This window comes from Polymorphum gilvum SL003B-26A1 (assembly GCF_000192745.1).
Classification (GTDB): Bacteria; Pseudomonadota; Alphaproteobacteria; order Rhizobiales; family Stappiaceae; genus Polymorphum; species Polymorphum gilvum.
Genome location: NC_015259.1, coordinates 4,081,417 through 4,137,643, shown reverse-complemented (window position 1 = coordinate 4,137,643; position 56,227 = coordinate 4,081,417). Strand labels below are relative to the sequence as shown.

54 protein-coding genes (1 of these 54 cut by a window edge) are annotated in these 56,227 nt (G+C 67.5%); 11 read left to right on the top strand and 43 right to left on the bottom strand.

The features are described from left to right. The 18 genes from SL003B_RS19275 to SL003B_RS19190 all read right to left on the bottom strand — a co-directional run. On the bottom strand, nt 1–555 hold the beginning of the coding sequence (locus SL003B_RS19275; protein WP_013654550.1) for an acyclic terpene utilization AtuA family protein. Its footprint begins 825 nt before the window's first position; only the first 555 of its 1,380 coding nucleotides appear in the window; the start codon lies at nt 553–555; its stop codon lies beyond the left edge, outside the window. Nucleotides 556–736: 181 nt separating this feature from the next. Next, nucleotides 737–1,747, bottom strand: coding sequence for a sigma-54 interaction domain-containing protein (locus tag SL003B_RS19270; RefSeq protein ID WP_013654549.1), 1,011 nt, complete (start codon nt 1,745–1,747; stop codon nt 737–739). Nucleotides 1,748–1,783: 36 nt separating this feature from the next. Continuing rightward, nucleotides 1,784–2,878, bottom strand: coding sequence for a C45 family autoproteolytic acyltransferase/hydrolase (locus SL003B_RS19265; RefSeq protein WP_013654548.1), 1,095 nt, complete (start codon nt 2,876–2,878; stop codon nt 1,784–1,786). Then, the gene (locus SL003B_RS19260; RefSeq protein ID WP_013654547.1) at nt 2,859–3,878 is read right to left on the bottom strand and encodes an ABC transporter ATP-binding protein; all 1,020 of its coding nucleotides are present in this window, start codon (nt 3,876–3,878) and stop codon (nt 2,859–2,861) included. Before SL003B_RS19260 ends, SL003B_RS19265 begins: the two co-directional genes overlap by 20 nt. Further along, nucleotides 3,875–4,882 (bottom strand): ABC transporter ATP-binding protein, encoded by a 1,008-nt coding sequence (locus SL003B_RS19255; protein ID WP_013654546.1) that lies wholly within the window; start codon nt 4,880–4,882, stop codon nt 3,875–3,877. The genes SL003B_RS19260 and SL003B_RS19255 overlap by 4 nt, the downstream gene beginning before the upstream one ends. Next, the gene (locus SL003B_RS19250) at nt 4,879–5,787 is read right to left on the bottom strand and encodes an ABC transporter permease (protein WP_013654545.1); all 909 of its coding nucleotides are present in this window, start codon (nt 5,785–5,787) and stop codon (nt 4,879–4,881) included. The genes SL003B_RS19255 and SL003B_RS19250 overlap by 4 nt, the downstream gene beginning before the upstream one ends. Continuing rightward, nucleotides 5,784–6,791 (bottom strand): ABC transporter permease, encoded by a 1,008-nt coding sequence (locus SL003B_RS19245; RefSeq protein WP_013654544.1) that lies wholly within the window; start codon nt 6,789–6,791, stop codon nt 5,784–5,786. The genes SL003B_RS19250 and SL003B_RS19245 overlap by 4 nt, the downstream gene beginning before the upstream one ends. Nucleotides 6,792–6,817: 26 nt before the next feature. Next, nucleotides 6,818–8,353, bottom strand: coding sequence for an ABC transporter substrate-binding protein (locus tag SL003B_RS19240; protein WP_013654543.1), 1,536 nt, complete (start codon nt 8,351–8,353; stop codon nt 6,818–6,820). Nucleotides 8,354–8,599: 246 nt separating this feature from the next. Then, complete coding sequence (locus SL003B_RS19235) at nt 8,600–9,361, bottom strand: SDR family NAD(P)-dependent oxidoreductase (protein WP_013654542.1); 762 nt, start codon at nt 9,359–9,361, stop codon at nt 8,600–8,602. After that, a complete protein-coding gene (gene aliA, locus SL003B_RS19230) occupies nt 9,358–11,001 on the bottom strand; it encodes a cyclohexanecarboxylate-CoA ligase (RefSeq protein WP_013654541.1) in 1,644 nt (547 codons plus the stop codon). Before aliA ends, SL003B_RS19235 begins: the two co-directional genes overlap by 4 nt. A 32-nt stretch (nt 11,002–11,033) precedes the next feature. Beyond that, nucleotides 11,034–12,194, bottom strand: coding sequence for an acyl-CoA dehydrogenase family protein (locus tag SL003B_RS19225; protein ID WP_013654540.1), 1,161 nt, complete (start codon nt 12,192–12,194; stop codon nt 11,034–11,036). Nucleotides 12,195–12,212: 18 nt separating this feature from the next. After that, nucleotides 12,213–12,914 (bottom strand): ABC transporter ATP-binding protein, encoded by a 702-nt coding sequence (locus tag SL003B_RS19220; protein ID WP_013654539.1) that lies wholly within the window; start codon nt 12,912–12,914, stop codon nt 12,213–12,215. Then, nucleotides 12,914–13,669 (bottom strand): ABC transporter ATP-binding protein, encoded by a 756-nt coding sequence (locus SL003B_RS19215; RefSeq protein ID WP_013654538.1) that lies wholly within the window; start codon nt 13,667–13,669, stop codon nt 12,914–12,916. Before SL003B_RS19215 ends, SL003B_RS19220 begins: the two co-directional genes overlap by 1 nt. Further along, nucleotides 13,666–14,619, bottom strand: coding sequence for a branched-chain amino acid ABC transporter permease (locus SL003B_RS22905; protein WP_013654537.1), 954 nt, complete (start codon nt 14,617–14,619; stop codon nt 13,666–13,668). Before SL003B_RS22905 ends, SL003B_RS19215 begins: the two co-directional genes overlap by 4 nt. Continuing rightward, entirely contained in the window at nt 14,616–15,488 is an 873-nt protein-coding gene (locus SL003B_RS22900; RefSeq protein ID WP_013654536.1) for a branched-chain amino acid ABC transporter permease, read from the bottom strand. Before SL003B_RS22900 ends, SL003B_RS22905 begins: the two co-directional genes overlap by 4 nt. Nucleotides 15,489–15,554: 66 nt before the next feature. Next, on the bottom strand, nt 15,555–16,781 hold the full coding sequence (locus tag SL003B_RS19200; RefSeq protein ID WP_013654535.1) for an ABC transporter substrate-binding protein: 1,227 nt from the start codon (nt 16,779–16,781) through the stop codon (nt 15,555–15,557). 40 nt (nt 16,782–16,821) lie between these two features. Beyond that, a complete protein-coding gene (gene badI, locus SL003B_RS19195; protein WP_013654534.1) occupies nt 16,822–17,604 on the bottom strand; it encodes a 2-ketocyclohexanecarboxyl-CoA hydrolase in 783 nt (260 codons plus the stop codon). 4 nt (nt 17,605–17,608) lie between these two features. Next, nucleotides 17,609–18,376, bottom strand: a complete 768-nt coding sequence (locus SL003B_RS19190) for an SDR family NAD(P)-dependent oxidoreductase (RefSeq protein ID WP_013654533.1) — start codon at nt 18,374–18,376, stop codon at nt 17,609–17,611. A 213-nt stretch (nt 18,377–18,589) separates the two neighbouring features. Here SL003B_RS19190 and SL003B_RS19185 point away from each other — a divergent pair, with 213 nt between their 5' ends. Next, nucleotides 18,590–19,084, top strand: a complete 495-nt coding sequence (locus tag SL003B_RS19185; protein ID WP_013654532.1) for a MarR family winged helix-turn-helix transcriptional regulator — start codon at nt 18,590–18,592, stop codon at nt 19,082–19,084. Nucleotides 19,085–19,110: 26 nt separating this feature from the next. Here the strand turns inward: SL003B_RS19185 and SL003B_RS19180 are convergent, their stop codons facing one another. Beyond that, the gene (locus tag SL003B_RS19180) at nt 19,111–20,289 is read right to left on the bottom strand and encodes an acyl-CoA dehydrogenase family protein (RefSeq protein WP_013654531.1); all 1,179 of its coding nucleotides are present in this window, start codon (nt 20,287–20,289) and stop codon (nt 19,111–19,113) included. Between the two features lie 228 nt (nt 20,290–20,517). Between SL003B_RS19180 and SL003B_RS19175 the strand changes: the two genes are divergently transcribed. Next, nucleotides 20,518–21,294, top strand: a complete 777-nt coding sequence (locus tag SL003B_RS19175; protein ID WP_013654530.1) for an enoyl-CoA hydratase-related protein — start codon at nt 20,518–20,520, stop codon at nt 21,292–21,294. 845 nt (nt 21,295–22,139) lie between these two features. After that, nucleotides 22,140–23,207: an integrase core domain-containing protein gene (locus SL003B_RS19170; protein ID WP_013654529.1), complete on the top strand. Its 1,068-nt coding sequence runs from the start codon at nt 22,140–22,142 to the stop codon at nt 23,205–23,207. A 132-nt stretch (nt 23,208–23,339) separates the two neighbouring features. Here SL003B_RS19170 and SL003B_RS19165 read toward each other — a convergent pair whose 3' ends face one another. Beyond that, a complete protein-coding gene (locus tag SL003B_RS19165; protein WP_141658980.1) occupies nt 23,340–23,762 on the bottom strand; it encodes a c-type cytochrome in 423 nt (140 codons plus the stop codon). A gap of 153 nt (nt 23,763–23,915) precedes the next feature. Between SL003B_RS19165 and SL003B_RS19160 the strand changes: the two genes are divergently transcribed. The 6 genes from SL003B_RS19160 (at nt 23,916) to copM (ending at nt 31,276) form a co-directional block, all read left to right on the top strand. Continuing rightward, nucleotides 23,916–24,275: a hypothetical protein gene (locus SL003B_RS19160; protein WP_041375645.1), complete on the top strand. Its 360-nt coding sequence runs from the start codon at nt 23,916–23,918 to the stop codon at nt 24,273–24,275. Between the two features lie 73 nt (nt 24,276–24,348). After that, nucleotides 24,349–25,824 (top strand): multicopper oxidase family protein, encoded by a 1,476-nt coding sequence (locus tag SL003B_RS19155; protein WP_013654526.1) that lies wholly within the window; start codon nt 24,349–24,351, stop codon nt 25,822–25,824. Nucleotides 25,825–25,984: 160 nt separating this feature from the next. After that, nucleotides 25,985–28,390 (top strand): heavy metal translocating P-type ATPase, encoded by a 2,406-nt coding sequence (locus SL003B_RS19150; RefSeq protein WP_021099112.1) that lies wholly within the window; start codon nt 25,985–25,987, stop codon nt 28,388–28,390. A 115-nt stretch (nt 28,391–28,505) separates the two neighbouring features. Next, on the top strand, nt 28,506–29,018 hold the full coding sequence (locus tag SL003B_RS19145; RefSeq protein WP_242390280.1) for a DUF411 domain-containing protein: 513 nt from the start codon (nt 28,506–28,508) through the stop codon (nt 29,016–29,018). A 165-nt stretch (nt 29,019–29,183) separates the two neighbouring features. After that, nucleotides 29,184–29,594 carry a hypothetical protein gene (locus SL003B_RS23435; protein WP_141658977.1) on the top strand — a complete coding sequence of 137 codons (411 nt, stop codon included), beginning with the start codon at nt 29,184–29,186 and terminating at the stop codon, nt 29,592–29,594. A gap of 131 nt (nt 29,595–29,725) precedes the next feature. Further along, nucleotides 29,726–31,276 (top strand): CopM family metallochaperone, encoded by a 1,551-nt coding sequence (copM, locus tag SL003B_RS19140; RefSeq protein WP_148259347.1) that lies wholly within the window; start codon nt 29,726–29,728, stop codon nt 31,274–31,276. 517 nt (nt 31,277–31,793) lie between these two features. Here the strand turns inward: copM and SL003B_RS19135 are convergent. The 15 genes from SL003B_RS19135 to SL003B_RS19070 form a co-directional block, all read right to left on the bottom strand. Next, a complete protein-coding gene (locus SL003B_RS19135) occupies nt 31,794–33,716 on the bottom strand; it encodes a DUF2793 domain-containing protein (RefSeq protein WP_013654522.1) in 1,923 nt (640 codons plus the stop codon). Nucleotides 33,717–33,727: 11 nt separating this feature from the next. After that, nucleotides 33,728–37,771 carry a baseplate multidomain protein megatron gene (locus SL003B_RS19130; RefSeq protein ID WP_013654521.1) on the bottom strand — a complete coding sequence of 1,348 codons (4,044 nt, stop codon included), beginning with the start codon at nt 37,769–37,771 and terminating at the stop codon, nt 33,728–33,730. A gap of 9 nt (nt 37,772–37,780) precedes the next feature. Continuing rightward, nucleotides 37,781–38,215, bottom strand: a complete 435-nt coding sequence (locus SL003B_RS19125) for an NlpC/P60 family protein (RefSeq protein WP_013654520.1) — start codon at nt 38,213–38,215, stop codon at nt 37,781–37,783. Continuing rightward, the gene (locus SL003B_RS19120) at nt 38,212–39,096 is read right to left on the bottom strand and encodes a DUF2163 domain-containing protein (protein WP_013654519.1); all 885 of its coding nucleotides are present in this window, start codon (nt 39,094–39,096) and stop codon (nt 38,212–38,214) included. The genes SL003B_RS19125 and SL003B_RS19120 overlap by 4 nt, the downstream gene beginning before the upstream one ends. Then, nucleotides 39,093–39,302 (bottom strand): hypothetical protein, encoded by a 210-nt coding sequence (locus SL003B_RS19115; RefSeq protein ID WP_041375644.1) that lies wholly within the window; start codon nt 39,300–39,302, stop codon nt 39,093–39,095. Before SL003B_RS19115 ends, SL003B_RS19120 begins: the two co-directional genes overlap by 4 nt. Further along, nucleotides 39,299–39,943, bottom strand: a complete 645-nt coding sequence (locus tag SL003B_RS19110) for a lysozyme (RefSeq protein ID WP_013654518.1) — start codon at nt 39,941–39,943, stop codon at nt 39,299–39,301. The genes SL003B_RS19115 and SL003B_RS19110 overlap by 4 nt, the downstream gene beginning before the upstream one ends. 5 nt (nt 39,944–39,948) lie before the next feature. After that, the gene (locus tag SL003B_RS24030; protein WP_263740042.1) at nt 39,949–40,080 is read right to left on the bottom strand and encodes a hypothetical protein; all 132 of its coding nucleotides are present in this window, start codon (nt 40,078–40,080) and stop codon (nt 39,949–39,951) included. Then, the gene (locus SL003B_RS19105) at nt 40,073–40,423 is read right to left on the bottom strand and encodes a hypothetical protein (protein WP_013654517.1); all 351 of its coding nucleotides are present in this window, start codon (nt 40,421–40,423) and stop codon (nt 40,073–40,075) included. The genes SL003B_RS24030 and SL003B_RS19105 overlap by 8 nt, the downstream gene beginning before the upstream one ends. Then, nucleotides 40,420–41,046: a DUF2460 domain-containing protein gene (locus SL003B_RS19100; protein WP_013654516.1), complete on the bottom strand. Its 627-nt coding sequence runs from the start codon at nt 41,044–41,046 to the stop codon at nt 40,420–40,422. The genes SL003B_RS19105 and SL003B_RS19100 overlap by 4 nt, the downstream gene beginning before the upstream one ends. Before the next feature lie 3 nt (nt 41,047–41,049). Then, complete coding sequence (locus tag SL003B_RS19095) at nt 41,050–43,485, bottom strand: phage tail tape measure C-terminal domain-containing protein (protein WP_013654515.1); 2,436 nt, start codon at nt 43,483–43,485, stop codon at nt 41,050–41,052. Next, nucleotides 43,478–43,696, bottom strand: a complete 219-nt coding sequence (locus tag SL003B_RS19090) for a DUF7697 family protein (protein ID WP_013654514.1) — start codon at nt 43,694–43,696, stop codon at nt 43,478–43,480. The genes SL003B_RS19095 and SL003B_RS19090 overlap by 8 nt, the downstream gene beginning before the upstream one ends. A gap of 8 nt (nt 43,697–43,704) precedes the next feature. After that, nucleotides 43,705–44,142, bottom strand: a complete 438-nt coding sequence (locus SL003B_RS19085; protein WP_013654513.1) for a hypothetical protein — start codon at nt 44,140–44,142, stop codon at nt 43,705–43,707. 2 nt (nt 44,143–44,144) lie between these two features. Beyond that, nucleotides 44,145–45,083: a phage tail tube protein gene (locus SL003B_RS19080; protein ID WP_013654512.1), complete on the bottom strand. Its 939-nt coding sequence runs from the start codon at nt 45,081–45,083 to the stop codon at nt 44,145–44,147. 139 nt (nt 45,084–45,222) lie between these two features. After that, nucleotides 45,223–45,642, bottom strand: a complete 420-nt coding sequence (locus SL003B_RS19075) for a hypothetical protein (protein WP_013654511.1) — start codon at nt 45,640–45,642, stop codon at nt 45,223–45,225. A gap of 91 nt (nt 45,643–45,733) precedes the next feature. Further along, nucleotides 45,734–46,096: an ArsR/SmtB family transcription factor gene (locus SL003B_RS19070; protein ID WP_013654510.1), complete on the bottom strand. Its 363-nt coding sequence runs from the start codon at nt 46,094–46,096 to the stop codon at nt 45,734–45,736. A 47-nt stretch (nt 46,097–46,143) separates the two neighbouring features. On the opposite strand from SL003B_RS19070, the gene SL003B_RS19065 reads away from it, so the two are divergent. After that, a complete protein-coding gene (locus SL003B_RS19065) occupies nt 46,144–47,013 on the top strand; it encodes a cation efflux transmembrane domain-containing protein (RefSeq protein WP_013654509.1) in 870 nt (289 codons plus the stop codon). A 128-nt stretch (nt 47,014–47,141) separates the two neighbouring features. On the opposite strand, the gene SL003B_RS19060 is transcribed toward SL003B_RS19065, so the two are convergent. The 8 genes from SL003B_RS19060 to SL003B_RS19025 all read right to left on the bottom strand — a co-directional run bounded on the left by SL003B_RS19060 (nt 47,142) and on the right by SL003B_RS19025 (nt 54,846). Next, nucleotides 47,142–47,771 carry a DUF6441 family protein gene (locus SL003B_RS19060; protein WP_041375643.1) on the bottom strand — a complete coding sequence of 210 codons (630 nt, stop codon included), beginning with the start codon at nt 47,769–47,771 and terminating at the stop codon, nt 47,142–47,144. 5 nt (nt 47,772–47,776) lie between these two features. Continuing rightward, nucleotides 47,777–48,088 carry a head-tail joining protein gene (locus SL003B_RS19055; protein ID WP_013654507.1) on the bottom strand — a complete coding sequence of 104 codons (312 nt, stop codon included), beginning with the start codon at nt 48,086–48,088 and terminating at the stop codon, nt 47,777–47,779. Then, on the bottom strand, nt 48,088–48,423 hold the full coding sequence (locus SL003B_RS19050; protein ID WP_013654506.1) for a DUF2190 family protein: 336 nt from the start codon (nt 48,421–48,423) through the stop codon (nt 48,088–48,090). The genes SL003B_RS19055 and SL003B_RS19050 overlap by 1 nt, the downstream gene beginning before the upstream one ends. Nucleotides 48,424–48,497: 74 nt before the next feature. Beyond that, complete coding sequence (locus SL003B_RS19045; protein WP_013654505.1) at nt 48,498–50,552, bottom strand: prohead protease/major capsid protein fusion protein; 2,055 nt, start codon at nt 50,550–50,552, stop codon at nt 48,498–48,500. A 5-nt stretch (nt 50,553–50,557) separates the two neighbouring features. Beyond that, nucleotides 50,558–52,090 carry a phage portal protein gene (locus tag SL003B_RS19040; RefSeq protein ID WP_013654504.1) on the bottom strand — a complete coding sequence of 511 codons (1,533 nt, stop codon included), beginning with the start codon at nt 52,088–52,090 and terminating at the stop codon, nt 50,558–50,560. Then, nucleotides 52,090–52,299: a phage head-tail joining protein gene (locus SL003B_RS19035; protein ID WP_028030714.1), complete on the bottom strand. Its 210-nt coding sequence runs from the start codon at nt 52,297–52,299 to the stop codon at nt 52,090–52,092. The genes SL003B_RS19040 and SL003B_RS19035 overlap by 1 nt, the downstream gene beginning before the upstream one ends. A 2-nt stretch (nt 52,300–52,301) precedes the next feature. Beyond that, complete coding sequence (locus SL003B_RS19030; protein WP_049792617.1) at nt 52,302–54,302, bottom strand: phage terminase large subunit family protein; 2,001 nt, start codon at nt 54,300–54,302, stop codon at nt 52,302–52,304. Continuing rightward, nucleotides 54,250–54,846, bottom strand: coding sequence for a hypothetical protein (locus SL003B_RS19025; protein ID WP_013654501.1), 597 nt, complete (start codon nt 54,844–54,846; stop codon nt 54,250–54,252). The genes SL003B_RS19030 and SL003B_RS19025 overlap by 53 nt, the downstream gene beginning before the upstream one ends. 189 nt (nt 54,847–55,035) lie before the next feature. Here SL003B_RS19025 and SL003B_RS19020 point away from each other — a divergent pair, with 189 nt between their 5' ends. Continuing rightward, on the top strand, nt 55,036–56,073 hold the full coding sequence (locus SL003B_RS19020; protein WP_013654500.1) for an IS110 family RNA-guided transposase: 1,038 nt from the start codon (nt 55,036–55,038) through the stop codon (nt 56,071–56,073). Nucleotides 56,074–56,227: the final 154 nt, after the last annotated feature.

Here is a 56,227-nt window from a genome sequence, read left to right as displayed (position 1 = left end):
GATGGCGCTGTCGGAGGAACGGCCGCCGATGATCACGTCACAGCCGTCCTCGAGCAGCTTCATGAAGGGGTGTACCCCGGCCATGGCGACGATGCGGCTTGTCGCGTCGAGTTCGGCCTCGTCCAGGTCGGGGCGGGCATCGAGACCGCGGATCGGCGAGCCCGAGCGCATCTTGGCGCGCACCTTTTCCTTGTCGACCTCGGAGTAGAACCAGCCAAGCTTGAACGGCGCCAGGTCGTGCTTCTTGGCCAGCTCGCGGATGATTTCGACATACATGTCGACACGGCTGTTGGTACCGGTGTCGCCGGCAGAGCCAATGATCATCGGCTTGCCGGTCTCCCGCGCTGCGAGCAGCATCACTTCGAGGTCGTGCTCTTGCCAGGCGCGCGGGCTGGCGCAGGTGTCGTTGCCGAGCGGCACCGGACCGATGTCGTCGCTACCCGAGTCTGCCGCGATGAAGTCTGGGTTTGCGGCGACGCCGAGGCGGAAGCTGTCCACCTTCAACGGCGCGAAGCCGAGATGGCCGTTCGGACAGATGATCTTGAGCGAGTCCATGAATTCCTCTCCTGGAACCGGGCGCGACCCTTGAAAGGCCGGTTGTCCGGCTTCAATGCATTCGCCATGCCAGAACGGAGAGGCGTGCCGAGTGATTGAGAATGAAAGGAAAAATGGCGCATGACTACGCTCTTCCGAAGCTCTGCGTGAATTGCGCGCGACCTTGCGCGCATCCCGCGCGTCAGCTTCCCTGGAGGCCGAGCTTCATCATCTGGTGGCGCAGCGCATGGCGGCTGAGCCCGAGTGCGGTCGCCGCCTGGGCGACGTTGCCGTCGGCCCTGGCCAGCGCCCGGACGACCAGGCGGCGCTGGAACGCGACTGTCGCCTGATGGAAGTCGCCACACTCGGCCTCCTCGGCACTGGGAAGCACCGGCTGGGCCGTGCCGGGCGGCGGCGCCACCCTCGCCGTGCCCGCGCGCACCGTGCGCAGGATGCGATCCGGGATGTGGCGCGCCACGATCCGGTTCTCGTCCTCGAGTATGAAGATGCGCTCAAGCAGATTTTCCAGCTCGCGCACATTGCCGGGCCAGGGGTAGCGACGGAAGATGTTCTCCACCTCCTCGCTGAGGCCGGTGATCGAGCGGTCGTAGCGGGCATTCAGCTTGCGCATGAAATGCTCGGTGAGGATCAGCACGTCCTCGCCGCGTTCGCGCAGGGGCGGAATGTTGATCGAGATAACCTGAAGCCGGTAGTAGAGGTCCTCGCGGAACCGGCCGGCGGAGACCTCGGACAGCAGGATCTTGTTGGTGGCGGCGATGAAGCGCACGTCGACCTCGATCGGATGCACTGCGCCGACCCGGCGGAAGCGCTGGGTGTCGAGCAGGCTCAAGAGCTTGGCCTGCAGCATCAGATCCATCTCGCGGATCTCGTCGAGGAAGATGGTGCCGCGGTTGGCTGCCTCGACCAGGCCGGCCTTCTTGGTCGTCGCCCCGGTGAAGGCGCCGCGTTCGTGGCCGAACAGTTCCGATTCCAGCAGGCTGGAGGGGATGGCGGCGCAGTTGACGTCGACGAATTCGTTGCGGGCGCGCGTCGACTGCTCGTGCAGCATGCGCGCCACCAGCCCCTTACCTGTGCCGGTCTCGCCGTAGATCAGCACGGTGCGCGTCGGACTGGCGGCGACGCGCCCGATCAGCCGCCGCACGTCCTGGATGCTCGGATGGTCGCCGATCAGTTCGCCCTGATAATAGGCCATGCGCTCCCTCGCCACAGTCCCGGCCGGCGCTTGGGATCAGGGCACGAGATCGTACCGCCTCCAGACGCCCCCGCAGGGATTTCCTTCGGCAAAATAGAGGCTTCGGGCCGCGCAGGCAAAGACCGAGGAGGAGATGGTCGAGGCGTCGCCCACGCCCGGGTGCTGGCATAGCGAACCATCCCCGCCGTCCGGGGCATGACTGGCCATCAGGCGGGCCGCTTCCGCCGCGGACCAGACACGGCCGGGCAGGCGGACGGACAGCACGGCGAAGCGTGCGAGCGAATTGCCCGAGATGCGGTCGCCGTCATCCTTCAGCGTCGCGCCGGCAAGCGCGTCGGAAACGAAATGGTTGGTCCGGAAGCGTGTCCCGCCGGTGTCGACGACGACCCGGCTATGGCCGAGTTCCACCGCGGCGGTCGCGCCCGAGGCGTCCGCAAGCACGAGGGTGCCGCCGCCGGCATGGCGGCTGCCGCGGATCAGGGCGATCGCCTCGTCGACGCTGCGGCAGTCGGCCAGGATCCGGGTCATCAGGAAGTAGCGCAGCCAGCCCGGGCCGTGGTCGCCGGTGCCGACCTGGGTGTCGACGAGGGCAAGCCCCTGCGCGTTCATGCCACTGGAATAGGCGCCCGGGCTGCCGAGGCTGCCGACGCACAGCACCGGGCCGGCGCGCCAGGCCGGGTCGTCGTGACGGAACACCCGCTGCACGCCGAGATGGGTGCCGAGGAAGTCGCGGTTCTTGACCACCAGCGGCCCGTCCGGTCCGTCGCCGACCGCCCAGGCGCTGCAGCCATCGCCGGCTGCCTCGCGGCAGGACTTCAGGTCGCGCAGGATGCCGAGGTGGAGATGGGTAAACAGGATCTCCTCGGCGATGCCGAAACCCTCGGCGATGCCGGCGACCTCGGCAAGCGCATCGGGATCCACTTCTGCCGTGCAGGCGCGCTGGCGCTCGACGAACGCCAAGCCGTCGGCGTCGATCAGGCCGTCGCGCCGGGCCGCCTCGACGCGGGCTTCGGTCGCCCTGCGCACGGCTTCGGCGGGCGCCCCGCCGAGGAGGGCCTGACCGAGGCCGCGCTGTCGGGCATCGCCCGACAGGCGGATAGGCGCGGCGGGCTCAGGACGCCAGACGGACATCGTCGGTCACCAGATGGCAGGAGACGGTGTGGCCGTCGCCGACGGTGCGCGTCTCGGGTGCGGCGGTGCGGCAGACGTCGGTCGCCAGCGGGCAGCGGGTGTGGAACTTGCAGCCCGGCGGCGGGTTCAGCGGCGACGGCAGGTCGCCCTTGAGCCGGACGTGTGTACGCGGTCCCGGCTTGTCGACCTGCGGCACCGCCGACAGGAGGCTCTGGGTGTAAGGGTGGCGCGGGCGTTCGAGTACCGCCTCGACCGGCCCCATCTCTACGATCTCGCCGAGATACATCACCGCGACGCGGTCGCTGACGTAGCCGATCACCGAGATGTCGTGCGAGATGAACAGGTAGGTCAAGCCCATTTCCCGCTTGAGGTCGGCAAGCAACTGGATGATCTGGGCCTGGATCGACACGTCCAGCGCCGAAACCGGCTCGTCGCAGACGATGAAGTCCGGGTTGAGAATCAGCGCCCTGGCGATGCCGATGCGCTGGCGCTGGCCGCCGGAGAACTGATGCGGATAGCGGTCGAGATGGGTGGTCTTGAGGCCGACGTTCTCGATGATCGCCGCGACCCGGTCTCGCAGTTCGCGCCGGTCGCGCGTGAGGCCGTGCAGCTTGAGCGACAGGCCGACGATCTCCGCCACCGTGCGGCGCGGGTTGAGCGAGGCATAGGGGTCCTGGAACACGATCTGCATGCGCTGACGCATGGCCTTGAGATCGGCGTGGCCGAGGCCGGTGACGTCGGTGCCGTCGAATGTCACGCGCCCGGCAGTCGGCTCGTGCAGGCGCAGCACGGCGCGGCCGAGCGTCGACTTGCCGCAGCCGCTCTCGCCGATCAGGCCGAGCGTTTCGCCGCGTCGCACGGTGAAGCTGACGTCGTTGAGCGCCTGGACCAGAACGCCGGGGCGCCCGGTCAGCCGGCCGACGAGGCCGCGGCGGGTGTCGTAGTGCTTGACGAGGCTGTCAACCCGAACCAGCGGATCGGCGGGGCTCTGGCGGCTCATTGCATCTCCTCCCCGACGCGGATGCAGCGCGCCTGCCGGGCCGGGCCGGCGGCTCGCATGGCGACGACCTGCCGGCAGGTGTCCAGGCGCTGCGGGCAGCGGGAATAGAACCGGCACTGCGGCGGCAGATCGATCAGTTCCGGCACCTGGCCCTCGATCGGCTGGATGCGCTGGCCGCGCATGGACAGGCGCGGGATCGAGCGCAGCAGGCCCTGGGTATAGGGATGGCGCGGGTCGGTGATCACCTGGACCGTCGGGCCCGTTTCCACCACCTGGCCGGCATACATGACCATCACGCGGTCGCAGTGCTCGGCGACCACCCCGAGATCATGCGTGATCAGCACCACGCTCATGCCGAGTTCGCGCCGGATGTCGGCGATCAGTTCCAGCACCTGCGCCTGGATGGTGACGTCGAGCGCGGTCGTCGGCTCGTCGGCGATCAGCAGCTTCGGCCGGCAGGCGAGCGCGATGGCGATCATTATGCGCTGGCGCATGCCGCCGGAGAACTCGTGCGGATAGTTGCCGAGTCGGCTTTCCGGAGACGGAATGCCGACCAGGCGCATCATCTCGATCGACCTGTCGCGCACCGCCCTGCGCCGGGCGAAGCGACCGGCAGGCAGGTCCGGCGCATGGGCATGGAGCACTTCGGCGATCTGCTCGCCGACGGTCAGCGCCGGATTGAGGGCGGTCAGCGCATCCTGCATGGTCATGGCGATGTCGCGGCCGCGCAGCTGGCGCATCTCCGGGACGCTGAGCCGTGTCAGGTCGCGGCCGGCGAAGCGGATCGAGCCCGCCTCGATGAAGCCCGGGCTGCGCACCAGGCCCATCACCGAGGCGAAGGTCACGCTCTTGCCGGAGCCGGATTCGCCGACCACGCCGAGGCATTCGCCCGGCCGGACCTCGAGGTCGACGCCGTCAACCGCGCGGACGGTGCCGTTTCTCGTCGGGAAGGCGGTCCTCAGGCCCTGCACTTCCAGAAGGGGGGTCAGGTTCGCCTGGCTCATTCGTGGAACCTCGGGTCGAAGGCGTCGCGCAGGCCCTGGCTGGCGACGTTGATGGCCAGCACCAGAACGAGGATCGCCAGGCCGGGGAAGGTGCTGACCCACCAGGCTTCCAGGATGAAGGCACGGCCGTCCGACACCATCGAGCCCCAGGAAGCGGTCGGCGGCTGCACGCCGAGGCCGAGGAACGACAGGCTCGCCTCCAGGATGATCACGTGTGCCATGCGGATGGTGGAGACGACGATCACCGGCGACAGGATGTTAGGCATGATCTCGCGCAGCATGATGTGCCCGCGCGAGGCGCCGAGCGCCCGGGCGGCCTCGACATATTCGACCTCGCGCGCCGCGAGCGTCTCGCCGCGCACCACCCGGCAGGGGATCACCCACTCCTTGTAGGCGAGCGCCAGGATGATGTTCTGCAGGCCCGGCCCCATCATCGCCATCAGGCCGATGGCGAAGATCAGGTAGGGAAAGCCGAGCAGGATGTCGACGAGGCGGGAGATCGCGATGTCGACCCAGCCACGCAGGTAACCGGCGGCAAGGCCAGCGATCAGCCCGATCGAGGTGGCGACCAGAATGACCGCCGTGCCGATGAAGATCGAGATGCGTGCGCCATAGATGATGCGCGAGAGGATGTCGCGGCCGAGGCCGTCGCAGCCGAGCGGATAGGCCCATTCGCCGCCCTCCATCCACACCGGCGGCTGCAGACGGCGGAACAGGTCCGTCTCGTTCGGATCCTGCGGCGCGATCAGCGGCGCGAACACCGCCATGACGACGAACACCAGGACCAGCACGGCGGCCACGACCGCCAACCGGTTGCGGGCGAAATTGTGCAGGTTGCGCAGGAACGGAGAATCCTGGCCGTTGCGCTCCGCCGCCGGGAGGGCGTCATCGGTGACAGCGCTCATAGCTTCACCCTCGGATTGAGCAGCGTGTAGAGAAGGTCGGCGACGAAGTTCAGCAGCACGTAGGTGACCGCGTAGAACAGCACCGCTGCCTGCACGAGCGGGTAGTTGCGCACGAAGATGCTTTCCACCACGAGCCGGCCGAGGCCTGGCCAGCCGAACACGGTCTCGACGATCATGTTGCCGCCGAGCAGCGAGCCCGTCTCGATGGCGGCGACCGACACGGTCGGGATCAGGGCGTTCTTGAGCGCGTGGCGGAACAGGATCCGCTTGCGGCTGAGGCCCTTGGCCTCGGCGAAGGTGACGTAGTCCTGGCGCATGACCTCCAGCATCGAGGTGCGGGTGACACGCATGAGGATCGCGGTCATCGGCAGGCCGAGCGTCAGCGCGGGCAGGATGATGTGGGACAGGGCGTCGAGGAAGGCGTCCGGCCGGCCGTGCAGCAGCGTGTCGATCAAGAGGAAATGGGTGATCGGACTGACTTCGCTGGTGAAGCCGATGCGGCCGGACACCGGCAGGATCTGCAGGTGCACCGCGAACAGCATCAGGAGCAGGATGCCGAACCAGAAGCCGGGCAGCGACACGCCGAGCAGGGAGCCGACGGTCGCCAGCCGGTCGAAGATCGTGTTCTTCTTCACCGCAGCGAGCACGCCGAGGGGAATGGCCGTCACCAGCGCAAGCAGCAGGGCGACAAGGCTGAGCTCGATCGTCGCCGGCAAGCGCTCGGCGATGACGTCGATGACCGGCCGGCGGTGGTAGAAGCTGAGGCCGAAGTTGCCGGTCGCGGCGTTGCCGAGGAACGTCGCGAACCGCTGGATAAGAGGCTGGTCGAGACCGAGGTCGCGGCGCAGGATCTGCTCCTCCGCCTCGGAGATCTGCTGGTCGCCGATCATGATGTCCACCGGGTCGCCCGGCGTCAGCGCCATCATCAGAAAGACGATCACGCTGACGCCGAGCAGCACCGGCACGAGCTGGAACAGGCGTTCGAGGAACTTGCCGATGGGCATGGGTCGCGTCCCGGTGGATCAGGCTGTCAGTTGACGCAGGCGTCGTGCAGGTTGATGCGGCTGTCGGCGCTCGGCTTCCAGCCGCTCAAGCGCTTGGACACGCCGTAGACGTCCTGCGGCACCCACAGGTACAGGTACGGCAGGTCGGCGTTGACGATCGCCTCTGCCTGGTTGTAGAGCGCTTCCCGCTTGGCCTGATCCAACTCCACGCCGGCCTCGTCGAGGATCCTGTCGAGCTCCGGATTGGCGTAGCCGGCCGAGTTGCCGCGGTCTGCGGTGCGGTGCGTCGGCACGAAGATGTCGAACGGATCCAGCGAGCCGTTGCCCCACGACGTGAAGAACATGTCGCCGGTCTTCGGTTCGCCCTTGGTCCGCCACTTGGAGGACAGCTGCGAGCCTTCGCCGACCACGACCTTGGTGCGGATGCCGACCTTGGTCAGCAGAGAGCCAACCGCCTCGGCGATGTCCTTGAAGGCACCCTCGGTGTCGAGTTCGACGTCGACGCCATTCGGATAGCCGGCCTCGGCCAGCAGCGCCTTGGCCTTGTCCGGGTCGTAGCCATAGTCCGGCAGGTCCTTGTTGTGGCCGAAGGCGTCGGGGCTGAGGATGCCGCTGATCGGTGCGGCGTTGCCCGCCAGGATCTTGTCGATGATCAGCTTCTTGTCGATGGCATGCATCGCCGCGCGGCGAACACGCACGTCCTCGAAGATCTCGCTCTCGTTGTTGAGGGCGATGAAGAAGCTGCGCGTGCCGTTGACGGTCATGACGTCCGTGGCGGCATTGTTCTTCACCTGGGCGATCGAATGGGCCGGCAGTTCGTTGACGATGTCGACGTCGCCGGCGAGCAGGGCGGCGACACGCGAGGCGTTCTCCGGAATGACCTTGAAGATCACCCGGTCGACGCAGGCCTTGCCGACCGGCGGGATGTCCGTGGCGCCGCCATAATAGTCCTCGAAGCGTTCCATGATGATGGAATCGCCCTTACGCCAGTCGACCAGCTTGAACGGACCGGTGCCGTTGACCTGGGTTGCCATGCCGTCGGTGCCGACCTTCTCGACGAAGGCCTTGGAGACGACCTCCTGGAACGGCAGCATCGCCGGCAGGATCGGCCAGGGCTCGCCGAGATTGATGCGGATGGTGTCGGCGTCGACGATCTCGACGCCCGTGACCGGGCCGAGCAGGCTCTTGCGCGGGCTGGTCTGGCCCTCCATGGCGCCCTCGACGGTGATGCGGTCGAGGGTGAACTTGACGTCCTCGGCGGTCATGTCAGAGCCGTCGTGGAACTTGACGCCCTTGCGCAGCTTGAACTCGTAGACCGTCGGCGAGACCTGGGTCCAGCTTTCGGCGAGTTCCGGCACCACCTTCATGTCGCCATCGCGAGTGAGTATGCCGTCATACATGTTGCGAATGATGGTCTCGGTCTCGCGCTTTCGATGGTTTGCGGGATCGAGCGTGTCGGCATCGAGCGTGAAGCCGACACGGATTTCGGATGCGTGCGCCAGCGACAGCGGCGCGGCGACGGCGAGTGCCGAGGCGAATGCGAGGAGTCGTTTTGTTCCCATGTCTTCCTCCGGAAGGTCCGACGATTTCGGTGCGCCTGTTCTTGGACAAGCATGTTATGAGGGACAGGAACCTTGTCGCAAATCGCATGCCAATGCGCCTCCTGCGCCGCACAATCAAAAAATAGCCTTGATTTCAAGGAGGTCGCCTGGCGTCGCCGGCCAGCGCCGGTCAAAAGGGGCGTCAGAGCGTGCCGTTCACGCGGTGCGCGTGAAGTTCACGCATTGCGGCGGAGACTGGAACAGCTGTCAAAGGTGGGGGCGGATCCCGCCCGAGACCGACAGCATCTCGCCCGTGAGGAAGCGCGCTCCGTCGTTCAGGAAATAGGCGACGGCATCCGCGGTTTCTTCCGGCTCGGCCATGCGCCGGTTCATGGCCAGCCCGACGAGGCGGTCGCGCTCGGCGTCGGGCATGTTGCGGGTCACCGAGGTCCGGGTCAACCCCGGCGCCACGCTGTTGACCGTCACATGGGGCGCGAATTCGGCTGCCAGACTGCGGGTGAGCGACGCGACCGCGGCCTTGGCCGCCGCATAGTCGGCCTGTCCGGCCTCACCGCCGAAGACGATGCTGGTGACGTTGACGATCCTGCCCCAGCGCCGCTCCAGCATGCCCGGCGCGAAGGCGCGGATCAGGTGGAAACCACCCATCAGGTTCAGGTCGAAAGTAGCGCGCCACTGGTCCTCGGTCATGTCGAGGAACGGCGTGTAGAGGCGTGCCGAGCGAAGGCCGCCGACCAGATTGACGAGCAGGTCGATGCGACCGAGGCCCTTGAGCGCCGCCGACGCAAAGGCCGCGGCCTCATCGGCGCGGGTTACGTCTGCACGCCTGGCCGCGACGGGCAGGTCCGGCCGTTCGGTCTCGATCGCCGCCACGGCCTCGGCGAGCCGGCCGGCCGAAATGTCCGTCAGGGCAAGACCGGCGACTCCCTCGGCGACGAGCCTGGCCGTGACGGCGCGGCCCATCGGGCCGCCCGCCCCGCTGACCGCGGCGATGCGCCCGGCAAGCCTCATGAGGTCCCGACCTCCTCGCGCAGCATTTTGCGCAGCGCGAATTTCTGGATCTTGCCGGAAGCCGTGGCGGGTAGCGCGTCGCGGATCTCCAGCCGCTCGGGCCAGTACTGGATGGCCAGATGGTGGGACTTCAGGAAGGCCTGCATGTCCTCGAAGGTCAGCGTCTGGCCGGGCTTGGGCACGACGAAGGCGCAGGCGCGTTCGCCCAGGCGCTCGTCGGGATAACCGACGATCGCGACGCTCTGGACCGCAGGATGCTTGAACAGGATCGCCTCGACCTCGATCACCGGAATGTTCTCGGCACCGCGGATGATGATGTCCTTCGAGCGACCACAGATGCGGATGTAGCCCTCGGCATCGGCTCGGGCGATATCTCCGGTATCGAACCAGCCCTCGGCATCGACGTTGTTGAGATGCGGTCGCTTGAGGTAGCCGCCGAAGTTCGAGCAGCCGCGGACGAACAGTTCCCCCTCCACGCCCGGTCCGGCGGGACGCCCGTTCCTGTCGCGGATCTGGATCTCCATCCCCGGCAGCGGCAGGCCGTCGCTGTCGATAGACCGGCTGTCGGGATCGGACGGTCGCACCACCGTCACGGCGCCGTTCTCGGTCATGCCCCAGGCCGAGATCACCTTGGCCCCGAGCACCCGTTGCGCCCGCTCCACCACAGGCCCCGGGATCGCCGTGCCGGCGCACAGGAAGACGCGCAGGCTCGATGTGTCGGCGCCGCTGTCCTCGACCGCACCCGACAGGTCGATCAGGAACGGGGTCGAAGCCATGGTGAAGCCGACCTTGTCCGTTTCGATCACTTTCGCGGCCTGCAGCCGATCCCAGACGTCCATCACGATGAAGCGCGAGCGCAACATCAGCGGCAGCAGCAGGCCGTACATGAAGCCGGTCTGATGCGCCATCGGCGAGAACATGAGCACGGTGTCCTGCCCGGTCAGCCCGAGCCGGTCGGAGAAGGCGGCAAGATTGGAATACATTGTATTCGCGGTGTGCATTACGCCCTTGGGCTCGCCCGTCGTCCCCGAGGTGTAGATGAGCTGGCAGACGTCGTTGGGGCCAAGCCGGCTGTCCGGGCGGATCGTCGAGCGTTCGGCGTCGAAGGCCGGGTTGCACAGCAGTGTCTCGAAACTGTTGGGGCCCTCGCCGCTGGCGACGACGACGCGCCGCAGGTCGGGAAGATCCGGCCTCATCCGTTCGGCCATGGCCTCGTGGTCGAAGCCGCGGAAGACCTTTGGCACCACGAAGACCTTCGATTCCCCGTGGCGCAGCATGAACAGCAGTTCGTGCTCGCGAAAGATGTGCATGACCGGATTGAACACCGCGCCGATGCGCGAGCACCCGAGATACGTGGCGACGAACTGCCAGCCGTTGGGCAACTGGCAGGTGACCACGTCGTTGCGACCGACGCCGAGCCGGCGCAGCCCGATTGCGGCGCGGTCGGCAAGCAGGTCCAGTTCGGTCCAGGTCAGGTCGTGCCGCTCGCCCGTCGCGACGCTCAGCGCGCTGAGCGCGAGGGCGTCGGGATCGGCGGCCAGGCAGGCGTCGAAATGGTCGTCGGCCGTCTTGTCGCGCCAGTGGCCGGCCTCGGTCATGGCCCTGATGCGCGGTTCGATCAGGATGGCGTCGAATTTCATTGGCTCCTCCCAGCGTCCCGGTGCGCGCCCGCTCAGGCGCCCACCGCCTCCCGACCCGCGCGCTCGCGGGCGATGATGTTCTTCATGATATGCGCCGTGCCGTCGCCGATCTGCAGGCCGAGCACGTCGCGCAGCCGCTGCTGGAAGGGCAGCGTGTCGCTGTAGCCGGCATGGCCATGGATCAGCAGGCAGGCGTGAATCGCCTCGTAGGCCAGCAGCGGCGGCCACCACTTGGTCATCGCCGCCTCTGCCGTGTGCGGCAGCCCCCGGTCCTTCAGCCATAACGCGTTCAGGCTCATCAGGCGGGCAGCCTCGATCCGAGTGTCGAAATCGGCCAGTTGGTGCGTGATCCCCTGAAAGGCGGCCAGCGGTTTGCCGAAGGCCTTGCGCTCGCCGATATAGGCCCAGGTCTCGTCGAGGCTCTGGCGCGCGGCGCCCAGCGCCTGCAACCCGATCAGCGAACGCGAGAAGTCGAAGCCCTGCATCACCTGGGCGAAGCCCTTGCCCTCCTCGCCAAGCAGGTACTCGGTCGGCACGCGGACATTGTCGAACCAGATCGAGCCGTGGCCGATGGAATTCTGCCCCATGTTGGAGAATTTCGACGTGGTGATGCCTGGCAGGTCGAGCGGTACCAGAAGGGCCGAAACGCCGCGGGCGCGGTCCTCGGGCCGGCCGGTGCGGGCGAAGGTGACGACGCCCTTGGCCATCTGGTTGGCCGAGATCGAGGTCTTTTCCCCGTTCAGCACGTAGTAGGCGCCATCGCGCTCCATCTTCAGCCCGAGGGCCGCCGCGTCCGAGCCCCCCTTCGGCTCCGTCAGGGCGATAGCCAGGATCAATTCGCCGGCGGTGAGCTTGACCAGCCAGTCGCGGGCGATCTCCCTCCTGGCGAAGGTCGCCAGGATATGGCCGTTCAGAGACGCCAGCAGCGGCACGTAGCCGAAGGTGAAGTCGGCCTTGCCGATCTCCTCGATGATGGCGCCGGAATAGAGATAGTCGGCGCCCATGCCGCCGAACTCTTCCGACAGTTCCGGCGCGATGAGGCCGAGGCCGCCCATCTCCTTCACCAGCGCCATGTCCATGACGCCCGCCCTTTCGCGGGCGAGGTAGCCGGGCGCGACGCGGTCCCTGGCGAACCTGCGGGCCAGGTCGCGGATCGCGTCCATCTCGTCGGTATCGAAGATCGTCTTTGCCATTGCGCCAGTCTCCGGCCCCTACTGGACCATCAGGTATTTTCTTGCGATGTCGGGATGGTCGTAGAAGGCGTCGACCGTTCCGTCCCAGACCGTCCGCCCGCGATCGACCACGTAGAGCCGGTCGGCACAGCGCCGGATCGTGTTCAGCGCCTGCTCGGAGATCATCATCGATACCCCCTCGCGCTTCAGCGCGACGATGGCGTCCACCACCTCCTCGGCGACCTTCGGGGCCAGGCCCTCGTGCGGCTCGTCGAGGAGCAGCAGCTTCGGCTGGGTCAGGAGCGCGCGCGCGATCGACAGCATCTGCTGCTCGCCGCCGGACATCACGCCGGCCCGGCGGTGGCGGTATTCGGACAGCTGCGGAAACAGCGCGAAGACCCGCTCGAGCGTCCACATCGCGCGCGCCTCCACCGGACCGGGCACGCGCAGGTTCTCAAGCACCGACAGCGAGGCGAAGACGCGCCGATCCTCGGGCACGTAGCCGACGCCGAGACGCACGATCTCGTGCGGCCGCAGCCCGTCGAGGGAGGCGCCGTCGAATTCCACCGTTCCGGCCGTGACGGTGATCTGGTCGCGCACGATCGCCTTCATGGTCGAGGACTTGCCGACGCCGTTGCGGCCGATCAGGCAGACCACCTCGCCAGGTCCGATCTGCAGGTCGATGCCGTGCAGGGCTTCCGACTTGCCGTAGGACGCGTGAAGACCGCAGAGCCTCAGCATCAGGAATGCCCCCCGAGATAGACTGTCTGAACCTCCTCGTTGGCAGCGATCTCCTGCGGACTGCCAACCGCCAGGACCGCTCCGCGCACCATCACCGTCACCCGCTGCGCCGTTCTCAGGACCACGTCAATGTCGTGTTCGACGAAAAGCAGCGTCTTGCCGGTCTCGTCCACCCGCGCCGCCACCAGGTCCATCAGATGATGGCGTTCCTTGATCGACATGCCTGCGGTCGGCTCGTCGAGCAGCAGGAGCTCCGGATCCCCGGCGAGCGCCATGCCGAACTCCAGGCGCTTGCGGTCGCCCAGGCTAAGGTCGGCGACAGGGGTCTCCAGGCGATCCGACAGGCCGATGGTGCCCAGCATCGCCAGCGCGCGGTCTTCGGCCTCCTTCAGCACGGAGCGCGACAGGCTTGCCCAGCGCCCCGAGGTGATGACGAAGGCCGACGCCATGTTCTCGAGGACGGTCATGTGCAGGAACGCACGGGAGATCTGGAACGTCCGCCCGATGCCCCTGCGCGCCAGGTCCGCCGGCATCAGCCGCGCCACTTCCCGGTCCTTAAACAGGATGGAACCCTCGACGCCCGGCAACTGCCCGGCGATGCAGGCGATGAACGTCGACTTGCCCGCGCCGTTTGGGCCGATCAGCGCATGGCGTTCGCCGCGCGGCAGGTCGAAATCGACGCTGTTCAGCGCAACGAAACTGCCGAAGGCCTTGCGCACGCCGCGCGCGCTCAGCAGGAACCCGGCGGCCGTCATTGCCGTCCCCCGCGCGGCTGCCGGAGGCCGAGCCGCTCGGCGAGCGAGGTCAGTCCGTGCGGCAGCAGGATGACGATCGCCAGCAGGATGAGCCCGAGCGCGAGCCCCCAGTGGTTGGTCACCAGGGGCGCCCAGTGACGCAACTGGCTGAACACGATCGCGCCCACGACACCGCCCCAGAAGCTGCGCAGGCCGCCGATCACCACCATGATGAGCGCATCCAGGGTGAAGCCGAGCCCGGCGTAGTCGGGAAAGGCGGCGCCCTGAAACACGGCGTAGAGCGTGCCGGCGACGCCGGCGAAAAAGGCCGATATGGCGAAGACCGTGAGTTGCACCCGACGTGGCGCCAGGCCGAGCGCCTCCGCCCGCCAGCGGTCCTGGCCGACCGAGCGGATCGACAGGCCGAGCGGCGAGTTTATGATTCGCGCCAGGATCGCGAGGCCGACCACCAGCACGGCCAGCACGAGGCTGGTGAAATTCGCCTCCGACAAGCCGAAGCGGGCCGGCATGAAGCCGGTGATCCCCGTGTCGCCGCCGGTGAAGCCGTACCACTGGAACAGCACCGTGTAGGTGATCTGCGCGCAGGCGAGCGTCAGCATGGCGAAGTAGATCTCGGTGAGCCGTACGCACAGCGCGCCGAAGACGATCCCGCCCAGGGTGGCGACGAGCGGGCCGAGAACGAGCGCAGCCTCTACGGGAACGCCCGCCCGGGTTACCGCCAGCGTGAAGCCGTAGGCGCCGAGGCCGAAATAGGCCGCATGACCGAAGCTCACCATGTGGCCGTAAGTCATCAGCAGATTGAGGCTGGAGGCGAACAGCGCGAGGATCAGCATTTCGGACAGGGCGAGGGACAGACCCGCGCCACCGAACCGGTTCGCGGCTTCGGCACCGATCAGGGCCAGAACGAGCAGGGTCCAGCGTGCGGGCGTCATGCGAACGGCTGCGGTCATCGTGCGGGGCCTCCTTGCCGACCGAGCGATCGGGCGACCAGCACGACCGCCATGATCAGGAAGATCAGCACCATCGACAGGCGCGGGAAATAAAGCACTCCGACGGCCTTGGTGATCCCCACCAGCATGGCTCCGGCCAGCGCCCCGTAGAGGTTGCCGAGACCGCCGATCACGCAGACGATGAAGGCGGATACTATAACGGTGGTGTCGAGCAGGTAGTTGACGTCGCCCCAGGGCGCGGCCATGCCGCCCGCGATGCCCGCAAGGAAGGACCCGGCTGCGAAGACGGCGGTGAAGATCATCCGCTCGTTGATGCCGAGCAGTGCGGCCATGCCCCGGTCGTCGGTGGCGGCGCGCAGCAGGATGCCTGTGCGGGTGAAGCGGATGACGCCGATCATCGCCGCGACCACGGCGAGGCCGGCGGCGAAGATCACGAAGGGAAAGACGGGAAAGTAGGTGTCGCCGATGACGAGCGCCCCCATCAGGGCATCCGGCATCGGCACCGACAGGCTGTTCGCCCCCCAGATCCAGCGCACCACGTCGCGGATGACGAATACCAGCGCGATCGTGATGATCAGCTGCATCAGGCTGTCGGCGCCATAGACACGTCGCAGCGCCAGGACCTCGAAGGCGGTCCCGATCGCCGCCACGCCGATCCCGGCCAGGATCACGGCGGCGAAGAAGCCGGCTACCGTTCCCGGCGCGATCACCGGCACCAGCGCGTAGGTTAGGAACGCGCCCAGCATGTAGAGCGAGCCGTGAGCGAAGTTCACGATGCGCGAGACGCCGAAGATGAGCGTCAGGCCGGAGGCGATGAGGAAGAGCATCATGCCCTCCATCAGGCCGTTGACGAGCTGAACCCAGATCATGGATGCGTGCCGGCCAGCCCCCGGGGAGACCCGCTCCCCGGAGGCATGCCGCTCCCTTACATGGCCCTACTTCGCGGCGTCGCGCATGGCCTGGATGGTCTCTTCGCTGAACATCAGCGCGGCGCCGTCGAACTTCTCGACGTTCTTCATCGTCGGGAACGGGTAGGCCGGATCGAAATTGACCTCGCCGACATAGGCGGGCGCATTCATCTGCCCGTCGAAGGGGCGCATGGTCAGACCCTTGGCCTTCAGCCCGTCGAAGCTCGAGCCGGCGAACGCGGCCATCACCGGATCGGCCTCGGCGCTGCCCGCCGCTTTGGCGGCCTGGGCATAGAACATCATCGCGTCGTAGCCGTTGATGGCCCAGTCGGTCGGGTACTCGTTGTAGGCGGCGCGGTAGTCCTCGATGAAGGCCGACAGCTCCGCTCCCTGATCAAGCGCGAAGAAGGGCGCGCGGCCGATGCCGTATACCTTCTCCTTGGGCATGGCGTCGCCCATCGACTGGAGCGTGTCGACGGTCAGCAGCGTGACCAGGTTGGACTTCTGGAACATGCCGAAGCTCTGGCCCTGCTTGATCAGGCTGACCAGGCCGCCGCCGAAGACGGCCGCGAAGATCGCGTCGGGCTGGTTGGCGAGCGCCGCCGTGATGTAGGGGCCCATGTTGGCCTCGCCGACCTTGGTGAACACCGGAGCGGCGATCTCGATGTCGGGGCGAAGCTCCTTGAGCCGCGACGTGAAGGCGTCGACCGAGGTATGGCCCCATTCGTAGTCGAAGCCCATCGGCGTGATGCGCTTCCAGTCCGTCTTCTTCGCCACATATTCGGCGGCGGCAAAGGCCTCCATGGTGGCGTTGGCCTGGGTCTGGACGAAGTAGGGGTTGAACGCCTCGATGTTGGCCTTCTGCGTCGAGCCGATCATCGCGACATGCGGGATCTTGAATTCTGCCGCTACGGCATTGACCGCCAACAGCACCGCCGAGGAGCACACCCCGGTCAGCATCTCGATGCCTTCGGCGGCCGCCAGTTCGCGCGCCTGTTTGCCGCCTTCCTCCGGCTTGGTCTGGCTGTCGCGCACGACCAGTTCGACCGGACGGCCGAGGATTCCGCCGGCGGCGTTCAGGTCCTTGACGGCAAGCTTGGCGCCGTTCAGGCCGTCCTCCGAGATCGGCGCACAGGCGCCGGTCAGACCGGTCACGTAGCCGACCTTGAGGGCCTTGCCCTCGGCGTGAGCGGACCCGGCAAGGGCCGCCGCGATCGCCAGCGCGGATGCGCCGATCAGGTTTCTTGCAAGCATGTTTTCCTCCCAGATGATGCTTGTTGACGATGTGCGCAGTTCAGCGCGTGAATTTGCGGAAATTCGGCTTGCGCTTCTCCTTGAACGCAATGCCGCCTTCCCTGGATTCGTCGGTGTCGTAGTAGAGACTGAGGGCATACATGCCCAAACCGGCGATCCCGCGCTGATGCTCGGTGTCCGCGTTGAAGCTGCGCTTGGCGATGGCGATCGCTGTCGGCGACTTCTCCATGATCTCGGCGCACCAGGCCTCGACCTCGGCGTCGAGCCGGTCGTCGGGTACGACCGCGTTGACGAGGCCCATGGCGAGGGCCTCCTGCGCCTTGTAGCGGCGGCACAGGTACCAGATCTCGCGCGCCTTCTTCTCCCCCACCACGCGGGCGAGGAAGGCGGTCCCGTAGCCCGGATCGACCGAACCGACCTTCGGGCCGACTTGGCCGAACTGGGCGCTCTCCCCCGCGATGGTGAAGTCGCAGATGGTGCACAGCACGTTGCCGCCGCCGACGGCGAAGCCGCGCACCTTGGCGATCACCGGTTTCGGCACGTCGCGGATGATGGAATGCAGATCTTCCATCGGCAGGCCGATGGTGCCGCGGCCGTCGTACTGTCCCTCGTGCGCCGACTGGTCCCCGCCGGTGCAGAAGGCCTTGTCGCCGGCGCCGGTCAGGACGATCACGCCGATCCTCTTGTCCCAGCCGGCCCTGTTGAAGGCGTGGATCAGTTCCTCACAGGTCCGGCCGCGAAAGGCGTTGTACTTGTCGGGACGGTTGATGGTGATGGTCGCCACCCCATCCTTCACGTCGTAGAGGATGTCTTCGTAGGTCATCGTCTTACCCGTGCATGGTCAGGCCGCCGGAGACCGAGATCACCTGGCCGGTGATGAAGGCGGCGTCATCGGAGGCGAAGAACAGGATGGCGCCCGGCAGATCCTCGGGCTTGCCCATGCGGCCCATGGGGACCGCTTTGGTGAAGGCCTCGCGCAGCCTCTCCTTGTTGCCCGAGGCGTCCATGAAGCTTTCCAGCATGTCGGTCTCGGTGACGCCGGGGCAGACCACGTTGAAGGTGATACCCTGTCGCGCATGCTCGCGCGCCAGCGTCTTGGAAAAGGCGATCACGCCCGCCTTGCAGGCCGCATAGACGGACTCGCCCGACGAACCGACGCGGCCGGCGTCCGACGCGATCGAAACGATCCGGCCGCAGCGGCGCTCTGCCATTCGCGCCAGCACCGGATGAGTGATGTTCAGGACGGCGCGCAGATTGATGTCGATCAGCTTCGTCCAGAAGTCCGGCTGCGACTTCAGGAACGGCACGAACAGGTCCCAGCCGACATTGTTGACCAGCACGTCGACGGCGCCGAACTCGGCCTCGACCCGCGCCACCGCAGCGGACGTGGCCTCGAAGTCGGTCAGGTCCACCGGCAGGGCCAGCGCCTCGCCACCCGCCGCCGCGATCCGCTCGACGACGGCCGCAGCCGCGTCTTCGGCAATATCGCAGACGACGACCCGCGCACCCTCCTCGGCAAAACGGCAGCAGGTCGCGGACCCGATTCCGCCACCTCCCCCCGTTACGACAATTACTTTACCTTTAAGTCCGTTCACGCACAGCTCCCGATCCGTCCGGTCAGCCGTTCCCGGCCCCGGAATCGAAATATTCTTTCTTCCAGGATACGATGATGCCCCGATTGTTTCGCGAAGCGTCTTAACTCTTCGTACAGCGGGTTTCAATATATGTCAATCTATTTACTTATATGCCTCGAGTCGCCCGTCGGATCCGGCCTTGACGCAGGCATTCGAACGGCAGAGATTGCAGGTATGAAGAAACCAGTTGTCACGAACGACGCCCTGGCCCACGGACTGAGCAACCGGCTTGCGTTCCGGCTCTACCAATGCGCCAACCTGCTCAACAAGACCGGCACCAGGGCGCTGGAGCGGCACGACGTGACGACGCAGCAATGGGCGATCCTGGGCGCGCTGGTGCGCGACCGCTGGGTGAACGGCATCGCCGTACGCGATCTGGCGGCTCTGCTCATGGTCAGCCGGCAGAACCTGACCGGCGTGCTGTCGCGACTCGAGTCCCGCGGACTGGTCGAGCGGGTGGTGGACGAGAACGACAACCGGTCGCGCCTGATCCGACTCACCAAGGCCGGCTGGCAGCGCTGGGCGGACATGCAGGAGGACATCGCCGGCTTCTATGCCGACGCCATGCGCGACCTGTCGACCAACGATATGATCCACGCCCTGCACTATCTGGACCGGCTGCGACAAAACCTGCGCGCCGTGGACGAGGCGCAGGGCGGCGAGGACTGAGCCCGCCGTACCGGGTCAGGCCCGCGTCAAGGTCGGTCTCGCTGGCCCGTCTTCGCCCGCGCCTCGGCGATCAGCGCCTTGGCGATGATGGTCTGCTGGATCTGCGTCGTGCCCTCGTAGATGCGGAACAGCCGGGCGTCCCGGAACAGCTGCTCGGCGCGATAGTCCCTGATGTAGCCCGCTCCGCCGTGCACCTGAACATTGCGGTCGGCGACCCGCCCGACCATCTCCGATGCGAACATCTTCGCACAGGCCGCCGCCATCGAGACGTCCTCGCCGGCATCGCGCCGGCGCGCGGCGTCGAGCACCAGGGCGCGCGCCGCAAGGGCGTCGGCCTTGCTGTCGGCAAACATCGCCTGCAGCAGCTGGAACTCGGCGATGGGCCTGCCGAACTGCGTGCGGCCGACCGCATAGGCCAGCATGTCGTCGATGATCCGCTCCGCCAGCCCGGTGCAGGCGGCCGCGATATGCAGCCGTCCCTTGTCCAGCACCTTCATCGCGGTCTTGAAGCCCTGCCCTTCGACGCCGCCGATCAGGGCATCAGCAGGGATCCGGCAATTGTCGAAGATGACGTCGCAGACATGGGCGCCCTGCTGACCCATCTTGCGCTCCGGCTTGCCGAGCCCGAGGCCCGGCACGCCCGCCTCGACAGCGAAGGCGGAGACGCCGCCTGCCCCCTTGATGTCGGGATTCGTGCGCGCCATCACCGTGAACAGGCCCGCATGCGGCGCATTGGTGATGAAGCGTTTGGTGCCGTTCAGCACGTAACTGTCGCCGTCCCGGCGCGCCGTGGTGCGCACGCTGCCGGCATCGGAGCCGACTTCGGGCTCGGTCAGCGCGAAGGAGCCGATCAGTTCGCCGCTGGCCAGGCGCGGCAGGTACCTCGCCTTCTGCTCGGACGTTCCGTCGATCGCGACCCCCTGGCTGCCGATGCCGACGTTGGTCGCGAACATGGAGCGGAAGGCGGGCGCGGCACGCCCGAGCTCGAAGACGACCAGCGCCTCCTCTTCCATCGACAGACCGAGTCCGCCGTAGTCCTCCGCGATCGACAGGCCGAACAGTCCCATCTCGCGCATGGCCGCGACGATGTCGGCCGGCATCGCGTCGGTCTCGGCCACTTCGGCCTCGCGGGGGATCAGGCGCTCGTCGACGAACCGGCGAATGGTCGCCACGAGTTGGGTCCGTGTTTCGGGATCGAGCGGCATTGGGTCTCCTCCTATTTTATATAAATATATTTACTTTATAATCTAATGGCAATCCGCGAACGAGCGAAACAACGACAAAAAATAGCTTATAATCAGTCCTAAAATCGCACAGCCGATCTCTAGCTTGATATCTTAAAGTAAATATATTGATATAAGTCGGGGCGAGGCCAGCGCGCAGACGGGCTCGCCCGGCCAGGTCGCCAAGCCTTCCAGAGGACAGAACACGCCATGAGCAGCCCCACCATTGTAACCCGCATCGAGGACGGCGTAGGCATCATCACCCTCAATCGGCCCGAGGCGCTGAACGCCCTCAACGAACGGCTTACCCGAGAGATCGCCGAAACGGTCGATGCCTGGGAAGAGGACGACGCCGTGGGGGCGATCGTCGTCACCGGCTCTGAACGGGCCTTCGCGGCCGGAGCAGACATCAAGGAGATCCGGGACAAGTCCTTCATGGACGTGTTCCAGGAGCAGTTCATCACCCGCCACTGGGAGCGCATCGCCAGTGCGCGCAAGCCGACGATCGCCGCGGTCTCGGGCCATGCCGTCGGCGGCGGTTGCGAACTGGCCATGATGTGCGACATCATCGTCGCCGCCGAATGCGCCCGCTTCTCGTTGCCCGAAACGGGCATCGGCATCATCCCCGGCGCCGGCGGGACCCAGCGGCTGACCCGCGCCGTCGGCAAGGCGCTTGCCATGGACATGATCCTGACCGGCCGCGTGCTCACCGCCGAGGAGGCGTGCGCGGCGGGGCTGGTGGCCAGGGTGGTGGCGGACGGCTCGCAGGTCGACGAGGCGGTGCGGATGGCAGCCCGGATCGCCCGGTCGTCCCGGCCGATCATCATGCTCGCCAAGGAGGCCGTCAACAAGGCCTTCGAGACGCACCTCGCAGAGGGCGTCCACCTGGAGCGCCGCCTGCTCTACGCCACCTTCGCCACCGAGGATCGAAAGGAAGGAATGGCGGCCTTCGAGGCCAAGCGCAAGCCCGTGTTCCGGAACCGCTGACGGCCCTGGAGCGCCTGATTGCGGCCATCCCGCTGGCGCACCCTTCCGGCGCCTCCGATGCCGATCGGGTAGCCGGTCACGGAGAGTCCCGCGCCGGCCAGTCGAGGGTCGCACGCCGTCCGACCGTCAGGGCGCTCACCGATGTGGCGATGGCCTGGCGGTCGATCCGGAAGTGCGGTAGTGAGGCCTGTTTTCTCTACAGCCCGACGCCGTGCTTCCCGATGAGGGCATGCGCCGAGGCTGATCCGGATCGACGCCGCACGGCGTTCCGGATCCAAATGTTTCGGCCATCGAACCTGAAAAGATAAATAGTTTAGGACCGGATCAGATTGGGCCGGGCGAGGGAAGTTTCAGCTTTCGGGGATTCGGTGTTCCGGAAGGGGGAGGAGACGACTTATCTCGGCGTTTCCGGCGGACAGCGTCCAGTGAGACGACGGACAACACCTTGCGCGATGCCAACCTTGTTTCAGGTTGACTGTCTTTTGGGAAATCGCGGAATTCTGCGGCTCGCCGAAATGGCGCAGAGTCGGAAAATAAATGGCGGAGGGGATGGGTCTGACGTCGAACCTTCTCTGCCATATAAGCCATTGTTTTATATGACGCTGGTGATGGTTTGAATGGTCATCTGGTTCAGGCGCGACTGGCAGCGAAACGGATGATCGGGGCTATTATGGCTTCATGGAGAGATCGACTGACCTGCCCGCTGCGGCGCGCCGTGGATTCACGACGGCCATCACCCGTCCCGCGCGTTTTTGGCCTTCCTGAGAGGGGTGCCAAAATGTAGGCACGTCTCATCGCATTGACATGACGGCAATTTTTTAAGCGCCGTGGTGGAGCCCGGCAAGATGAATTCGACGTTTTCCCTCCTTCTGGTCTTCCTGGCCCGGTTCTTCATGCCGCGGCACAACGCGCAGATGCGGCTGCTCAAGGCCCAGATCCATATTCTCCGGGCCCGCATCCCGGCGCAAAGGATCATCCTGTCGCCCGCCGAGAAATCCGAGCTGCTGCGCATCGGGGCGGAGTGCGGACACGATATCGACGGGCTTATGGAGGTGGCCAGGCCCGCGACCTACAAGCGCTGGCTTGCCCAGATGCGTGATGGGCGCGCCTTCAAGGCCGTGGGCAGGCCGCGCCTGACGCAGGAGCTGCGCGACGTCGTCATTCGCATCGGCTCGGAAAATCTCCTCTGGGGCTACAAGCGGATCGCCGGGGAGCTGAAAAAGCTCGGGCTCTATGCCGGCGCCAACTCGGTCAAGCGCATCCTCGATGAGGCGGGCATCCACCCCAGCCCCGAGAAGCGGAAGAAGAAGCCGGCCCTGCCGTGGACCACCTTCGTCAGGGCGCATATGGAAAGCATGGTGGCCTGCGACTTCTTCACCAAGACTGTGCTTACCGCCCGCGGGCCGCTGACGGCCTATGTGCTGATCTTCATCCATCTCGGCAGCCGCCGCGTGTTCTGCAGCACCCCGACCTACGCCCCCGACTCGGTATGGGTAACCCAGCAGGCCCGCAATACGCTGATGTGGTGCGCGGACCAAGAGATCACGCCGGATTTCCTGATCCGCGACGCCGACACCAAGTTCAGCGCCAGCTTCGATGCCGTCTGGGCGTCGGAAGCTGCCCGGGTCATCCAGATCCCGCACCGGGCGCCGAACGCCAATGCCTTCGCGGAATCCTTCATCGGCACCATCAAGCGCGAATGCCTGGATTTCTTCGTCTGCTTCAGCCGGTCGCAGCTCGACTATATCCTGCGCACCTGGGTGCGCCATTACAATGTCGAGCGCCCGCATCGCGGGCGCGAGATCGGCAACAACGTGCTTCAGGTCGATTTCCGCCCCGCCCGTGACGGCCCGATCTGCTGCCGGCGCCAGCTCGGCGGCATCGTTACCTCCTACACGCGCGATGCGGCGTGATCCGTGGTTCGAGAGCGAGCCGCAGAAAGCTTGACGGCTTTGACGCCGAGGGCATCCGCCAGAGCGACTCCATTTGGAACCATCAGTGCGTCAGCCCGCTGACCATATTGCCGGGCCGTTGCTCCCGGACCTTCAGTCCCGGCGTGAAACTTCACTCTGATATCGACGCTCACGTTCGGGCCAGGTGCTCCTGATGAAGGCAAGAACCGCCCGGATTTCCGCATCGCTCAGCACACGGGCAAACCCGGGCATGTCGCTTTCATAGCCGCCCCCGACGACAGCGGCGGTGCCTTCCTTCACGATGCGGAACAGAAGTTCGTCGGGGTGATGCCAGGTGTGGCCGCTGGCATCGTGTGGTGGTGCAGGCAGGCGGCCGGAGGGCAGCGGGGATTGCCAGTCCGGCTGTCCTTCCAGCGATGCCCCGTGGCACGATGCACAGTGATCGGCATAGAGTCCGCGCCCGGCCTCGATCGTCCTGGTGGAGTCAGCGCTTGTCGCGTGCTTCTTGCCGAATTGCCAGATGAACAGGAGCGCAAGGGAGAGCGATACTGCCATCACAAATACCAGATGTGTTCTGGAAATCCCGCGCAATCGCTCCTCCGAATCTTCCGTCATGGATCACGATCATCACGATTTCGTTCATGTGGGCGCAAGCCTGCGGCATTGGCGGCAATGGACAATTGCGACCGGTCTTCCTATCTTCGTCGCATGTTTGGTCGCATCGTCGCCCTTCTCGTCGTCCTGTCCTTCGCCGTCGTCACGGCGATGACGGCGGCGCATGCGGCGCGCACGATGCTGGATGGCACGATGGCGGCCGCCCATGACAGCCACATGATGGTGAAGCCAGATACCGGCAGCGCCGATTGCGGAACGGGATCGGATTGCGGCACCAGCGATGCCGCCGCCTGTGCCATGGCCTGTGCCGGTGTACCCGGCGTCATCGCGTCTGTTCCGGACGCGGCAATCGAGGATCGCCCGCGCGCCGCCCATACCCTGCCGGTTGACATGGATGCTCCCGGGCAGGGTCCGGGCCTGAACGAACGACCTCCCAAGATCCGTCTCCTTTGATCTCGCCCCGGGCCCTCGCCCGCGGCGGCCCATCGGACCTGACATGCGGGACGGCAGTCCCGAGGAGACGAACATGAACAATCTTACCCGTCGCGGCTTTCTGGCCGCAGGTGCTGCCGTGCTGGCAGCCGCCCATCTTCCCCGTGCCGCCTATGCCGAGGCGGCCCCACTCGCCTTGACCGCAACCCGCAGGACGCTCGACATCGGCGGGCGGGCGGCCACGGTCTTCGGCCTTGCCGGCCCCGGCGGTCAGGGGCTGACCCTCGATCCCGGCCAGCGGTTCCGGGTCGATCTGAAGAATGATCTCGACGTCCCGACCATAATCCATTGGCACGGGCAGATCCCGCCCAATGCCCAGGATGGCGTGCCCGACATGCCGCTGCCGCTCATCGCGCCGGGTGAGACGCGGTCCTTCGATTTCGCCCCGCTGCCCGGCACCTTCTGGATGCACAGTCATGTTCCGCTGCAGGAAATGCAACTGCTGGCCGCTCCACTGATCGTGCGCGCTCCCGAGGATCTGACCGCCGACCGGCAGGAGGTCGTGCTGTTCCTGCACGATTTCTCGTTCAAGACCCCCGAGGAGGTGCTGGTGGAGATCGGCGCCGGCGGTGGCGGCAGCCACGGGGGGCACGGCGACGGGATGCAGGCCATGGGGTCCGGCATGATGGGCATGGGCGCGATGCAGCGGATGGACCACGGCTCCATGGGCGGCATGGCGATAGGCGGCATGGCCATGGACCTGAACGATTACGACTGGGACGCCTATCTCGCCAATGACCGCACGCTTGCCGACCCGGAGGTGGTGGCGGTGGAGCGCGGCGGGAGGGTACGGCTGCGCGTCATCAACGCCGCCGCCGCGACGGTGTTCTGGATCGACACCGGCGCCGCCCGGGCGCGGCTGATCGCCGTGGACGGGCATCCGGTGCAGCCCGTCGCGGGCAATCGCTTCGGTCTTGCCATGGGGCAGCGCCTGGACCTCGACATCGACTTGCCAGCCGAAGGCGGCGCCTGGCCGATTCTGGCGCTGAGGGAAGGCGCACGCGAACGCACCGGCCTGATCCTCGCTACGCCGGGGGCCGCAGTTCGGCGCGTCGAGAGCCTCGCCGACACCGATACCCCCGCCTTTGACACCGATCTGGCACAGGAGTCGCGGCTGATGGCTGCCGATCCGCTGACCGAGCGTCCGGTCGATCGCAGCCAGATACTGATGCTGGATGGCCAGATGCAGCCCTATGTCTGGACGATCAACGGCGCCACCTGGGGTGAGCACAGGCGGGTCACTGCGAAGTCGGGCGAGCGGGTGGTGCTGTCCTTCCACAACATGTCGATGATGGGGCACCCGATGCACCTGCACGGCCATGTGTTCCAGGTCGTCGGCCTGAACGGACGGCGCGTCGCGGGTGCCCGGCGCGACACCGTTTATGTGCCGCCGATGTCGATGGTCGATATCGCGCTCGACGCAGGCGAGGCGGCACGCTGGATGCTGCACTGCCACCACATGCCGCATCTGGCCAGCGGCATGATGACCGAGTTCGCGGTCAGCACATGACCGCGCAAGGCCGAGGGCGCCGCATGTCAGCGCCCCTCGGCGGAGAACCTGCAACGGGCAATATTTCAAGCTTCCCGATCGCCTCTTGACCTTCCAGCGGTTGGAAAGCGCAGAACAGGTGAAACGCAAGCTCAGGATGAAACGCCGAGGAGGCGTGGAAATGACCAGCAAGACCGAACACGATCACCAGAAACATGCGCACGCTCGTTCGACCCACGGGCATGTGCACGATCACGCGCAAGACCATGCGGCCGCCGCGCCGGACACAGCCCACAAGGTCAAGGACCCGGTCTGCGGCATGATGGTCGATCCCCACACGACCGCGCACAAGGCCGAGCATGGCGGCCGGCCCTATTACTTCTGCTCGGCCGGATGCCGAACGAAGTTCTTGGCAGACCCGGACCGCTATCTGGATCCGGAACCGGCGACCGAGAAGGCCGAGCCGGTTCCGGAGGGGACGATCTACACCTGCCCGATGCACCCCGAGATCCGCCAGGTCGGACCGGGGTCATGCCCGATCTGCGGCATGGCGCTGGAGCCGGTGCTGGTCAGCCTGGAGGCCGGACCCAATGAGGAACTGATCGACATGACGCGCCGGTTCTGGATCGGGCTGGCGCTGACGATTCCAGTGGTGATCCTCGAAATGGGCGGCCATTTTCTTGGCCTGACTCACTATATCGGCCAACTGACCTCGAACTGGTTGCAACTGATCCTCGCAACGCCGGTCGTGCTATGGGCTGGTTGGCCGTTCTTCCAGCGCGGCTGGCAGTCGCTGGTCAACCGCAGCCTCAACATGTTCACCCTGATCGCCATGGGCACCGGGGCGGCGTGGATCTACAGCGTCGTCGCCACGCTGGCGCCCGGCATCTTTCCCGACGCCTTCCGAGAGCACGACGGCTCGGTCGCGGTCTATTTCGAGGCGGCGGCGGTCATCACCGTCCTAGTCCTGCTCGGGCAGGTGCTGGAACTGCGCGCGCGCGAGAGCACCAGCGGCGCGATCCGCGCGCTCCTGGACCTTGCCCCCAAGACCGCCCGGATCATTCGTGACGACGGCACCGAGGAGGAAGTTCAGCTCGACAGTGTGCAGGTCGGCGACCGCCTGCGGGTGCGTCCCGGCGAGAAAGTGCCCGTCGATGGCGAGGTGCTGGAGGGCCGCAGCGCCGTCGATGAATCGATGGTGACGGGCGAGTCGATGCCGGTGACCAAGGAGGTCGGCGCCAAGGTCATCGGCGGCACCATGAACCAGTCGGGCGCGCTGGTGATCGAGGCGAAGAAGGTCGGCCGCGACACCATGCTGTCGCAGATCGTCCAGCTCGTCGCCGAGGCGCAGCGAAGCCGCGCACCGATCCAGCGCCTCGCCGATCAGGTCTCCGGCTGGTTCGTGCCGGCGGTGATCCTGGTCGCCATCCTCGCCTTCGTCGCCTGGTCGATCTGGGGGCCGGAGCCGCGCTTCTCCTTCGGTCTCATCGCGGCGGTCTCGGTCCTGATCATTGCCTGCCCCTGCGCGCTGGGGCTGGCGACGCCGATGTCGATCATGGTGGGCGTCGGGCGCGGCGCGCAGGCGGGGGTGCTGATCAAGAACGCCGAGGCGCTGGAGCACATGGAGAAGGTCAACACCATCATCGTCGACAAGACCGGAACCTTGACCGAGGGCCGGCCCGCCGTCACCGCCATCGTGCCGGCGGCGGGCTTTACCGAAGGTGAGGCGCTGCGCCTTGCCGCCAGCGTCGAACGCGCGAGCGAGCATCCCCTCGCGCTTGCCATCGTTCGCGCGGCGGACGAACGCGGGATCGCGGCCGCGCCGGTCGCGGATTTCGATTCGCCCACCGGCAAGGGCGCCTATGGCACGGTCGAGGGCAAGCGCATCGCGCTTGGCAACGCAAAATTCCTCGCCGAACATGGGGTCGATGTCGCGCCGCTGGCCGATGAGGCCGACCGGCTGCGCGAGGACGGGGCGACCGCGATCTTCATGGGCGTCGATGGTCGCGTCGCGGCAATCTTTGCCATCGCCGATCCAGTCAAGCCCTCGACGCCCGAGGCGCTGGCCGCGCTCAAGGCGCAAGGCATCCGTGTGGTCATGCTGACGGGGGACAACTGGACGACGGCGAAGGCCGTCGCCCGCCGGCTCGGCATCGACGAAATCGAAGCCGAGGTTCTCCCCGATCAGAAAAGCGCGGTCGTCGCGCGGCACAAGGCGGCGGGCGAGGTGGTGGCGATGGCCGGCGACGGCGTCAACGACGCGCCGGCGCTGGCTGCCGCCGATGTCGGCATCGCCATGGGCACCGGCACCGATGTGGCGATGGAAAGCGCTGGCGTCACCCTGCTCAAGGGCGATCTCAACGGTATCGTCCGCGCCCGCCGGCTGTCGGAAGCGGTCATGGGCAACATTCGCCAGAACCTGTTCTTCGCCTTCATCTACAACGCGCTTGGCGTGCCGGTCGCGGCGGGGGTGCTCTATCCGTTCTTAGGCATCCTGCTGTCGCCGATCATCGCCGCTGCCGCCATGGCGCTGTCCTCGGTCAGCGTGATCGCCAATGCCGCCCGGCTGCGGAGGGTGAAGCTGTGATCGCCGTGCGGCATCAACAGCCGAACCCGCGCACGCACATGCCGACGTCGTGCCGCGGCAGATGCGTACCTGCTCACCCCTTCGTGCGTCGCGCCCCGACCGTGACGGCGAGACAATGCAATCCATGAAACGAGGTTTGACGATGAGAAACGATCACAACATTAGCCGGCGCACCATTCTGGCCGCTGTCGGAGTGCTGCCCTTGCTGATGTCGATGCCGGGGCGGGGACATGCCGAAGCGCTGCCGCTGGTGAGCGTCAGCAAGGATCCGTCCTGCGGCTGCTGTGACGGCTGGGTCGCGCATATCGAGGCGGCGGGGTTCCCTGTGCGGGTGGTGGAGTCCGCCGACATGGACAGCCTCAAGCAACGCCTCGGCGTGCCGGCCGATCTGGCATCGTGCCACACCGCCGAGGTGGGCGGCTATGTGGTCGAGGGCCATGTCCCCGCCGAAGCAATCCGCCGCCTTCTGTCCGAGCGGCCCGAGGCGACAGGGCTGGCCGTTCCCGGCATGCCCGCCGGTTCGCCTGGCATGGATTTTCCGGGCGTGGATCCCGAACCCTACGAAGCGTTCCTGTTCGGCCAGACCACCCGCAGCTTCGGGCGCTTCCTCGGTTCACGGGAAATCTGACACAGGCAGGCCCGACATGACCGCCCAGCTTGCGCATGATCGAAAGCAGCACCTGGCCGAGGCGACTTGCCTCCGTCAGCGGAGCGGTCTCGTCACGGCTGGTGGCGCGCGGCGGGAACGCGGCAACGCATCGGTCTCGCGGGGCACCGAGAAGGCAGGTGGCGCATGAGCGAGCGTGCACGAGTTGCTTTTCGGGCGGGGTATGGCCGATTGCGCCAGGTTGCAGTCTGCATCCTGCTGCTTGCCATCGGCGCCCTGGTTCTGCAGGCGCCGGCACATGCCGGCCCAGCCGGACACGCCATCCACCAGCAACAGAGCGCCGCCACGGCAGGCCACTGCACCCAGCATCACATGCTGGTTGACCATGGCGCTGGTTCAACTGCTGGCTGCGTCAGTGCTGACAGCGGCGTCAGTCTGGTGGACTGCTGCCAAGCCTGTCTGATCGCCGCCGTTCCCGTCGAGCCGCCGGCGTTGGGCGTATCCGCAAGTAGTGAGGTTTTTCTCTGTCTGCGCCGTAACTTCTGCGGGCGATCCCCCGCAGGAATCCTGAAGCCGCCCCGTCTGATCGCGGCGTGAGCGCCGGGAATTGTCGGGAGATCCCGAGATGTCTCCGGCCGCCCCGCGCCAACCCGAGAAACCGACGAACAGAACGGAGAACCGCGTCCGCGAATCCGGGCCGGGGCTCTCGGAACCAAAGGATGAAATCAATGAATCGAACCGTAATCGCCCTTTGCGCCAGCATCCTCTCCGGCCTGGCGGGCGCTGCCTTCGCTCAGGCCGAGCATGACACCCACCACCCGGCAACCCCGCCCGCACAGGCGGAGCAGGTGCCCGCGCCGACGCCTCCCACAGGCCACATGCCCCACATGCAGGGCATGACCGGCATGCAAGGGATGATGCCCGAGCAGTGCCGGGCCATTATGCAGGCCATGACTCCTGAATGCATGGGCGCGATGCAGCAGATGATGCAGGGCGGGATGATGGCCACGCCGCACGCCGAGGCGGCTCCGGCGAATGAAAGCCTTCCCGACTTCACTCGGGCCAATATCGAGGCCATGGATGCGATGCACGGACCGATGATGGACGGCGTCATGGCCGACGATCCGGATGTCGCCTTCGTCCGGGGCATGATCCCGCATCATCTGGGTGCGATCGACATGGCCAGGATCGTCCAGCAATATGGGGACGATCCGCAAACGAAAGAATGGGCCGCCCAGATCATCGCGGCGCAGGAGCGCGAGATCGCCGAAATGCAGGCCTGGCTGACGGCGAATGCCGGCGAGGCGTCGGCACCCTTGGGTCAGACAGGTGGAACCGTCTATTCCGCCAATGAAGGCGGCAACTCGATCAGCGCCATCGACCTCGGCACCGGAGCGGTCGACACCGTCTCGATCCCGGTCGCTCCTCACAACGTCGATCTGACCCCCGATGGCAAGCTGCTGTTGGCGGTTGGCGAGCCTGCTGCCGGCGGAGATCATGGCGCGGACGGGCACGGGCATGGCGCGGAAGGCGCGGCCGAGGGTCTGCTGGTCATTTTCGATCCGCAGAACATCGCCGCGCCCAAGGCGACCGTCGCCGTGGGCTCCCACCCGGCGCATGTTGTTGCGGACCGGCTGGGGCGCGCGTTTGTCGCGCTGTCGGGCGGCGACGAGATCGCGGTGGTTGATCTCGAAAAGGCCGAGGTCATCGGGCGCATTGCGACGGGCGACTATCCGCACGGCCTGCGGCTTAGCCCGGATGAAACCGAGCTCTATGTGGCCAATGTCGAGGACGGATCCGTGTCCGTCATCGACACGCAGGCGCTCTCCGAGGTTGCGCGCATTCCGGTGGGCGCAGCGCCGGTCCAGGTCGGCTTCACGCCTTCGGGCGCTCAGGTCTACGTCTCGCTTCGGGACGAAAACCGTGTGGCGGTCATCGACACCTCTACCCGCGAGGTGACGGACAGGATCGATGTCGGGCCGAATCCGATCCAGATGTTCGCGACCCCGGACGGAGCCTATGTCTATGTGGCCAACCAGGGCACCGACGCGGAGCCGAACGACACCGTGTCCGTGATCGACACCGCGACGGGTCAGGTGGTGAAAACCCTCACCACCGGTGGCGGCGCACATGGCGTCTCGGCATCGGCGGACGGTGCCTTGGTGTTCGTGACCAACATCGCCGATGACAGCGTGTCGATCATCGACGTCGAGAGGCAGGAAGTGGTGAGCACGGTGCCGGTCGGCGATCGTCCGAATGGCATCGTCTACGGCGGATGAGCCGTTGAGCAATCGGCGCCGGGGATCTCTCCGGCGCCAGTCGTCGGCCGGGGACTGAGCGCGACTCCCGGCCGCCGTCGAAGATCTTGAACTTGATGATGATGCCGGTCAGCAGCGCCAGCACTACGCCGGCCGAGATCCCTGCACGCTGTCGGGGTGCTGCTCGCGCTGCTTGCCCCGCCGCTGCAGCGAGCAGCAATCCAATGGTCTGGTCGTGGGTATTGGGGCTGAATCGGCTGCAATTGACTGAGCTGCTTGGCGCGACAAGTTCACAACTTGTCACTGCTGGCATCGGTGAAGCCTAGAAGGTGCAGGGTGCACAATTGTGCCCATCGCCGCACGGGACAGATGTGGCATTGCCGTGCCACCATTCCGGCGCAGCGAATCCCTGCCGCTCTTTGAATCTGTGAACCTGTGATCCGGGCCGGGCGTGTCGCTCCGGTCGAGGCGTCTGGCGCTTCCCGATGCGATGCCGCCCGGCCCGGCATTCACACACGCTGGCGTTCATGCCTGCAGATCAAAAGTCCGTCTCGACATAGACCCCGGCGCAGTCATAGGCGACGGCGGCGGCCGTTGCGCCGGTGTTGAGGAAGAGCCGCGGCGACAGGAACTGGGTTGCGGCGGGCAGATCGGCGCTGATCTCCTGTTCGAAGACTGCGCCGGAGACCTCGTCGACGACCCGCACCCAGACGGAGCTGCCATTCGGCGGGGCGGCGATGTAGAGGGTCAGCACGCCGCCGGTGGCGATGGCGAAGCTCGCCCCCATGTCGGTCTGCGTCGGGGCCCCGGTTCCATCGTTCGCGACCAGCTGCCATCGGGTGTGCGTGCCGCGCTGGAAGCCGATGCCGATGCAGTTCACCACGGCGGCCAAGGTCAACGTCGTCGCCAGCGCGGCCGTGGATCCGTAGAGACCGAAGAACCCCATCCCGGTCGCCTGCAGGGTCGTCAGCGACAGCCGCGTGACAAAGGTCCAGCCGCCAAGCCCCGCCGCATTGCCGCGCCAGCAGGCCCAGCCTGCGGAGCGCTGATCCGCCACTGAGTCAACGACTGCCGCCGAGGTCAGTCGCCAGCGTCGCATGGAGGTGGCGAGGTTCGTTGCGGCCAGTGCGGGCGTGGAAACGGTGCCGACCGAGGTGATCGGCAGGCCTTCGCTGTTGATCGTGGTGCCGGTAGAGGGCGACCAGTTGGCGATGCGGTTCACCCCGAAGTGGGGTTGCAGCGGGAAGTCGCGGCCGGAGGGACGCATCACGTCGATCCACGGCGCCCCGGCGCGGCTGCGGGCGTAGATGGCGGCCTTGCCTGCGGGCGGCGGAGGCGGGGCGGCGGCCAGTCCCGGCAGGACCGTGGGCTGCGGCAGTTCCACCTGGCCGCTGGTGCGGTCGATCCGGATCGCATCAAAGAAGGTCGAGCCATCCGGGCTGACCTTGAAGCTGAAGTCGTCACTGCCGAGAAGGCCGATCAGCGCGCGGGCGGAAAAGCCCGTCTTGAAGGCAAAGGCCGCATCGTTCCCGGCCGCCGCTTTGTTGACCGTGGCCTCGATCCCGGCCCCGGCGTTGTTGAACAGGAGCGCTGGGGTGTTGACCGAAACCCGATTGTAACTGTCTGCCGTTGCCCCGCCGAGGCCGAGCAGCTGCGCAGTCAGGTTGGCCTGGGGCATGCCGACCTGCGTGACGGCATTGGCGAAGGTGACCATCGGCGTGTTGATGACGGTCGTGCCCCCGGCCCCGGCGGTGGCCGAGCCGATGTTGACGACGGTGGTCGATCCGGACGCGCCGCCGACTCCGATGTTCACGGTCTTTGTGACCCCGGTCGTCGTCGCGCCGGTGCCCAGCCCATAGGTCGCGGTGCCCGTCGCCGTGCCGATGGTTGCGGTCGCGGCGGCGACCGTGACCGTGCCTGAGGCGGTCAGTGAGCCCGAGAAGGTCTTGTTGCCGGTGAAGGTCTGGGTGCCCGCCAGGATCGCCAGCTCCGAGGAGGTGTTCGGCAGGGTGAAGCTGCGGGTGGTCCCTGCGCTGATCCCTGCCAGCGAGAAGGTGGCCTTCTTCGTGGGATCCGCATCGTTCACCAGGCTGAACACCGCATCGGACACGTCGCGGGGCTCGCCCACCACCTCCCAGGCCGCGCCGGTCCAGACGAGGAACAGCCCCTCGGCCGCGATCCAAGTGATCCAACCGGGGCGCGGCACGAGGCGGATCCACGCGCCATCGATCCAGAAGGCGATGTTCAGGTCCCAACCGGCCCAGAGGCCGGTGGCTCCCGAGGCCACCAGATGCCGGTCCCCATCGGCGGGGCTCGCTGGCGGCGCGGTGCGCGTGCGGTCGAGCACCGACAGCTGCACCATGGCGTCCAAGAGGCGCAGGGCCTCATTGTGGGTGACATGCTTCTGCGCCTGAGCCGCCAGCAGATACGGCAGTCCCAGATGGGTCGTGGTGTCGGACATGGGTCGTCCCTTCAGAACAAGAGGGTCACAGTCGCGGGCGTGCCGCGGCCGAGGCGGTTCGAGAGCTGGTAGATGCGGATCGCCAGCGTCTGACCGGGGCCAAGCGGCGTGCCCCAATCGGCGGTCTGCTGGGCGGCGGTGTAGAGGACGGAGGTCGTGATGCTGGTGAGCGTCCTCTTGACCAAGGCCCCGTCGATGATCTGGATGTCGTAGCTCTCAGAATCCTCAGCCAGCGGCACCTCGACCTGTTCCCAGGCATCGGCCACCAGCGCGCGCGACCGCCGCGTCCAGCGGAGGATCAGATCGCCCGGGTTGCGCGCCGCGCGCCATGGTTGTTCGACATGAACCGGGGCAAAGGGCACAAGGCCGCGCCCGGTCGGCGTGAAGCTCTGCGCCACATAGGTCTCGTCGCTGACCGGGCGGCTCGCCGGGCCGATGCGCCAGTTCCAGGGGAGCCCGAGATCGGCCTCGGCGATCGGCAGTGGTGCCAACGAGGCGTCCAGCACCACGACGCGGGCACCGGCGGGCGCCGGGTTGCCGATGGCGGCCTCGGTCCCGCGCTGGCCGCGCAGGAGCCGGGTCAGGCGATAGCGACCGGGGGCCAGCAGTTCGGCCACGCCCGCCTGCACGATCTCCCAGACACTCGGTGCGCTCTCGATGGCGAGCGCGTTGGCGCCGCCGAACAGCGCCAGATCCGTGACGCTCTCCAGCGTGCCGGTCAGCAAGTCGACCACCAGCGCGTTGCCGAGGTCGAAGCGCGAGGTGGGCCCGGCGTAGAAATCCGAGATCAGCGTGCCGATCCGGGCGCGCGCGCCGAACGTGGCCAGCAGCTCGAAGCCGTCGGTCGAGGGGCTGCGGAACACCGCCATCTCGCCGGGCCATGGCACGGCATGGGCGGCGATGAGCGGCCGATGCGCGGGCTGGTTCTCGAAGAGCTGCGGCAGGTCCAGCAGCAGCGCCTCCGGCGCGCCGAATACTACTGCTCGCGTCAGAGAGGCCGCTCGGGGATCGCCGGGCGGCAGGTCGTAGGCGGCGCGGTCCTGGCGGACAGCCTCGATCCCGCGCGCCTCGGCATCGGCGACCGAGACGAGGCGGAATTCGACCTCACGTCCGTCATGCGCCAGCCGGATCACGTCGGCGGGATCAAGGGCGAGACACGAGGGCGGCAGGCGAAAGGTGGCGCTTTCCCGACCGATCCATGCCTCCATCAGCGCCCGGCGGCAGCGGCGTTCGACCTCCTCGGGCGGGATCGCCATCGGGAAGCTCTCGGAGGCGATGCGCGTCGTGTCGACCGTGATGCGCCGCGCCTCGACGAGGGCGGCGTCGTAGTCCTCGTCGGCGCGGGCGACCTGCCACTTCAGGGCTTGCGGCAGTTCGGTCTCCTGGCCGCGGGTCAGTTCCAGCGCCTCGCCCTCGCGGCTGGCGACAAGATTGTCGATGGCCAGTATGGCGACGGAGGCCCGGCCGCGCATCACGAAGCGGATCACGCCCTCGGTCTCCGCCGCGTCGAAGCCGAAATGCCGCGCCAGCGTGGAAATCGAGGCGCGCGGGCTTTCCAGCGCGCCGATGACATAGCCCTCGACCGCGCCCCAGAGGCCAGAGACGTCGATCAACGCCTCATCAAGCCCAGCGCGCAGGCAGAGGTGGCGCACGAGGGCCGCCAGCGACACCGCCCCAAGCCGCCCGGTCAGCCAGTGCCCGAGCCGCCAGTTCGCGCCGTCGGTCCAGACGTCGGTCAGCGCCGGAAAGAACGGATAAGGCCGCGCGTCCCAGGTCCAGGCGGCGCATTCGGGGACATGCACCATCCGGCCGCCGTAGACCGAAGACAGCGGGTTGTTCGCGGCTTCGCCCCACCAGAGCCAGGTGGCTTCCAGATAGGCGCGCTGGATCGCGTCGTCCCGCCAGCCGCGCGAGAAATGCGGCGTGAAGCTCTCGGACGATTTCGGGTTGAAGAAGACATTGGGCTGGTTGGTGCCGCGGTCGATGGCCGGGCAGCCAAGCTCGGTGAACCATATCGGTTTCGACTGCGGCACCCATGCCGTCGGCGTGCCGCTTTCGACCCCGCCCGGGCGGTTGAAATGCGGGTTCGACCACCAGGCGCGCAGATCCTTGTAACGGAAGACCCAAGGCTTTCCCGCTGCACCATCGGTGATCGGCGTTCGCACCTGAGCCGACCGATCGGCGGCGCTGGCGTAGAACCAGTCGAAGCCTTCGCCACCCGCGATGTTCGCCTGCAGATACGCCCGATCGTAGATCGCGGGCCAGCCATCGGCGGCGTCGAGATGGTCGAACCCGTCCCGCCAGTCCGACAGCGGCATGTAGTTGTCGATCCCGACGAAATCGATCTCCGGATCGGCCCAGAGCGGATCGAGGTGGAAGAACACGTCGCCGCTGCCATCGCTCGGCTGGTGCCCGAAATATTCCGACCAGTCGGCGGCGTAGCCGAGCTTGGTGCCTCCCCCGAGGATGGACCGGACATCGGTGGCCAGATCCCGATAGGCCTGCACCGCCGGATAGCTGCTGGCGCCCGAGCGGATGGTGGTCAGCCCCGGCATTTCGGAACCGATCAGGAAGGCATCGACGCCCCCGGCCGCTTTGCACAGATGCGCGTAGTGCAGGATCATCCGGCGCAACGACCATTCCCCGACCGGCCCGGTCCAGTTGATACTGGTGCCTGACACGCTGAAGTTCGCGGGTGTCGCCGTGCCGAACAGTGCCGACACCTGCGTGGCAGCGGGGGCGGTCTTGTCCACCGACCCTGCAAAACCCGCAGCCGGGGAACAGGTGATCCGCCCCCGCCAGGGGAATGTCGGCTGGCCCAAGGCCGCGGCATTGGCGCTGTAGGGATTGGGCTTCATGTTGCCGGGTGGGACGTCCAGCAGCAGGAAGGGATAGAAGGTCACCCGCAACCCGCGTGCCTTCATCTCCTGGATCGCCTGCACCACCGCGAAATCCGAAGGGGTGCCGCCGTAGACCGGACGATCCTCGGCATCTCGGCTGACCAGAAACGCGTCAGCACGGCTGACGCCGTTCACGACCCATGCCGACGGTGTCGTGGTCTTGGCCGCAACCTCGACGCCCGGCCGCACCTTGCAGTTTCCGGCGCGCAGATCATCGCCAAACCAGGCCACGACGAGGCTGACGCTTTCGACAGCCGGGGCCATGGCCTGCAGCCGATCAAGGGCCACGACGATGTCAGCGGTGTCGGTGATCGCGTTCAGGTTCTCGGCCACAGTCGCGCCGCCAGCGCCGGTGGTCTTCTTGACAGGCGCGGTGGCATAGCTGAATTCGCCCGAGGCCGGGATCATCGTCACCGCCTTGACCAACCCCTCGGCGGTGTCCGGGTCAGCGAGCGGCCGGAATACCTCGAACGACAGCTGCGGCAGGCGGTTGCCGTAGGTCGCAAGCGGCAGCTCCTCGAAGACGACATAGGCGGTCCCGCGATAGGCCGGGGTGTTGGCCGCGCCCATCTTCGCGGCGATGAACGGATCGGCCGCCTGCGCCTCGTCGCCGGGATACCAGCGCCAGGTGACGCCCGAGAGGTCCATCGGCTTGCCGTCGGCCCAGATACGCCCGATCCCGGTGATTCCCCGCCCTGCCGGGCCTGCTCCGCCTCCATTCTCTCCACCGGAGAGAATGGTCCCTGCGGGACCGGCTTCGGAGCCTTCGCACAGCGCCACGGCAAAGCTTGCATAGTACAGATACTCGGTGGTCTTGACCTTGCCGCCCCCGCCACCCTTGCCGCCGCCCTGCGTGGTGGTCTTCGTCTCCTCGCGGAAATCCGTCGCCCAGATGATGTTGCCGCCCATCCGCATCCGACCATAGAGCCGCGGGATGACCGCGCCTTCGGTGGCCGAAGTGATGCGCAGCGTGTCGAGCCGCGCGCCCTCGATGCGCTGCGTCGGCGCCAGCGACGAGATGATCCAGCTGTCCACGACCGAGCCTATGGTCGAGCCGATGAAGCCGCCGATGGTCGCGGCGCTGACGCCGAGGATCGCGCCGCCGATCGACCCGCCAATGGCGGCGCCGGCCGCGCCGAGAACGAGGGTGGCCATGTCGGGGTCTCAGCGTTGCGGGAACAGGAAGGCGAAGGCGATGCGCCGCCGCCAGGATGGGGTGAGCGGTTCCTCAATCACGCCGAGCCGCTCGTAGGCGTGGAGGAAGGAGCCGGGCCCGGTGAGGATCCCGACATGCTTGGCAATGGCGCGCGACGTCATCCGGAACAGCACCAGCGCGCCGGGACCGGCATCGGCTGGGGCGATCTCCGGCATCATGCGGCGCGCGCCCTCGGCCAGCACCTCGCGCGGGCCGGTCTCGCCCCAGTCCCGGCTGTAGGGCGGGATCGGGAACGGCTCGGGGCCGACGACATCGCGCCAGACGCCGCGGGCGAGCCCGAGGCAATCACAGCCGACGCCCTTGAGGCTCGCCTGATCATGGTACGGCGTCCCGAGCCAGGACCGTGCCGCCGCGATGACTTTGTCGGGATCGGCGGTGTTCACAGCACGCCCCCATCATGGCCACCATCCTTCGTCGCATAGCGCAGGACGGCGTCCTGGCCGGGGATATGCGGAAAGCCTCGGAAACTGGTGGTATTGGCGAACTTCGCCCCGCAGGTCTCGATCCGCTTGTCGCAACCCGCACGGATGGTGAAGGCGTCGCCCTCGTTGATGGCCCGCACCGGCGCTTCGAGCAGGGTCAGCAATGCGATGCCGTCCGTCACGTCGTGGCCCAGCACCTCGGTGCGCCGCCCCGCGTTTGCGCCGCTGGTCCAGTCCAGCGTGCCGAAGGTGAACCATCCGGAACCGAAGCCACCAAGCCCCGACGCGGTGAAAGCCCGGTCGCGCAGGAGATCGATGACGGTGCCTGTTCCCTTGAAGGCCGGGTCCTCCAGATCGACGCCGCAGCGCGCATCGCCGAGCGCGGCATCGCAGGTCGCTTGGAAAGTCCGCCCCACCGTCTGGCCGAGGACATGGGCGAGCGAGCGCACCTCGGCGACGAAGGCCAGCCGCCCGCGCCGGATCTGGCCGATGGCGCCGCGCCGCATCAGCACGCGTTGCGACGTGTCGGCCCAGTTCACCCGCCAGACTTCGACCTCGGCATTGTCCCAGCGGCCATCGAGGATGTCGGTCTCGGTGATGCGGTCCGAGGTCAGCACGCCTTCCGCGTCCTGCGCATCGACCGACAGGTCCGAGCCCGAGCGCACCTCGGACGCCGTCAGCCCGCTCTCGGGTTCGAAGTCCGTGCCATCGAAGCTGAGCGTGCGGTCGTGATCGGTGAAGCCGAAGGTGACGCCATCGGCCCGGGTGATCCGCCAGCACCAGGCGAGCGTCGTCGTGCCCTCGTCGAGATGGGCCTGAAGCTCGGGCGAGAGGGATTTCACTTCCGCCCCCAGCCGCGAAGCAACGCCAGAGAGGCCAGCGCGGACGAGACGACACCGCCGCCAGCGCCGGTCAGCGCGTAGATGTTGAAGGGCCTCAAGTCGAAGGTGCCGGTCGCCAGATCGAAATCCGCCAGCCCGGCCATCGCCAGACCAGAGGCCGCCAGACAGGCAAGGTAGATCAGCCCACGCGCAAGGTTCCAGTTCATGATGTTGCCTTTCCTTTGAAGTGGTCCAACAGCCTCCGCCACCACGGCGGAGCGACAACGGATTGCGTCGGCACCGACGCAGTCGACGGCCGAAGTAGCGCCAGCGCCTCGTTCTCGGTCAGACGCCGGATCGGTCGCGAGAAATCGACCCGGCCGTTGCGGTCGACCGACCAGACCGGGATGGTGCCGGCGGGATAGCGGCCCGTGGCGAAGAGGTCGCGCTCGGCCTCACGCCGCGCTTGGATCGCGGCGGGTTTGAGCCAGCCCATGAAAGCCGCTGCAGCTGCAACCCGGTCGCCCGCGTTCAGGTGCCGGGTCAGCGCAGCCTTGGCGATGCCGCCTGTATTGTAGTGAAACGAAACCAGCGCATCGAACTCGTGCGGCTTGAGCGGCACCTTCACGGCGCGCAGGACGGCGGCCTCGTAACGCGCGAGGTCGGCGCGGGAGACCCCAAAAGCCTCGCGGATCCCTGCATCTAGATTGGCGGGCATGCCGCGCGGCATCGCGGCCGGATCGGGTGCCCCGGCAGCGGCGGTGTGGCCAATGCCAAAGGTCCAGACCTGTTTCACATCACGGTAGGGTCCGGGCACGATGCCTTCGTGCCGGACGAGGGCCAGAAGGCCCCGGTCAGTCATCTGCATGGAAGTTACCCCAGAAGCGAGAGGATCAGGATCAGCGCGGCGACGGCGATGCCGATGCCCAGGCGGTGGCGGAAGGCCTGGCCGGGATCGGCCGGGTCGCAGCGCAGGGAGCGCGCGAGACGGAGAAGGTCATGCATCGCCATCGCCTTTCCCGACATGGCGCAGACGGGCGAGCAGCACCTCGATGAAGGCAGGTCCGAAGACGCCGACCAGATAGGCGGCCGATCCGGCCGCGCCCCCGGCCGGGATCGCCTCGGGCGGCAGGCTGAGCCAGCGGGTGATGATCGCCATCGACAGGCTCCCCATCCCGGCCGCGATCAGACCGCCGAGCAGGATGTGGCGCAGCGCGTCGCGCAGCCGCATCTTCGTGGTCAGCGCATTGGTCGCGCCCCCGAGCGCGCCCCAGGCGGCGAGGATCACGGCGGTAGAGGCGAGCAGTTCCTTCAGCGCCGCCGCCAGAAATCCGGTTTCGTCATTCATCGTCGGATCTCCAGAAGCGGGATGGAGGTGATCGAGCCAAGCCGCTCGAGGTCGAGCGTCACGTCGAGCGCGTCGGTGTCGAAGCGGACCGGGACATCGAACTCGAAGCCTGCGGTGACCGCGACGCCAGAACCCGGCGCGGTGGTGAAGGTGATGACGCCGGTCGTGGTATCGACGGACCAGCCGGACGCTTGGGGCGCGCTATTCAAGGCGACCGCGACCGAACCTGCGACCGGCTTGGCGATGGTCCGCACCCATGTCTGGCTGCCCGAGGCGTAGCGCTTCGCCAGCTGGAAGGCGGTCGTCGCGCCATTGCCGGTGCCGATCGACTGATCGGTCGGCGAAGGCGTGCCCGAGGGCAGGCAGGATTTGTGATCGCCCCAGTCCTTGAACCGGAAGCCATGGAGGCGACCGTTCCTCGCCTCGAAGAAGGCCACGACCGCCGCCAGATCGTCGGCGCGTCGGATGCCGTAGGCGACGTCGTAACGGCGGCGCGAGTTGGCCCAGCTGGCATTGCGTTCCTCGTCGCCCGAGGCCAGCTCGACGATTTGCGTGCGCCGCTCGGGCCCACCGCGCGCGCCTCGGCTAATGTTGTCCGGGAACCGGACCTCATGGAACGCCATGGCTTACATCCCCCTCCGCCCGAGCGAGACCGCCCGTGCGATGTCCGCCGCGACCTGCGTCCGGGATTGCCTGAAACTCTCGGCGTCGCGGGCCATGATGGTGACGTTGACCCCGCCGCTCGTGCCGTAGCTCTGCGCCTCGCGGCGCGAGAGGACCCGTTCGCCCCTTTGCAGGATTGCAGGCACTTCGTCATGGCGAAGACCGACCGCAGCGCCTGAATGCATCCGGGGCGCGGCGGCGAAGGCCATGGCCGGGACCATGCGCGAGGGGCCGGACGATCCGACGATGCCGCCCGCGTGCAGGATATTGGCGAAGATCCCGCCCGCGCCGCCAAGCGCGCCCGAGAGCGCGTTAGCGATGGGGCCGAGGATGAAGCGCCGCGCCGCCAGTTTCGCGAGGTCCGCGATAAGCGAGGTCACAAGATCGCGGAAGTTAAGCTTGCCGGTCTTCACGAACTCCCCGACTGCGTCCTCGGCCGATTGGAATGCGCTGACGAGGCTCTGGCCGATATCGCCGCCGATCTCTCGGGCCCGGCTGGCATAATCCGAGAGCGCCGCCGTCACCGCCCGCCATCCGGTCAGCCCATGCTCCGCCCCTTCGCCAGCGGCGGTTCCGGCATCGCGGGCAGCACCTCCGGCGCCGTTTGCCGAGGCGGCGGTGTCGTTGAGCCCGGCCGCGAGTGCATTGGCGGAGGTCGCGGCGTCTGTCAGCGCTGTTTCGGACTCCGTGCCGGAAGCCGACACGGCATCCTTCAGCGCTTGCCAAGCGGCGAGCGGCCGGGTCGCGGCATCGGTCAACATACCCGCGGCCTCGCGATAGGCATCGGCGCGGGCGCGCGCATCATCCGCCATTGCGCCGAGACCGAGATCGGGCGGTGCGATATAGGTCCGAGCAAGCGCCGCCGAGAACGCATCGGCCGCCGCCGTACCCGCCGCCGTCGCGGCCCCCTCGAACGGATTGTCGATCCGGCTCAGGTCCACCGCATCGAGCGTGCCGATCCGCACGCCGCCTTCGCCGGTCGCCCATTCAGGCAGCAGGGCCAGCGCGGCGTTCAGGGTCTCGATGAAGCTGTTGATGCGGGTGACGACGCCGTTCAGCATGGCCTCCACCCCGCCGATCAGACCGTTCGCGGCCTGGTAGGCGAAATCGCCGATAGCCCCCGGCAGGCTGCCCCAGATCGCCACCGCGCCGTCATAGGCCCCTTGGAAGGTCGCGACGGTGTGATCCCCGAAACCCACGACGCCTGCGACGGCGCCGTCGAGCGCCGAGAGCGCGGCGGCCTTCAGCCCTTCCCATCCCGCCGCCATGCGGGCCAGCGCGGCGTCGAGCGCGAGCCCGATGCGCGACCAGACCTCGGAGGCCAGATCGGAGAGCAGCCGGAACGCTTCGCCGGCCCCGCCCACGCGGGCGACGATTTGGGAAAGTTGATAGATCAGCTCCCCGACGCCGACGATCAGAGCGCCGATGCCGGTGCGGATCAGCGCCCCGCGCAACACGACGAGCGCGGTGGCCAACCCACGGACCGACAGCGCGGCGGCGGCCAGCCCGGCGACCCAGCGGCCCGCGAGGAAGGTCGCGAAGGTCACGGCATAGGTGGTCAGGCGGCCGATATTGTCGAAGAGACCGCGAATGGCGATACCAAGCGGGCCGGTGCGGCTGGCGATGGCGGCCATGGCGTTGGCGACCGCTTCCAGCGCGGGGGCTGCGGCGACGGCGAGCTGGTTCGACAGCCCGCGCCAGATCAGCCCGAGGCGCGAGATCGCGTCGTTCGTGCGCTCGATCTGGTCAGCGTCCTGTTCGGAAACGACGACGCCGAAGGCGAGGACGTCCTCGGTCGCCTGGCGCAGCGCCGCGGTGTCGATGCGCGACATGGCGATGGAGCCTTCCTCGCCGAAAAGCTGTCCCGCCACGGCCGCGCGTTCGGCGGCGGGCACGAAGCTCTCGATCGCCGCGTTGATCGCGCCGACGCGCTGGTCCAGCGGCAGCGCGATCAGGTCGTTGGCCGAAAGACCCAGCCGGTCGAGCGCGTCGGCCGCGGGACCGCTCCCGGCGGCCGCCTGGCTGAGACGGCGGGTCAGGTCCTTGGTGGCCTGCTCGATCCCGGACATGGACACGCCCGCCAGCTCGCCCGCGCGCTCCAGCGTCTGGATCGAGGCGACGGTGGTTCCCAGCGACTGCGCAAGCTTCGCCTGCGCATCGACGGTCTGGAGGCCCGATTGGATCATCGCCACGCCAGCAGCGGCGGCAGCTGCCACGGCCGCTGCGGCGGCCACACGCGCCCGCCGCGAAAAGGCCGCGAGCCGGGTGTTCGCCGCTTCCATCTCCCGGCTGAGCCGTCCGAAACCTCGCGCACCGGCTTCGCCGACGCCTTCCAGTTCGGCGCGCACCTGCCGACCACCGACCGCCGCAAGGCGGACGCTGACGCGTTTTTCAGCCATTGGGGCGTTCCATCTGTTCGTTGAGTTTGGCGACCATCACCGCTTCGATGACGGGCAGCAGTTCGGCCATGGCGAGCGGCGGCACGCCGAGGGCGTCACCGAGCGCTAGCGCCGCCGACATGTCCCAGCCGATCACCGCACCGGGCAGGACGCGCAGTTGGCCGCCGAGACGGCCGACCAGGTCCCAGACCTGCCAGCCTTCATGCGTCATTGGTCGGTTCAGCCGCGCCGGGCAGCCTTCGCACGCAGTTTGGCAGGCGTCGCAGTACCGCTCGCCCCCGCCGAAGGACCATTCGGCGAGAGCGCGGAGGAGTTTTTTTCCTGTTCCAGCAACAGGCCCTTCGAGACGTAGGTCAGCTGGAAAGCCTCGAAGATCGGCCAGATGTCGAGCAGCGCGTCGATGGCCTCAGGGTTGGGATCGATCGGCTTGCCGTCCGCATCGCCGATACCCTCCCAGGCGAGCACCGCCCGCCGCGCCAGCGCCTTGGCGAAGGCGACGGCACGTTCCTCGTCGGAAGCCTCCTCGGACACCGCTTCGACGGCGGCATCGCTGCGCGTTGCCACCATCAGCGCGGTCGTCAGTGGGCGCAGCTGCACGCGCACACCGGGGGCGAGGTCATGCCAGCGGGGCGCATTGGTCAGGTCGAGCGTCAGCATTCTCAGTATACCTCGATGTCGTTGATCAGGGTTGCCGTGCACATACGGCCGACCACACTGTCGCGCGCGGCCTGCCAGTCGAAGGTCGCCTGCACGCCCTGCGGCCCAGAAATCTCGATACGCGGGCGCGGCAGGTAGACGGCGTGCACGGTGAAGGTGAAGCTCTCGCCGGACGGCAGGACGTAGGCGAACTCGAGCTCGCACGGATCGCCGTTGATCGCCTGCGTCACCAGTGTGCTGTCGGCGAACCGGACCTCGATGGAGCCGGTGAGCGCCGCGATGGACGGATCCGCGCCGTCGATCCGACCATCTGAGCGGATGGTCTCGATCCGGTCGAGGTTGTTGGCATAGGTGATGTCAGCCGAGACAACGCTCCCGAGCGCCGAGCCGTTGCGCGTGATCGACCCGTTGAAATGGCCGAACCGCTTCAGTTCCAGCGCGGCAGGCGTCCCGGCGCTGGTGGTCGTAGCCACCGTCTCGCCCTGTGCCACCAACCGGGCGGTTGCGGTCAGCAGGCCAGACCGCTGCATCTGCCAGTTGATCTGGTCGAGCACGCAGCCGGAATACATGGCGTAGCGCGGCACCTCGGGCATGCCGGTCTCGATGGAGAGGCTCGGCAGCGTCCAGGACCCGGACTGGAACTCGTGCGTCCAGGGGCCGGTGCCCGTGGTGGTCGGCGCGCCGAAGGCCGCCTTCAGCCAGAAGCCGAAGGCCTCGGCGTCGAGCGGCACGACGACGTCGCCGTCGGCCGTCACCGCATCCTTGATCGGCGCCAGCGGATCGCGGCCGTAGCCCAACAGCTCCGAGTTCAGCAGCGGCTGCTCCGCCCCGAGCGTGGTGCTGGCAAAGGGCATCTTCGTGAAGCCGCCTGCGGGCGGCGTGCCATAGACGGTCTCGAACGCAAGCGCCATCTGCGCCCGCGCCCCCTGGGCTCGTGCCATGGTGTTCTCCTCGGGTTGTCGGGATCAGCCGAGCGGATCGGCCGTGGAATAGTGCAGCACCACAGGGAGTGAGGCGGATCAGATGACAGTCCAGTGGACTGTCGTCCCGCCGAACGCGGCCTTCAGGCTGGCCGCAGGTTCACCCAAGCGGATCGTCAGTTGAATAATGCAAGACGACCGGAATGACCGCCGCCTTCAGGCTGGCCGCGCCCTCGACCGGCAGGTCTACGGGGCGCGGGGCTTCCGCCTCGACCCAGTCGCAGAGCCCGCCAAGCGTGCGGTCGGCGGCGAGCGCCGCGCCGATGCTGGCGGTCAGCCTGTCGAAGTCGGCGTCCCGATCGGCGCCCTGCACGACCGCCTCGATTTCGGCGCGGTGCTGGTAGTGGTAGCGCAGAGGCGAGAGCGTCACCTCCGGCTCGCCCGGTTCGCCGTCCCGCAGGATCAGGAGCCCGGCGGCGGGCACGCGCTCGGACAGAACCTCGCCGCGCAGGGTTGTGGCAGGCACCGTCAAAAGACGTGCGTGCAGCGCCGCCAGCGTGGCCTCGCGTGTACTGGGCATGATGTCACCGAAGAAAATCCGAATGGCACAGCACCGGGCGTCGTCGCCCGGTCTTGATCGTAGGCCAACGACGGCGGACGTCCGCCGTCGATCAGACCGTGCCCGTTCCTTTGAAATTCTCGCACGAGTCAACGCCCCGAGCGGTCCCGGCCAGGAGGTCGTCGGCCAGCCTCATCAGTTCGTCCAAGCGCGGATCGCTCAACCGATACCGGACGAACCGACCGTCCGGTTCTCCGACAACCAGCCCGCATTCGCTCAGGCACCGCAGGTGGTTTGAGGCGTTCGACTGCGACAGGCCGGTGGCGCCAACGATCTCCCCAACCGAAAGCGGGCCGTCACGCAGAGCGGCCAGAATCGACATGCGCGAGAAGTCAGCCAAGCCGCGGAAAAGCTTCGCCCGCAACTCGACGACTTGAGCATCAGCCTGCTGAAGGATTCCGGTCTCGCTCGACATATCAGTCTGCAATGATATATAGCCTCGTCTGTCCACGGAAGATCGTAATGAGCGAAACGGCCACAATGAGCAACGCTGAGCACGCGCGCTACAGAGTCACCGGCATGGACTGCCCGTCATGCGCCGCAAAGATCGAGAAGGCGGTGCGGTCGGCCGGGGTCGAGGACGTGAAAGTCTCGACTGCCACGCAGATCATGACGGTGCATGTATCCGACCTGAGTTTGCAGCTGCCCGAAGTGGAGCGTGCGGTGTCGGGCATCGGCTACCGACTGGATCGGCTGGGCGGACCCGAAGCTGATCACGAGGGAGACATCGACGATCTTCCGAAGGACTTGAGCCATATCACCCCGGCCTACCGGCGTGCGCTGTGGATCGTGATCGTGCTGAACGTGGGCTACGGCCTCATCGAGATGGTTGGCGGCTTCATTTCCGGATCGCAGGCCCTGAAAGCCGATGCGCTCGATTTCCTCGGCGATGGCCTGATCACCTTCCTTGGGGTTCTGGCGATCGGCTGGAGCCTGGTCTGGCGAGCCCGTTCCGCTCTGATCCAAGGCTTGTTTCTCGGGGCGCTCGGTCTCGGGGTCCTCGCCAACACGGCCTACCGCGTACTGGTTCAGCAGCAGCCTGAAGCTGAACTGATGGGCCTGTTCGCCGTGATCGCGCTCGTGGTCAACGTGGTTGCCGTTCTGCCGTTGCTGCCCCACCGGGCCGGAGATGCCAACGTTCGGGCCGTCTGGCTGTTCTCGCGCAACGACGCCATCGGCAATGCAGCGGTCGTCGTGGCAGCGGGTCTGGTCGCCTGGACTAACACGGCATGGCCCGACCTCGTTGTAGCGGCAGTGATCGCCGGGCTGTTTCTGCAATCCTCGTGGTCGATCATCCGCGACGCGCGGGCCGATTTGCGGGTGGCCACGTGAGGCCACGCCGGTCACCGGGCTTCGGGCGCCGGATCGTGCAGGCGGCATCAGGACCAGAATACGATCTCTCGGCCGCCGAGATAGACGGGGCCTGTCAGGGCTCCAGATCCTTTTTCCGGCGCGTCCGACTATAGTTTCGCCTCCACCCAATTCGCCACGATCAGCCCCGGCACGCTGTCCAACGCCAGGTCTGCATCTCGTGCGAGGTCCAGCCGCTTCGGCAGCTTGACCTGAGGCACGAGCAGGAAGATCGGCGCGGTGACCTTGCCGCGCCCGGTCTTGGAGCGCGACACCACCGCCTGACCCTTCGTGTTCAGCCGGCTCTCCGCCACCAGCAAGCTCGGGCCAGTGCGGCGATAGACGAACCGTAGCCGCAATCCGCGTCGCCGTTCCCATTCGCCGGGCGTGATCCGGCCGCCGCGCAGGGACTTGCCTGCGGCGGGCAGCGGGATCGCCAGCCAGAACCCGTCTTTCGAGCGGATCAGCGGGCCGGTGTCGTGCGCGCCCACGATGACCGGGGCCTTCGACCAGACGAGCGAGGCGGCGTCGAGGCTGTCGCCCGACCTCGGGAAGTTCTGGCTGCGGATGGAGTTGGCGAGCCGTGTGCCGAGCCCCGCACCGGTGATCTGCAACCGCCAGGCCGACTTCAGCCCGGTACCGGCCTCTCGCATGGCCGCCGTCACGGCGCGTTCACCGGCCGCCACCTCGGCCGCCATCATCGCGACGATGTCGGGATCGATGTCGAGCTTCAGTTTCATCGCGGTCACGCGGGCCTGAGATCCACGGTCCAGACCAGCCGCTCGCGGTCACGAACGGGCTCGCCCTGGATGAGGAAGGCATCGCTGTCGATCTCGATGCGGTCGCCGGGACGCGGGTTCGCCACCTCGGCCACGCGCAGGTCGAGCCGGGTGGTCTCGGACCAGAGCCGCGCGTCGCCGAAGTCGGTCACGGCATCGGCGCGCCGGGCGACGACGCGCACGAGAACGGGCGCGCCGCCGTCGGCGATGTAGACCGCGTCCCGGCCGATGTTCGGATCGGCGAAGAGCGCTCCGACGGCGGCGTCGAAGGCGCTCATCAGAAGGTCGCGTTCAGGCGCACCCGGCCGATGGTGTCGCCCGCGCCGCTCGCCACCGCCTCGACAGCCACGCCGATGAGGGTGTTGTCGGTCGCGACGGTCGTGGTGCGCTTGTTGGTGTCGTCCCAATAGACCTTGGCGCCAACCGTCCACGCCTGGGAGCCGACCTTGGTGATGTCGAACACGCCGACGAGCGCGGTCTCGACGGGCTCGCCAATGGCGGCGGCACCCGCGGCGATGCCGAAGATGGAGCCGACGAGCAGGCCATCGCCGGAGGCGACGGCATAGGGCGCGGTCAGGGTGATGGTGTTGCCGGGCTGGACGTAGGTTTTCATGATGGGGATCCTCGTGGAAAGACGAAGGGCGGCCCGTCAGGACCGCCCGTGTGTCAGGGTTCAGGAAGCGCGCCTTACGCGCCCGGGTTCTTGTAGAGGCCGCGCCAGTCGATGGCCTTGGCTCCGAAGTCGAGGCGGCACTTGATCTCGACCCCGTCGACGTCGAAGCCGTTGCGCGTCTCGATATAGGCGCCCTGCTGGCCCTCGAGATAGGCGTACTCGATGGTGTCGATCTGGTTCGGGCTGGCCGCCAGATACCAGGCGGTCTCGCTGGCGGCGTCGAGCCGGGGCTCGCTGATCGGCGCCAGCGTCCTGATCGACTGCGGCACCACGCTGGACGTCGCGGCGGGCACGAGGTTCTGGGCCACCAGCTGTTCGGCTTTCAGTTCCAGTGAGGCCGGCACGATCAGGAAGGCAGGCCGGACGTTCAGCACCGTCTTCTTGTCGAGGCCGGTCTGCTTGGCCATCGCCGCGCGCGCCGCTCCGACGCTGCTGACATCGAGCGCCGCGCCGGTGCCTGCCAGGTTCTTGTGGGTGGTGTGGAAGAGCGCATTGCCGTCGGCCATCGCCGGGTTGGCGGTGATGATGCCCCAGACCACGTCCGACTCCAGCTGGGCGATGGAGTTGCCGTACATCGCCGGGATGCGGGTGAAGGCGTCGAGATCGTCGTTGATCAGCGTCTGACGGGTGATGGCGACCACCCGGCCATAGGTCTTGACCTTGTAGCTCTCCTTGCTCTCGCCCAGCGTGCCGCGCTTGAACTCGCCGCTTTCGCCGACCTCGAGCAGCTGCGGGGCTTCGCCGAGCTGGACGCGATGCATCGCCTTGAAGTCGGTCGCCAGCACCTGGCGACAGAACAGCATGAAGGTGCGGGGATAGGCCTCGTAGGCCTGCCGCAGCGTCTTGTTGGTGACGGCCGACAGGATCTCGGGGAAGTCCGAGGTCGAGTGCAGCGCGCGCGTCGCCACCTCGTCACGCGACAGGCCGCGCGTGTTGACCCCGGCATTGCCGAGGCTTTCGCGGGCGAGCTCCAGCAGCGTCATGCCGCGATACTGGCGCGCGGCGTCCTCGAGCTGGAACAGCGTTGGGCTGTAGCGGTGCAGCAGTGCGTTCGCCACCGCGTCACGGCGGGTGATGCACTCGTCTCGGCCGCCGAGCGGGACGGAGACATGGGGGAAGTTCCGGGTCTCGTCGGATTTCGCGGCGACCTGGTCGAGGATCAGGCGGCGGGACTCGTCGACGCTGACACCGCGCTTGACCAGATCCTCGGCGAAGCCGCGCTCGAGGTTCAGCCGTCCGGCCAGATCGTAGATGGTGGAGACGCGGTCGCGCTCGGCCTCGCGGGCGCGAGTCGCAACCGCCTCGGTGTCGGGCGCGGGCGTGGCCTGCGTCTTCGGCTGGCTGCGGGTCTCGCTGGCGGCGACCTTAGGCTCGGTCACAGCCGCATTCGGCTCGGTCATGGTGGTGTCCTCGGTTGCGACCGGCGCGGTCGGCTGGGTGGCGGGGGTTGCGGCGTCGCTCGCCGGGGTCTGGTTCTTGTCCGTCATCGGGATCGGTCCTTTCGTGGTGGAAGGGGCGTCCCGGCGGTGAAGGACGCAGTCGTGAAGGGGATGCTGGGCGCGGAAGCCCGCTGCGGGGTCGGCGCCGACCGCGACGGCGGAGATCTCGAAGGGCGTCCAGTCCACCGCGCGCCAGAGTTCGCGCGCGGCCTCGGGCTTCGAGACCTCGAAACGGTGGACCTGGTAGCCGATGGAGACCGCTCGGATGTGGCCCGCCTGGATGTCGCGCCAGATCGGCTCGACATCGGCGCGCTCGGAGATCCGCACCAGCGCGATGCCGCGGCCGTTCTCGATCCGGGCCGAGCCCGGCACGACCGAGCCGATCACCGCGTCGAGCGTGTCGAGTTCGTGTACCTTCAGGAACGGCGCGCCCGCGTTCAGCCGGTCGAGCCGGACATGGGCCGGATCGAGGCTCAGCTCCTCATCGTAGGGCTCCCCGAAGAATGTCGCGCGCCGGACGCAGGCCCCGGCCGACCAGACGACCTCGACGGTGCGGCTGTCGGCATCGGCGGTGTTTGGCGCAAGCTCCGCCGACCGGCGCATGGCCGGCAGTTCGATCATCGTGTCCATGGAGGTCAGTCCTGTTGGTCGGCCTGCGCCGGGTCGGTGTCATCCGCTTCGGCGGAGGGGTCGTCGGTGGCCGGATCGCTGGTCTGAGCGCTGCCGGTCTTGGTGACGCGGCGCGGGTCGCTGTCGAGCACAAGGCCGAGGGCGTCGAGCTTGGCGTTGGTCGCCGCGATCTCGGCCAGCACGGCGTCCGGGTTCCGCCCCTGTCGGGCGATCACCTCGGCCAGCGTCATGGTGCCCGAGCGGATCGACAGCAGGTTCGCCATCGCGTCCTTTTGCGGATCGACGGCCTCGAACTTGGGCGGCGACCATTCCACCGGCACGGTGGGCGACGGGATCTGCCCCGCAGCCCATGCGGCCTCGGTGAACCAGCGCCAGACCGGCGCGCAGAACATCGGGATGAACAGCTGCCACTGCACCGCGTCGATCTGGCGGCGGAACTCCACGAGCCCCGCCCGGATCGAGGAATAGTTGACCTGGCTGAGATCGCCGGTCAGCAGCTCGTAGGGCACCCGGAACCCGGCCGAGATCGTGTGCAGGCTGGCCCGCTTGTATTCGCCGTAGCCGCCCGTCGCTGAGGGCTGGTTGAACCGGATGTCCTTGCCGCCGCGCGCATAGGCGATCAGCCCCGGCTCGAACTGCTCGACCCGGTTGCCATCGGCATCGACCACGGAGGGCGCGATGCCCTGTTGCGCCTCATCATCGCCGAACACGATGGCGGTGACGCAGGCCTCGGTCTTCTTGCGGACCAGCTCGGCCACCTCGTAATCGTCGAGATCGCGCAAGCTGCGGATCACCGGCGCGCCCCACGGGACGCCGCGCGCCTGCGTGCGCTGCTTCTCGTAGACATGGGCGATCTCGGTCGCGGGCACCGGGCGGCTCTGCAACCCGTTCTGCAAGGCCCCGTAGGCGTCGCCAGGATGCTCGGCGTGCAGCCAGTAGGCCCGGCGCTTGCCAACTGGGTCGAACTCGATCCCTTGCACCAGACGTCCTGAGCCAAGCGCGCCTGATTTCGTGGCGTCGAGGAAGTCGGCCTCCAGCACCTGCAATTGCAGCGGCACCGGCAGACCGTCGCTGGCGCGCCGCAGCCTTCGACGGACCAGAACCTCGCCCGCCTCGACCATCTCGCGGCAGATCAGTGTCTGCAGGCCGTAGAAATCCAGTTGGCCATCGGCGTCGCACTCCGCCGTCCAGCGCTCGAAGAGCGCGTCGACCTTCCGGTCCAGAGTGTCGTCACCGCTCGCGGCGCGCGGCATGATCCCCGCGCCGATGATATTGTTGACGAGCACCGCCACGGCCTTGGCCGCATGCGGGTTGTTGCGCACCAGATCCCGCATCCGGTCGCGCAGCAGCGCCCCGGCAACGCCGATCTCGGTGTCGGCCGAGGATCCCGGCGCGCGCCAGCCCTCCGTGCGCCGCCCGCGCGCCGCGCCGTCATACCCCCGCGTCAGGGTCTCGAAGGCCTGACGCGCCATCACGCGACGCGCGGCCATGCGCGGCGCCACCGTGGCGATGGCGTGATCGAACCAGTTCGCAGACATCAGCGGTCCCCGCGCGAGAAGCCAGCCAGCCCGGCCACGGGCAGCGGTCGTGTCGTTCCCGCGATGGCGCGCTCGATGGTGCGGATGCGGGCGAGCAGATCCTCGGCCGAGCCGTAGTCCACTGACTTGCCGTCATAGCTGACCCGCGTCGTGCCGCTGGCATAGGCCCGGCGCAGCGCCGAGAGCTCGGTTTCCGTCCAGTCGGTCATCTTCAGAACCATCCTCCGCGCCGCCCGAGCCAGTCGGAGCGGCGCTTGCCCTGCGGGGCCTGTCCCGGCCGGTTGATCTGCCCGGCGGGATCGCTGTCGGTGGGGGCGGCCCCGAGCTGGTCCTCGAGGTCGCGCCATTTCTCGTCGGGCCAGCGGTCCGCGCCCGCGATCCAGGCGGCGGCGCGGGCATAGACCCGGCAGTCCAGCGCCTCGTTGCGTTCCCGCAGCTTCTGCCATTCCAGCCGGGCGAAGCCGCGCTTGGTGCGCACCGTCACCAGTTGTTCCGCGACGAACTGCTTCAGCCATTCGTTCTCGACCCAGTGCGGCAGATGCACTGAACCGGGCGGGAACGCCGCCCCGTCGGCCATGTCCTCATCGGTCGGGCGCGCCAGCCGCAGGAAGCGATAGGTCTCGGCCTTGAAGGTCGAGACCGCCACGGTCCAGAGCCGCGCCCCGCGCCGCAGCCGCTTTCCGCCCTCGGTGGCGTCGACAAAGGTCGGGCCAGAGACCGGGCTCGAGCGGTTGAACCCCTCGACGCCCTTGACCGGCGACACCTGCCCAAACCCCTGCGCTCGCGACCAGGAATAGACCGCCGGAGCCTCGTAGCCGGTGTCGATGGCGAGCCGCGCGATGCGCAGATGCGCCCCCCGCTCATGCGACCAGCTTCGATCCAGCAGCGCGGTCAGTTCCGACCACGCGTCGTGCCGATCAGGCCCGCCCTCGATCACGACGTGATCGACGAGCCAGCTTTCGAGCCCGCGCCCCCAGGCCCAGACATCGACCTCGATCCGGTCCTTCTGCACGTCGGCCCCGGCGGTCAGGAACAGCCCGCCCGCAGGCACGGTGCCGGATGTCCAGCGCTCGCGCCGGTCGTAGAGCCGCTGCCAGTCGGGCGCTTCCCCGGTCTCGACCCATGTCTCGCCGAGGATCGTGTTGCGGAACGCCTTGATCGCCTCGTCCGACCCTTGGGCCGCGTCCCATGCCCGCACGATCCGCTCCCAGCTCAGCCAGCCGATCGGCGAATAGAGCGCCGAGAGGTGATACCCGACCGTGGTCGGATCGGTGGCCGTGGCGGTCGCCCGCCATTCGCCGCCCTCCAGCATCGCCGTCTTGTGGTGTTCCGCGATTGCCGCGTCGCAGCCCTCGCAATGGTATTCCGCCGTCTCCGGACGGCCCTTCTGCCAGCGCAGCCGGTCAAACTTCAGCCACTGCATCGCCTCACAGTGCGGGCACGGCACGAAGAACCGGCGCTGATCGCTCGCCTCGTATTCCCGCTCGATGCGCGACAGCCCCCGGATCGTCGGCGTCGAGACCAGGAACACCTTGCGCCGATGCGCGAAGGTCAGCGACCGCGCCTCGGCCAGCGTGACCGGATCGCCTTCCTCGTCGGCCGAAGCCGGATAGGCATCGACCTCGTCCAGAAAGATGTAGCGCGCCGGGGTCGAGCGCAGCCCGACCGCTGAGTTCGCCCCCGTCATGATCAGGATGCCGCCCGCGAACTCCTTGGACAGCATCGTGTTGCCCGCGTCGCGGGATCGTGCGGGTTTGACCCGCTCCCGCAGTTCCGGGCTCTCGTCGATCAGCGGGTCGATCCGCTGCCGCGAGTTGCGCTTGGCAAGTTCCACCGTGGGCTGGACGGCGAGCATCGGGCCCGGCGCCTGGTGGATCGCGAACCCGATCCAGTTGTTGCCCGCCTCGGTCGCGCCGACCTGCGCGGCCTTCATGAACACGATCCGCTGCGTGGGATCGCCGGGCGAAAGTCCGTCCATGATCTCGCGCATGTAGGGCGTGCGCACCGTACGATATCGCCCGGGTTCGGCCGAGGCGCGGCCCGAGAGCATCCGGTGCCGGTCCGCCCATTCCGAGACGGTCAGGTCCGGGTCGGGCCGCAGCCCGTTGCCCCAGGCGCGCAGGATTTCCGCCGCGCCGTCGAAGTCCGTCAGGCCATCATCACCGGAAGTCGGGCCGGACCTCGGCGAGTTCGTCGAGGTGGGCGCGTACATGTTTTTCCAGAACCTTCTGCATCGCGGCTGGCTCCACGGTGATCTGCTGGCCCGTCGTGTCGCTGAACGAGGCCGAGAGCTCGGCCGCCATCAGCGCCGCCGCGCGCGCGGGCCAGTTCACCCATGCGTCCCGTTCCTCGCGCGCCAGGCGGAACACCAGCGCCAGCGCGCGGGCCCGCTCGATCAACTCCCCCTTCAGCTTCTGGAGCCGGATGCGCCGCTCCTGCGCCTTCAGCACCTCGTTCGCGGTCTTGGCCTGCAGGAACGTGGTGCCGCCGCCGACCGCCGGGACCGCCAGCCCCTGTTCGCGCAGCGTGTCGCCGACAGCGGCGACCGCCGCCTCGGGGACGGGCTTCAGCTTCGGCGCGGGCGGCTTTCTCGTCTTCGACGGGTCCGTCGTCTCGGCACGTCTGGCGTCGCTGGCCGCCGCGTTGATGCTGCCGTCCAGATAGAGGACTAGCCGCTCGGCCGTCTTAGCTTTCTGGATCGCGCCCCGCGACAGCCCGACATGGGCGGCGTACTGGCGCTCGCTCATGCCCTGCATCGACGGCTCCATTTATCATTCAGAATCATGTACTTATCGAGTTGATAAGCGCGCCGGACAGAGATGCCGTAATGGGCGAGTCGCTCCCGGATCCGGCGTTGCGATGTGTGGTCCGCGATGAGGTGGCTATCGTCCTGTCACGGCCGACCGTCCCGGTCGGCGCAACGATCCGAACGGGAGGACGAAACCATGGATCATTTTGTCGGTATCGACGTGTCGCTCGAAAGCTGCGCCGTCTGCGTTGTAAACCAGTCCGGCGCCGTGGTGCGCGAGGCGAAGGTCGTCTGCGAACCCGAGCCCCTGATCGCGTTCTTGCGCGCGCTGGACCGGGCAGTCGTCTGCATCGGGCTTGAGGCGGGGCCTCTTTCCCAGTGGCTGCACCGGCATCTACGCGAAGCCGGCTTCGAGGCGGTCCTGATGGAAACTCGCCAGGTGAAGGGCGCGCTGAAGGCCATGCCGATCAAGACCGACCGGCGCGACGCGCTAGGCATCGCACAGCTGATCCGCATGGGCTGGTTCCGCCCGGTGCATTGCAAATCGGTCTCGGCGCAGGAGCTGCGCGCGCTGCTCGGGGCGCGCAGGACGTTGCAGAAGTCGATGATCAGCATCGAGCTGTCGATGCGCGGCATGCTGCGCGGGTTCGGTCTGAAGCTCGGCCAGGTCAGGCGGCAGCGGTTGGCCGAACGCGCCCGAGAGCTGGCGGAGGGCAACGAGATGCTCACGGCCATGGTCACCTCGATGCTGCGCGGGCATGCCGCGCTCCGCAGCGAGCTGGCCCGGCTCGAGAACCGGCTCCGCCGCATCGCACGGGCCGACCGTGTGGTCCGGCTGATGATGACCGTTCCCGGGGTCGGCGCCGTGGTAGCGCTGCAGGTGAAAGCCGGGATCGACGATCCGGCCCGGTTCCGGTCCTCGAAGAATGTCGGGCCGCACTTTGGCCTGACGCCCCGGCGAGAGCAATCCGGCGAACGCGACGTGGTGGGCGCGATCAGCGCCGCGGGCGACAGAAACGTCCGCACTGCCCTGTTCCAGGCGGCGACGGTGATGCTCTACCAGTCGCAGGCGAAAAGCTGGCTCAAGGCTTGGGGCATGCAGGTGGCCAAACGACGCGGCATGAAGCGAGCCGTCGTGGCCGTCGCCCGCCGCCTTGCCGTGGTGCTGCACCGTATGTGGAGCGACGGCACGAAGTTCCAGATGACGCATCCGGCACGGCTCGCTGCAGCCTGACGCCCTGCGGCCGGTCCGGCTCGCCGGTTCGACCGTCCACAAGTTGACCTGCCCCGAATTGGATCGGGACAATCCCGGTCCTCCGATGTCCCTTCGCCGGGACGCGGTCTCGACGATGCCGCACGTTCGCTGGTGCCGCCCGCAAGGTCGAGCA

Coding starts and splice junctions, on each gene's coding strand:
- SL003B_RS19025 (WP_013654501.1), bottom strand. CDS start 54,846: ATGCAGGGCATGAGCGAGCGCCAGTACGCCGCCCATGTCGGGCTGTCG.
- SL003B_RS19185 (WP_013654532.1), top strand. CDS start 18,590: ATGAAGAAACCAGTTGTCACGAACGACGCCCTGGCCCACGGACTGAGC.
- SL003B_RS19250 (WP_013654545.1), bottom strand. CDS start 5,787: ATGAGCGCTGTCACCGATGACGCCCTCCCGGCGGCGGAGCGCAACGGC.
- badI (WP_013654534.1), bottom strand. CDS start 17,604: ATGACCTACGAAGACATCCTCTACGACGTGAAGGATGGGGTGGCGACC.
- SL003B_RS19135 (WP_013654522.1), bottom strand. CDS start 33,716: ATGTCCGACACCACGACCCATCTGGGACTGCCGTATCTGCTGGCGGCT.
- SL003B_RS19075 (WP_013654511.1), bottom strand. CDS start 45,642: ATGCCCAGTACACGCGAGGCCACGCTGGCGGCGCTGCACGCACGTCTT.
- SL003B_RS19110 (WP_013654518.1), bottom strand. CDS start 39,943: ATGCAGATGACTGACCGGGGCCTTCTGGCCCTCGTCCGGCACGAAGGC.
- SL003B_RS19030 (WP_049792617.1), bottom strand. CDS start 54,302: ATGTACGCGCCCACCTCGACGAACTCGCCGAGGTCCGGCCCGACTTCC.
- SL003B_RS19225 (WP_013654540.1), bottom strand. CDS start 12,194: ATGGCAAAGACGATCTTCGATACCGACGAGATGGACGCGATCCGCGAC.
- SL003B_RS19240 (WP_013654543.1), bottom strand. CDS start 8,353: ATGGGAACAAAACGACTCCTCGCATTCGCCTCGGCACTCGCCGTCGCC.
- SL003B_RS19245 (WP_013654544.1), bottom strand. CDS start 6,791: ATGCCCATCGGCAAGTTCCTCGAACGCCTGTTCCAGCTCGTGCCGGTG.
- SL003B_RS23435 (WP_141658977.1), top strand. CDS start 29,184: ATGAGCGAGCGTGCACGAGTTGCTTTTCGGGCGGGGTATGGCCGATTG.
- SL003B_RS19080 (WP_013654512.1), bottom strand. CDS start 45,083: ATGGCACGAGCCCAGGGGGCGCGGGCGCAGATGGCGCTTGCGTTCGAG.
- SL003B_RS19145 (WP_242390280.1), top strand. CDS start 28,506: ATGCAATCCATGAAACGAGGTTTGACGATGAGAAACGATCACAACATT.
- SL003B_RS24030 (WP_263740042.1), bottom strand. CDS start 40,080: ATGCATGACCTTCTCCGTCTCGCGCGCTCCCTGCGCTGCGACCCGGCC.
- SL003B_RS19170 (WP_013654529.1), top strand. CDS start 22,140: ATGAATTCGACGTTTTCCCTCCTTCTGGTCTTCCTGGCCCGGTTCTTC.
- SL003B_RS19155 (WP_013654526.1), top strand. CDS start 24,349: ATGAACAATCTTACCCGTCGCGGCTTTCTGGCCGCAGGTGCTGCCGTG.
- SL003B_RS19085 (WP_013654513.1), bottom strand. CDS start 44,142: ATGCTGACGCTCGACCTGACCAATGCGCCCCGCTGGCATGACCTCGCC.
- SL003B_RS19065 (WP_013654509.1), top strand. CDS start 46,144: ATGAGCGAAACGGCCACAATGAGCAACGCTGAGCACGCGCGCTACAGA.
- aliA (WP_013654541.1), bottom strand. CDS start 11,001: ATGAAATTCGACGCCATCCTGATCGAACCGCGCATCAGGGCCATGACC.
- SL003B_RS19070 (WP_013654510.1), bottom strand. CDS start 46,096: ATGTCGAGCGAGACCGGAATCCTTCAGCAGGCTGATGCTCAAGTCGTC.
- SL003B_RS22905 (WP_013654537.1), bottom strand. CDS start 14,619: ATGACCGCAGCCGTTCGCATGACGCCCGCACGCTGGACCCTGCTCGTT.
- SL003B_RS19165 (WP_141658980.1), bottom strand. CDS start 23,762: ATGGCAGTATCGCTCTCCCTTGCGCTCCTGTTCATCTGGCAATTCGGC.
- SL003B_RS19045 (WP_013654505.1), bottom strand. CDS start 50,552: ATGGACACGATGATCGAACTGCCGGCCATGCGCCGGTCGGCGGAGCTT.
- SL003B_RS19260 (WP_013654547.1), bottom strand. CDS start 3,878: ATGAGCCGCCAGAGCCCCGCCGATCCGCTGGTTCGGGTTGACAGCCTC.
- SL003B_RS19040 (WP_013654504.1), bottom strand. CDS start 52,090: ATGTCTGCGAACTGGTTCGATCACGCCATCGCCACGGTGGCGCCGCGC.
- SL003B_RS19255 (WP_013654546.1), bottom strand. CDS start 4,882: ATGAGCCAGGCGAACCTGACCCCCCTTCTGGAAGTGCAGGGCCTGAGG.
- SL003B_RS19090 (WP_013654514.1), bottom strand. CDS start 43,696: ATGACGCATGAAGGCTGGCAGGTCTGGGACCTGGTCGGCCGTCTCGGC.
- SL003B_RS19265 (WP_013654548.1), bottom strand. CDS start 2,878: ATGTCCGTCTGGCGTCCTGAGCCCGCCGCGCCTATCCGCCTGTCGGGC.
- SL003B_RS19270 (WP_013654549.1), bottom strand. CDS start 1,747: ATGGCCTATTATCAGGGCGAACTGATCGGCGACCATCCGAGCATCCAG.
- SL003B_RS19100 (WP_013654516.1), bottom strand. CDS start 41,046: ATGGCGTTCCATGAGGTCCGGTTCCCGGACAACATTAGCCGAGGCGCG.
- SL003B_RS19220 (WP_013654539.1), bottom strand. CDS start 12,914: ATGCTGAGGCTCTGCGGTCTTCACGCGTCCTACGGCAAGTCGGAAGCC.
- SL003B_RS19055 (WP_013654507.1), bottom strand. CDS start 48,088: ATGAGCGCCTTCGACGCCGCCGTCGGAGCGCTCTTCGCCGATCCGAAC.
- SL003B_RS19115 (WP_041375644.1), bottom strand. CDS start 39,302: ATGAACTGGAACCTTGCGCGTGGGCTGATCTACCTTGCCTGTCTGGCG.
- SL003B_RS19180 (WP_013654531.1), bottom strand. CDS start 20,289: ATGCCGCTCGATCCCGAAACACGGACCCAACTCGTGGCGACCATTCGC.
- SL003B_RS19020 (WP_013654500.1), top strand. CDS start 55,036: ATGGATCATTTTGTCGGTATCGACGTGTCGCTCGAAAGCTGCGCCGTC.
- SL003B_RS19200 (WP_013654535.1), bottom strand. CDS start 16,781: ATGCTTGCAAGAAACCTGATCGGCGCATCCGCGCTGGCGATCGCGGCG.
- SL003B_RS19215 (WP_013654538.1), bottom strand. CDS start 13,669: ATGACGGCCGCCGGGTTCCTGCTGAGCGCGCGCGGCGTGCGCAAGGCC.
- SL003B_RS19035 (WP_028030714.1), bottom strand. CDS start 52,299: ATGACCGACTGGACGGAAACCGAGCTCTCGGCGCTGCGCCGGGCCTAT.
- SL003B_RS19235 (WP_013654542.1), bottom strand. CDS start 9,361: ATGAGGCTTGCCGGGCGCATCGCCGCGGTCAGCGGGGCGGGCGGCCCG.
- SL003B_RS22900 (WP_013654536.1), bottom strand. CDS start 15,488: ATGATCTGGGTTCAGCTCGTCAACGGCCTGATGGAGGGCATGATGCTC.
- copM (WP_148259347.1), top strand. CDS start 29,726: ATGAATCGAACCGTAATCGCCCTTTGCGCCAGCATCCTCTCCGGCCTG.
- SL003B_RS19160 (WP_041375645.1), top strand. CDS start 23,916: ATGTTTGGTCGCATCGTCGCCCTTCTCGTCGTCCTGTCCTTCGCCGTC.
- SL003B_RS19175 (WP_013654530.1), top strand. CDS start 20,518: ATGAGCAGCCCCACCATTGTAACCCGCATCGAGGACGGCGTAGGCATC.
- SL003B_RS19105 (WP_013654517.1), bottom strand. CDS start 40,423: ATGAATGACGAAACCGGATTTCTGGCGGCGGCGCTGAAGGAACTGCTC.
- SL003B_RS19130 (WP_013654521.1), bottom strand. CDS start 37,771: ATGGCCACCCTCGTTCTCGGCGCGGCCGGCGCCGCCATTGGCGGGTCG.
- SL003B_RS19095 (WP_013654515.1), bottom strand. CDS start 43,485: ATGGCTGAAAAACGCGTCAGCGTCCGCCTTGCGGCGGTCGGTGGTCGG.
- SL003B_RS19150 (WP_021099112.1), top strand. CDS start 25,985: ATGACCAGCAAGACCGAACACGATCACCAGAAACATGCGCACGCTCGT.
- SL003B_RS19060 (WP_041375643.1), bottom strand. CDS start 47,771: ATGAAACTGAAGCTCGACATCGATCCCGACATCGTCGCGATGATGGCG.
- SL003B_RS19050 (WP_013654506.1), bottom strand. CDS start 48,423: ATGAAAACCTACGTCCAGCCCGGCAACACCATCACCCTGACCGCGCCC.